The 55,903-nt window shown below is 73.4% G+C and carries 53 protein-coding genes (1 of these 53 cut by a window edge); 30 read left to right on the top strand and 23 right to left on the bottom strand.

Annotated features, from left to right (window positions below; all coding sequences use genetic code 11):
- The first annotated feature begins 264 nt into the window (after positions 1-264).
- Positions 265-1,350, top strand: coding sequence for a DUF6461 domain-containing protein (locus ACGFI1_RS39440; protein ID WP_392792808.1), 1,086 nt, complete (start codon positions 265-267; stop codon positions 1,348-1,350).
- 60 nt (positions 1,351-1,410) lie between these two features.
- Here ACGFI1_RS39440 and ACGFI1_RS39445 read toward each other — a convergent pair whose 3' ends face one another.
- Both ACGFI1_RS39445 and ACGFI1_RS39450 read right to left on the bottom strand, forming a co-directional pair.
- Positions 1,411-2,274 (bottom strand): alpha/beta hydrolase, encoded by an 864-nt coding sequence (locus ACGFI1_RS39445; protein ID WP_392792809.1) that lies wholly within the window; start codon positions 2,272-2,274, stop codon positions 1,411-1,413.
- A 41-nt stretch (positions 2,275-2,315) separates the two neighbouring features.
- Entirely contained in the window at positions 2,316-3,242 is a 927-nt protein-coding gene (locus ACGFI1_RS39450) for a hypothetical protein (RefSeq protein ID WP_392792810.1), read from the bottom strand.
- Positions 3,243-3,289: 47 nt separating this feature from the next.
- Here ACGFI1_RS39450 and ACGFI1_RS39455 point away from each other — a divergent pair, with 47 nt between their 5' ends.
- Positions 3,290-5,782 (top strand): hypothetical protein, encoded by a 2,493-nt coding sequence (locus tag ACGFI1_RS39455; RefSeq protein WP_392792811.1) that lies wholly within the window; start codon positions 3,290-3,292, stop codon positions 5,780-5,782.
- Here the strand turns inward: ACGFI1_RS39455 and ACGFI1_RS39460 are convergent.
- The 3 genes from ACGFI1_RS39460 to ACGFI1_RS39470 form a co-directional block, all read right to left on the bottom strand.
- Positions 5,779-6,279 carry a tetratricopeptide repeat protein gene (locus ACGFI1_RS39460; RefSeq protein WP_138639511.1) on the bottom strand — a complete coding sequence of 167 codons (501 nt, stop codon included), beginning with the start codon at positions 6,277-6,279 and terminating at the stop codon, positions 5,779-5,781. The genes ACGFI1_RS39455 and ACGFI1_RS39460 overlap by 4 nt on opposite strands.
- Before the next feature lie 224 nt (positions 6,280-6,503).
- Entirely contained in the window at positions 6,504-7,376 is an 873-nt protein-coding gene (locus tag ACGFI1_RS39465) for a phosphotransferase family protein (protein ID WP_392792812.1), read from the bottom strand.
- A complete protein-coding gene (locus tag ACGFI1_RS39470; RefSeq protein ID WP_392792813.1) occupies positions 7,373-8,140 on the bottom strand; it encodes a helix-turn-helix domain-containing protein in 768 nt (255 codons plus the stop codon). The genes ACGFI1_RS39465 and ACGFI1_RS39470 overlap by 4 nt, the downstream gene beginning before the upstream one ends.
- Before the next feature lie 87 nt (positions 8,141-8,227).
- On the opposite strand from ACGFI1_RS39470, the gene ACGFI1_RS39475 reads away from it, so the two are divergent.
- The 6 genes from ACGFI1_RS39475 (at position 8,228) to ACGFI1_RS39500 (ending at position 16,269) form a co-directional block, all read left to right on the top strand.
- Entirely contained in the window at positions 8,228-8,617 is a 390-nt protein-coding gene (locus ACGFI1_RS39475; RefSeq protein WP_301177474.1) for a nuclear transport factor 2 family protein, read from the top strand.
- Positions 8,618-8,699: 82 nt separating this feature from the next.
- Positions 8,700-10,001 carry a UDP-N-acetylglucosamine 1-carboxyvinyltransferase gene (gene murA, locus ACGFI1_RS39480; RefSeq protein WP_387077353.1) on the top strand — a complete coding sequence of 434 codons (1,302 nt, stop codon included), beginning with the start codon at positions 8,700-8,702 and terminating at the stop codon, positions 9,999-10,001.
- A 70-nt stretch (positions 10,002-10,071) separates the two neighbouring features.
- Positions 10,072-10,935, top strand: a complete 864-nt coding sequence (locus ACGFI1_RS39485) for a hypothetical protein (protein ID WP_392742804.1) — start codon at positions 10,072-10,074, stop codon at positions 10,933-10,935.
- A gap of 81 nt (positions 10,936-11,016) precedes the next feature.
- Positions 11,017-12,618, top strand: coding sequence for an acyl--CoA ligase family protein (locus ACGFI1_RS39490; RefSeq protein ID WP_392792814.1), 1,602 nt, complete (start codon positions 11,017-11,019; stop codon positions 12,616-12,618).
- Positions 12,619-12,738: 120 nt separating this feature from the next.
- Entirely contained in the window at positions 12,739-14,295 is a 1,557-nt protein-coding gene (locus ACGFI1_RS39495) for an FAD-dependent monooxygenase (RefSeq protein WP_392792816.1), read from the top strand.
- 6 nt (positions 14,296-14,301) lie between these two features.
- Complete coding sequence (locus ACGFI1_RS39500) at positions 14,302-16,269, top strand: aconitate hydratase (protein ID WP_392792817.1); 1,968 nt, start codon at positions 14,302-14,304, stop codon at positions 16,267-16,269.
- 183 nt (positions 16,270-16,452) lie between these two features.
- Here ACGFI1_RS39500 and ACGFI1_RS39505 read toward each other — a convergent pair whose 3' ends face one another.
- Together ACGFI1_RS39505 and ACGFI1_RS39510 are read right to left on the bottom strand one after the other, a co-directional pair.
- Positions 16,453-16,851 carry a DUF2795 domain-containing protein gene (locus ACGFI1_RS39505; protein WP_301177469.1) on the bottom strand — a complete coding sequence of 133 codons (399 nt, stop codon included), beginning with the start codon at positions 16,849-16,851 and terminating at the stop codon, positions 16,453-16,455.
- 79 nt (positions 16,852-16,930) lie between these two features.
- Positions 16,931-18,325: a cytochrome P450 gene (locus tag ACGFI1_RS39510; RefSeq protein ID WP_387077361.1), complete on the bottom strand. Its 1,395-nt coding sequence runs from the start codon at positions 18,323-18,325 to the stop codon at positions 16,931-16,933.
- A gap of 146 nt (positions 18,326-18,471) precedes the next feature.
- On the opposite strand from ACGFI1_RS39510, the gene ACGFI1_RS39515 reads away from it, so the two are divergent.
- A complete protein-coding gene (locus ACGFI1_RS39515) occupies positions 18,472-18,660 on the top strand; it encodes a DUF5302 domain-containing protein (RefSeq protein ID WP_138634617.1) in 189 nt (62 codons plus the stop codon).
- A 57-nt stretch (positions 18,661-18,717) separates the two neighbouring features.
- Here ACGFI1_RS39515 and ACGFI1_RS39520 read toward each other — a convergent pair whose 3' ends face one another.
- From ACGFI1_RS39520 to ACGFI1_RS39530, 3 genes are all read right to left on the bottom strand, one after another.
- Positions 18,718-19,356: a pyridoxamine 5'-phosphate oxidase family protein gene (locus ACGFI1_RS39520; RefSeq protein ID WP_364553206.1), complete on the bottom strand. Its 639-nt coding sequence runs from the start codon at positions 19,354-19,356 to the stop codon at positions 18,718-18,720.
- Positions 19,357-19,424: 68 nt separating this feature from the next.
- The gene (locus ACGFI1_RS39525) at positions 19,425-20,462 is read right to left on the bottom strand and encodes an MBL fold metallo-hydrolase (RefSeq protein WP_387077364.1); all 1,038 of its coding nucleotides are present in this window, start codon (positions 20,460-20,462) and stop codon (positions 19,425-19,427) included.
- Positions 20,463-20,543: 81 nt separating this feature from the next.
- Positions 20,544-21,461: a hypothetical protein gene (locus ACGFI1_RS39530; RefSeq protein WP_392792818.1), complete on the bottom strand. Its 918-nt coding sequence runs from the start codon at positions 21,459-21,461 to the stop codon at positions 20,544-20,546.
- An 84-nt stretch (positions 21,462-21,545) separates the two neighbouring features.
- On the opposite strand from ACGFI1_RS39530, the gene ACGFI1_RS39535 reads away from it, so the two are divergent.
- The 3 genes from ACGFI1_RS39535 (at position 21,546) to ACGFI1_RS39545 (ending at position 24,098) form a co-directional block, all read left to right on the top strand.
- Positions 21,546-22,205 carry a PadR family transcriptional regulator gene (locus tag ACGFI1_RS39535; protein WP_386875788.1) on the top strand — a complete coding sequence of 220 codons (660 nt, stop codon included), beginning with the start codon at positions 21,546-21,548 and terminating at the stop codon, positions 22,203-22,205.
- A gap of 142 nt (positions 22,206-22,347) precedes the next feature.
- Entirely contained in the window at positions 22,348-23,325 is a 978-nt protein-coding gene (locus ACGFI1_RS39540) for an ABC transporter ATP-binding protein (RefSeq protein ID WP_392792820.1), read from the top strand.
- On the top strand, positions 23,322-24,098 hold the full coding sequence (locus tag ACGFI1_RS39545) for an ABC transporter permease (RefSeq protein WP_392792822.1): 777 nt from the start codon (positions 23,322-23,324) through the stop codon (positions 24,096-24,098). Before ACGFI1_RS39540 ends, ACGFI1_RS39545 begins: the two co-directional genes overlap by 4 nt.
- A gap of 70 nt (positions 24,099-24,168) precedes the next feature.
- On the opposite strand, the gene ACGFI1_RS39550 is transcribed toward ACGFI1_RS39545, so the two are convergent.
- On the bottom strand, positions 24,169-25,470 hold the full coding sequence (locus tag ACGFI1_RS39550) for a M20/M25/M40 family metallo-hydrolase (RefSeq protein ID WP_392792823.1): 1,302 nt from the start codon (positions 25,468-25,470) through the stop codon (positions 24,169-24,171).
- Between the two features lie 225 nt (positions 25,471-25,695).
- On the opposite strand from ACGFI1_RS39550, the gene ACGFI1_RS39555 reads away from it, so the two are divergent.
- The 8 genes from ACGFI1_RS39555 to ACGFI1_RS39590 all read left to right on the top strand — a co-directional run bounded on the left by ACGFI1_RS39555 (position 25,696) and on the right by ACGFI1_RS39590 (position 35,024).
- Positions 25,696-27,303: a peptide ABC transporter substrate-binding protein gene (locus ACGFI1_RS39555; protein ID WP_392792824.1), complete on the top strand. Its 1,608-nt coding sequence runs from the start codon at positions 25,696-25,698 to the stop codon at positions 27,301-27,303.
- Between the two features lie 6 nt (positions 27,304-27,309).
- The gene (locus ACGFI1_RS39560; RefSeq protein WP_138634644.1) at positions 27,310-28,236 is read left to right on the top strand and encodes an ABC transporter permease; all 927 of its coding nucleotides are present in this window, start codon (positions 27,310-27,312) and stop codon (positions 28,234-28,236) included.
- A 7-nt stretch (positions 28,237-28,243) separates the two neighbouring features.
- Positions 28,244-29,224 carry an ABC transporter permease gene (locus ACGFI1_RS39565; protein WP_386875798.1) on the top strand — a complete coding sequence of 327 codons (981 nt, stop codon included), beginning with the start codon at positions 28,244-28,246 and terminating at the stop codon, positions 29,222-29,224.
- Between the two features lie 6 nt (positions 29,225-29,230).
- Positions 29,231-30,256 (top strand): ABC transporter ATP-binding protein, encoded by a 1,026-nt coding sequence (locus tag ACGFI1_RS39570; RefSeq protein WP_392792826.1) that lies wholly within the window; start codon positions 29,231-29,233, stop codon positions 30,254-30,256.
- On the top strand, positions 30,240-31,259 hold the full coding sequence (locus ACGFI1_RS39575; protein ID WP_138634654.1) for an ABC transporter ATP-binding protein: 1,020 nt from the start codon (positions 30,240-30,242) through the stop codon (positions 31,257-31,259). Before ACGFI1_RS39570 ends, ACGFI1_RS39575 begins: the two co-directional genes overlap by 17 nt.
- 43 nt (positions 31,260-31,302) lie before the next feature.
- Positions 31,303-32,163: a spermidine synthase gene (locus tag ACGFI1_RS39580; protein ID WP_392792827.1), complete on the top strand. Its 861-nt coding sequence runs from the start codon at positions 31,303-31,305 to the stop codon at positions 32,161-32,163.
- Between the two features lie 17 nt (positions 32,164-32,180).
- Complete coding sequence (locus tag ACGFI1_RS39585; protein WP_387077378.1) at positions 32,181-32,954, top strand: SDR family oxidoreductase; 774 nt, start codon at positions 32,181-32,183, stop codon at positions 32,952-32,954.
- A 93-nt stretch (positions 32,955-33,047) separates the two neighbouring features.
- Positions 33,048-35,024 (top strand): SpoIIE family protein phosphatase, encoded by a 1,977-nt coding sequence (locus tag ACGFI1_RS39590; RefSeq protein WP_392792828.1) that lies wholly within the window; start codon positions 33,048-33,050, stop codon positions 35,022-35,024.
- Between the two features lie 34 nt (positions 35,025-35,058).
- On the opposite strand, the gene ACGFI1_RS39595 is transcribed toward ACGFI1_RS39590, so the two are convergent.
- From ACGFI1_RS39595 to ACGFI1_RS39630, 8 genes are all read right to left on the bottom strand, one after another.
- Positions 35,059-36,222, bottom strand: a complete 1,164-nt coding sequence (locus tag ACGFI1_RS39595; protein WP_392792830.1) for a hypothetical protein — start codon at positions 36,220-36,222, stop codon at positions 35,059-35,061.
- Between the two features lie 61 nt (positions 36,223-36,283).
- Positions 36,284-37,879: a SpoIIE family protein phosphatase gene (locus ACGFI1_RS39600; protein ID WP_392792930.1), complete on the bottom strand. Its 1,596-nt coding sequence runs from the start codon at positions 37,877-37,879 to the stop codon at positions 36,284-36,286.
- Between the two features lie 5 nt (positions 37,880-37,884).
- On the bottom strand, positions 37,885-39,606 hold the full coding sequence (locus ACGFI1_RS39605; RefSeq protein WP_392792832.1) for an ATP-binding protein: 1,722 nt from the start codon (positions 39,604-39,606) through the stop codon (positions 37,885-37,887).
- Between the two features lie 3 nt (positions 39,607-39,609).
- Positions 39,610-40,683 (bottom strand): ATP-binding protein, encoded by a 1,074-nt coding sequence (locus ACGFI1_RS39610; RefSeq protein ID WP_392792833.1) that lies wholly within the window; start codon positions 40,681-40,683, stop codon positions 39,610-39,612.
- The gene (locus tag ACGFI1_RS39615; protein ID WP_089327277.1) at positions 40,671-41,081 is read right to left on the bottom strand and encodes an anti-sigma regulatory factor; all 411 of its coding nucleotides are present in this window, start codon (positions 41,079-41,081) and stop codon (positions 40,671-40,673) included. The genes ACGFI1_RS39610 and ACGFI1_RS39615 overlap by 13 nt, the downstream gene beginning before the upstream one ends.
- The gene (locus tag ACGFI1_RS39620) at positions 41,078-41,452 is read right to left on the bottom strand and encodes an STAS domain-containing protein (protein ID WP_171068859.1); all 375 of its coding nucleotides are present in this window, start codon (positions 41,450-41,452) and stop codon (positions 41,078-41,080) included. The genes ACGFI1_RS39615 and ACGFI1_RS39620 overlap by 4 nt, the downstream gene beginning before the upstream one ends.
- A complete protein-coding gene (locus ACGFI1_RS39625; RefSeq protein ID WP_386875813.1) occupies positions 41,452-42,285 on the bottom strand; it encodes an STAS domain-containing protein in 834 nt (277 codons plus the stop codon). The genes ACGFI1_RS39620 and ACGFI1_RS39625 overlap by 1 nt, the downstream gene beginning before the upstream one ends.
- Positions 42,286-42,535: 250 nt before the next feature.
- Entirely contained in the window at positions 42,536-43,375 is an 840-nt protein-coding gene (locus tag ACGFI1_RS39630) for a DUF4253 domain-containing protein (RefSeq protein ID WP_386875815.1), read from the bottom strand.
- Positions 43,376-43,559: 184 nt separating this feature from the next.
- On the opposite strand from ACGFI1_RS39630, the gene ACGFI1_RS39635 reads away from it, so the two are divergent.
- The 4 genes from ACGFI1_RS39635 to ACGFI1_RS39650 are packed head-to-tail and all read left to right on the top strand — an operon-like array spanning position 43,560 to position 48,291.
- Positions 43,560-44,777: a sensor histidine kinase gene (locus tag ACGFI1_RS39635; protein ID WP_392792835.1), complete on the top strand. Its 1,218-nt coding sequence runs from the start codon at positions 43,560-43,562 to the stop codon at positions 44,775-44,777.
- Positions 44,765-45,403, top strand: coding sequence for a LuxR C-terminal-related transcriptional regulator (locus ACGFI1_RS39640; protein WP_089327273.1), 639 nt, complete (start codon positions 44,765-44,767; stop codon positions 45,401-45,403). The genes ACGFI1_RS39635 and ACGFI1_RS39640 overlap by 13 nt, the downstream gene beginning before the upstream one ends.
- Positions 45,400-45,858: an NUDIX hydrolase gene (locus ACGFI1_RS39645; protein WP_392792836.1), complete on the top strand. Its 459-nt coding sequence runs from the start codon at positions 45,400-45,402 to the stop codon at positions 45,856-45,858. The genes ACGFI1_RS39640 and ACGFI1_RS39645 overlap by 4 nt, the downstream gene beginning before the upstream one ends.
- 60 nt (positions 45,859-45,918) lie before the next feature.
- The gene (locus ACGFI1_RS39650; protein ID WP_392792837.1) at positions 45,919-48,291 is read left to right on the top strand and encodes a penicillin acylase family protein; all 2,373 of its coding nucleotides are present in this window, start codon (positions 45,919-45,921) and stop codon (positions 48,289-48,291) included.
- On the opposite strand, the gene ACGFI1_RS39655 is transcribed toward ACGFI1_RS39650, so the two are convergent.
- Positions 48,278-48,937: a TetR/AcrR family transcriptional regulator gene (locus ACGFI1_RS39655; RefSeq protein WP_138634677.1), complete on the bottom strand. Its 660-nt coding sequence runs from the start codon at positions 48,935-48,937 to the stop codon at positions 48,278-48,280. The genes ACGFI1_RS39650 and ACGFI1_RS39655 overlap by 14 nt on opposite strands.
- 74 nt (positions 48,938-49,011) lie before the next feature.
- Here ACGFI1_RS39655 and ACGFI1_RS39660 point away from each other — a divergent pair, with 74 nt between their 5' ends.
- A complete protein-coding gene (locus ACGFI1_RS39660) occupies positions 49,012-50,583 on the top strand; it encodes an ABC-F family ATP-binding cassette domain-containing protein (RefSeq protein ID WP_387077406.1) in 1,572 nt (523 codons plus the stop codon).
- Here the strand turns inward: ACGFI1_RS39660 and ACGFI1_RS39665 are convergent.
- Positions 50,529-51,344, bottom strand: a complete 816-nt coding sequence (locus ACGFI1_RS39665; protein ID WP_392792838.1) for a TetR/AcrR family transcriptional regulator — start codon at positions 51,342-51,344, stop codon at positions 50,529-50,531. The two genes, ACGFI1_RS39660 and ACGFI1_RS39665, sit on opposite strands and share 55 nt — an antisense overlap.
- Positions 51,345-51,411: 67 nt before the next feature.
- On the opposite strand from ACGFI1_RS39665, the gene ACGFI1_RS39670 reads away from it, so the two are divergent.
- From ACGFI1_RS39670 to ACGFI1_RS39680, 3 genes are read left to right on the top strand one after another with little or no spacing between them, the layout of a single operon-like run.
- Positions 51,412-52,347: an ATP-binding cassette domain-containing protein gene (locus tag ACGFI1_RS39670; protein WP_392792840.1), complete on the top strand. Its 936-nt coding sequence runs from the start codon at positions 51,412-51,414 to the stop codon at positions 52,345-52,347.
- Entirely contained in the window at positions 52,344-53,120 is a 777-nt protein-coding gene (locus tag ACGFI1_RS39675) for an ABC transporter permease (RefSeq protein ID WP_386875830.1), read from the top strand. The genes ACGFI1_RS39670 and ACGFI1_RS39675 overlap by 4 nt, the downstream gene beginning before the upstream one ends.
- A 36-nt stretch (positions 53,121-53,156) precedes the next feature.
- Entirely contained in the window at positions 53,157-53,753 is a 597-nt protein-coding gene (locus ACGFI1_RS39680) for a dihydrofolate reductase family protein (RefSeq protein ID WP_392792841.1), read from the top strand.
- Here the strand turns inward: ACGFI1_RS39680 and ACGFI1_RS39685 are convergent.
- On the bottom strand, positions 53,750-54,277 hold the full coding sequence (locus tag ACGFI1_RS39685; protein WP_392792843.1) for a putative immunity protein: 528 nt from the start codon (positions 54,275-54,277) through the stop codon (positions 53,750-53,752). The genes ACGFI1_RS39680 and ACGFI1_RS39685 overlap by 4 nt on opposite strands.
- A gap of 85 nt (positions 54,278-54,362) precedes the next feature.
- Between ACGFI1_RS39685 and ACGFI1_RS39690 the strand changes: the two genes are divergently transcribed.
- Both ACGFI1_RS39690 and ACGFI1_RS39695 read left to right on the top strand, forming a co-directional pair.
- Positions 54,363-55,280, top strand: a complete 918-nt coding sequence (locus ACGFI1_RS39690) for a MerR family transcriptional regulator (RefSeq protein ID WP_392792844.1) — start codon at positions 54,363-54,365, stop codon at positions 55,278-55,280.
- 98 nt (positions 55,281-55,378) lie between these two features.
- A complete protein-coding gene (locus tag ACGFI1_RS39695; RefSeq protein WP_392792846.1) occupies positions 55,379-55,828 on the top strand; it encodes a hypothetical protein in 450 nt (149 codons plus the stop codon).
- A 74-nt stretch (positions 55,829-55,902) separates the two neighbouring features.
- Here ACGFI1_RS39695 and ACGFI1_RS39700 read toward each other — a convergent pair whose 3' ends face one another.
- Position 55,903, bottom strand: partial view of a winged helix-turn-helix transcriptional regulator gene (locus tag ACGFI1_RS39700; protein ID WP_392792848.1) — a 1-nt sliver only. Its footprint extends 416 nt past the window's final position; only 1 of the gene's 417 nt is visible here; the start codon falls outside the window, past its right edge; its stop codon straddles the right edge of the window (only 1 of its three bases is visible, at position 55,903).

Genomic DNA, 55,903 nt, shown 5'->3' on the forward strand with positions numbered 1-55,903 from the left:
ATGGTACTGCATGGGAGACCGTGTGGGAGAGTAGGACGCCGCCGGACACATATTGCAGGAAGGCCCCGCCGTTTTCGGCGGGGCCTTTCTCATTTTCCGGCCCAGTAGATCGAGGCCGGGTGGTTGAGCGCGGCCCCGCGACGAGGTGAATCGCGAGGGCCATTTTGTCAGTGGCTCGCAGGAGGATGGCGTCACACGGATCCCGCGCGGCACAAGCTGCCGAGGTGATCAACGGGCCGTGCCGCCGACCTTTTCGGAGGAGCCATGCTCAACGTCTCGTACGACGACATCAAGTGGGCTGAGTCGTTCAACGAGATTTACTGCTTCACCTTCATCAAAGGCGTCGAGGAAACCGACGCGTTGTTGCGTCTGGGCGGCCTCCAAGACACGTTTCATCACCGTACCTTGCAGGAGGCGAGCGAAATGTACGCGTCCTACGAGGCGGGTTACGCGAACGTCGCATTCGCTCTGGACCTCGGTGCCTGGACGATCCTGATCGAGCCTGACGGTTACCAGGGGTCGCTCATCGAGCTGCTCAAGGCGCTGTCCCGGGGCACCGAGGCCGTGTCGGTGCAGCGGCACGATTACGCCGACCACGGCTTCGGTTACGCCGTCGATGGGACGCTCGTCACCGGATTCGAGCCCACCTGGCCCGGTCACCGGTGGGGCAGCGAGCCCGACCGCCTGCTGGGGAAGATGCGCACGGCGGGCCTGAACCCGGACCTCGATGACGAGGACGACTCTGTATCGCGCGCCTACGTCCCCGCCCTCCTTCTCGCGGGTCTCATCACCGGCGTGCTTCCGCATCGGGACGCCTTCTCCGGGCGGCTCCTGTCCGCTGAGATCGAACCGTGGTTCAGTGCCGCCGAGCCCTGGCTCGGCCATGGGCCCACGGACCCCGAAATGATCGCGGCCCTCGACGCCGCCCCGCCGCACGTGCTCCGCTCCGTCGCCGCGCGCGAGGCGATGCGCCTGGCATCGGTCCTCGGCGTCGACGGAACCCCCGGCCTGGCCGAGGCGGTCACCGCGGCCGAGCGCGGCGAGCCGGTCGAGGTCTCGCCCACGTCCGAACTCGGTATGCGTGTTCGGTCCTGGCTGACGCGCTCACGTCAGGCGGCGCGGTCGCTCAACGCTCCGTTCGACCGCTCCAAGATGAGCGACGACGAACGGACCGAGGTGTCGCTGCTGGGCTGGTTCGCGGAGGCACTGAGGGCCGCGCTGTGGCCGGAGCCGCACGCGGCCGCCCGCGCCGTGCTCCGCCCGTTGACGCAGGGCCCGCCCGGCCTCCGCGACCCGGCTCAGGAGAGTGCCGTCCTGCACGCCCTCCGCGGCGACGCGAGCCTGACCTGAACCCGAGCTAGCGGTCCAGACGCCAGCCGTCTCCGTGGTCCTGGCGGCGACCCCGGGTGGTCAGGGGGCGGTGCGGTAGAGGTGGACGAGGCCGCGGGTCACGGCCGCCGGCCAGACGGTGGCGTGCTGTTCGTCCGGGATGACTTCGCTGTGGGTCTTGAGGGCCGGGTGCTCGCGCAGCCGGGCGGTGAATCGCGCCAGGTCGGTGACCATGTCGAGCCCGGATAAGGTCTCCTGCATCGCGGCGGGCAGGAGCGGCCAGCCGCGGACGGGGCTGTTCTCCCGTTCGCCCACGGCCAGGTAGACGTCGCCGGCCGCCCGGTCTGCGACGGGCGACCGGCGTCCGTCGAGCAGCAGATGGTCGTCCCACCAGAGCGACGGGCTGACCGCCAGGAACCGGCGGAATCCTTCAGGACGGCGTGTTAGGGCCCAGCAGGTGAACAGTCCGCCCAGGGAGAAGCCGCTGAGTCCCCGATCCCCGGGATCGAGCGGGTGAGCCGACTCCACGAACGGTGCGATCGCCTGGTGGATCAGGTCGAGCATCGCGTCGGCGCCGCCCGTCCCGTACGGGGTCTTGCCGCGCAGGTAGCGGGACGTGGCGCTGGTCGGCGTCAGGTCCCGGACGCGCTGGGCGGTCAGCCGCTCGGGGTCGCCGGTGGCGGGGGAGATGCCGTCGACGGCGACGGGGCGCAGCTGCCGCAGCGAGTAGGCCAGGGTCGTCTGTGCGATGTGCGCGGTGGTCAGGAAGGTGAGGAATCCGTCGAGGAGGTACAGGACCGCGACCGGCTCCGCGTCCGCGCGCAGTGCGGGAGGCGGCACTGACACGGAGATGTGCCAGCGGTCCGTGGGCTCGTCCTCGTTGGTCAGCAGGTATTGAACCGACCCCGGCACGTCTACCGGGCCGGGAGTCCAGCTCGGGGTCATGCGCGACTCCAACGATTCGGCGCTGGGCGTCCTGCCGCGGGTCAGGTGCGGGCGGCGAGGTCCTCGGCCGCACGGACGCGTGCCACCTCGGGCGTCCGGGCGTCCAGCCGGATCTTCGCGAGGGCCTGGCGGCCGAGATCCGCCGCCCCGGCGTGCTTGACCTCGCCGGGGGCGAGATACACGGTGAGGTCCGGGAAGATGACCAGCTTGCCGCCGTCGTCGGCGGGGGTTGTCCGGAAGTCGTCCGGGTCGCGGGGGGCCGCCAGCCGCTCCTCGGCGAAGGCGGCCGCCGGATCCGGCTCGCGGGTTCCGGCGGGGACGAAGGTGCCGTTGCGGAAGTACACCGTGGTCTGGGCCCGGTCGCCCGCGGCGAGGGCCGCCCGTGCCGCGCGTGCCGGCGGGTCGGGCGGGCGCCGGATGAGGGTGCGACCCGCGCTCTGCCGCCGGATCCGCCAGAGCTTGACCACCGTCCAGATGAGGAGCAGCGGCCACAGCACGAACAGGGCCACCAGCAGGCCCGCTCCGGGCGCGTCCACCTTGACGCGGAGTGCCTCGCTGGACCGCTCGCAGGTGACCGCGACGTAGTCGGTGGCGGGCGCGCGGAACGCCCCGACCCACCGGTATCCCTTGATCTCCGCCGCGTCGCCGTCGTGCCGTGCGCGGTCCAGGTTCACCGGGTAGGTGCCCTTCTGCCCGGCCAGCGTGCAGGTGCCGGGGTCCTCGGCGGCCGCCACGACGTGGACCCGGTAGCGCAGGCCCTCGTCCACCCAGAGGACCGGGCGGAGCTCCCCGGGCACGCTCCCGGGCCGGACGGCGTCGACCGTGCTGGCGGTGAGCAGCGCGTGGTGCGTTCCCCAGAACAGCGCGGTGAGCAGGACGAGCACGGCCAGCGGCCCGATCGGGACCAGATACGAGCGCCAGGACGTCGCGAACGGCACCCGATATCGATATGTCACCTTCTTCGGCACCCGCGAATTGTACGATCTTGCGGCCTGGAAAGGGAGATCATTTGGACGTGACGCGGACCGAGATCGACGGCGTTCCCGTGTTCTGGAACGAGGGCGTGCCGGGCGATGACTATCGGGCGGCGCTGATGTTCCGTGTGGGGCGGGCGGACGAGACCCTCGCGAGGGGCGGCCTCACCCACCTGGTGGAGCATCTGGTGCTGCATGCCGTCGGCGATGCCGACTATCACCACAATGGCGCCGTCGACGCCACCACGACGACGTTCGTCACGCATGGCGAGCCCGACCAAGTCGCCGCCTTCCTGACGGCGGTGTGCCATTCGCTGGGCGCGCCTCCTTTGGAACGCCTCGAAGCGGAGAAGAACATCCTGCGGACCGAGGCCGAGAGCCGCGACCCCGGCCTGGCGGGCAGATTGCTGCTGTGGCGTTACGGCGCGGCCACCTACGGCCTGCCCGCCTATCCCGAGTACGGTCTCGGCGCTGTCACGTCCGACGACGTCAAGGAATGGACGGCGCGCTGGTTCACCAGGAACAACGCGGCGCTCGCGCTCATCGGCGGGCCTCCGCCGGAAGGGCTCGCCCTGCCGCTTCCCGAGGGCGAGCGGCGACCGTGCCCGGAACCGACCAGCGCGTTGCCCCGGACGCCCGCGTACTTCAACACCGACGTCAACGGCGTCGCGCTGACCGGCATCGTGCCGCGCGGCCCCGCCGCCGGGATCTACGGCGAGATCCTCGGCCGCCGCCTCCACCGCGTGCTGCGGCGGGAGAACGCGCTGAGCTACACGACGAGCGTCGAGTTCTTGGCGCGCCCCGGGTACACCGCGGAGATACTCGCGTTCGCGGACGGGCTCGCCGAGGCGCGTCCGGAACTGGCGGAGCGGTTCCGGGCGGAGATCGAACGCCTCGCCGCCGAGCCGGTGGACGCGGCCGAACTGGCCGAACTGGTGGCGGTGCGACGCACCCGGAGCGCCTCCGACGAGGCCCGCGCCTCGCTGCCGATGGCCTCGTGCGTGGCCGAACTGATGGGGGCGCCGCAGCGCACGCTGGAGGAGACCCTCGCCGCCCAGGACGAGGTCGGGCCGGAGGACGTCCAAGAGGTCGGCCGGACCATGCTCGACACCGCGCTGCTGATGCTCCCGCTGGACGAGGAGCCGCAGGGCGCGCGCTTCGCCCCGGCGCCGGTGGGCTCGACGGTCGCGGTCGACGGCCGGATCCACACCCGTCCCGACGAGGTGCAGCGCGGGCTGATCGTCGGCCGGGACGGGGCCACCTCGCTGACCGGCCCGGCCATGGCCACCGTCCGGTTCGACCAGTGCGCCGCCGTGCTCGCCTGGCCGGACGGGGGGCGCGTGCTGGTGGGCCTGGACGGCCTGATGGTCAGCGTGGAGCCGAACATCTGGAACGCCGGCCCCGACGCGGTCGCCGACATCGACCGGTATGCGCCCGCCGAGGCTGTCGTGCGCATGCCGGAGCGTCCCGCCGACGGCGTCCCGGCCCGCATCGGGGCGCCGGTGGCCGAGCCGGACGCCCCGGAGAGCGGCGCGGCGCGGACCGGAGTGATGGCGACCGTCTTCGGGCTGCCCGGAAAGATCAGGGCGCGGCGGCGCGAGCCCGCCTGGCGGGACGCGGCGCTCGCGGCGGCGCTGCCGAAGGTGCGCGGCGGCGACCTGCGCGCGGGCCTGGAACTGCTGGCCGGCACCCGCGACGACGCCGAGACCCGCTGCCTCTACCTGGAGAACCTCACCGACGCCGCGCTCGGGCAGGGCGCGCGGCTGGCGGAGCTGTCCGCGGCCGAACCCACCGACCCGGACCTGTGCCTGTGGCTCGGCTCGACCCGCGTCGGTGAGGCGTGGAAGGCCCGCAGCGCCTACCGCGCCGAGTACGTCGAAGCGGAGCGGTTCGGCCGGTTCTGGCGGCTGCTGGCCCTCGCCGGTCCTCCGCTCCACCGTGCCGCCGAGCTGCTGCCCGCCGACCCCGTCCCCTGGGACAGGCTCCAGTGGCACGGCCTCGGCATGCAGCTCGAACGGGACGAGCTGGACCGCGTCTGGCGGGAGCTCACCGCGCGGGACCCGTCCCTCTACGCGGGTCACATCTCCCGCTCGCAGGTCCTCTGCAAGAAATGGTGGGGTTCGGACGCCGAGGTGCTCGACTTCGCCGAGACGGCCGTCGCCGCGGCCGAGCCCGGCGACCCGGTCACCGCGGTGCTCGCGGTGGCGCATCTGGAGATCGGCGTCGAGATCGGCACCTGGGACGACCTGAACGGCTACCTGGCCCGGCCCTCGGTGCACGCCGCCCTGGCAGAGGCCGCCGACCGGTGGCTGTCCGCCGAGCGGCCCCATCCGCGGAACCTGGAGGCCCACCACATCTTCGGCGCGGTGTTCTACCGGGCCGGTGACCACGACCGGGCCCGGCGCCACTTCGTCCAGGTCGGCCGCACCGGCGCCCCCGACCGCGCATGGGCGTACGCGGACGCCCCGGACCGGCTGCTGGCGCGGGCCCGCCGGGACGTCCGCGCGAAGGCGTCCGCCGGAAAGGGGAGCTAGCCCGCGGCCTCGTCCGGCATGAGGGCTTTCGCGTAGTTGGCGAGCGAGCGGTTGTACTGCGGGAGGTGGCGGGAGAGCGCGCCGAGGGCGAGCGACACCGCCTCCCTCTCGCGGCCGAGGTCGGTGAGCGCCAGCGCCAGGAACGCGGTCACGGCGTCGTCCAGAGAGTCGGAGCAGGCGTCGCGCTCGGCGGTCAGGAGGGCGACGCTCTCCTCGGCCCGGCCCAGGTTGCGAAGGGTGCTGGCGTACTGGACGGCCGCCTCGCGCCGGCGCGTCCCGTCCAGCCCGGCCGCGAACGCCCGCTCGTAGTGGACGGCGGCCCTCGCCTCGTCGCCGATCGAGTCGTGCGCCGACGCCAGCTCGTACTCGGCGACCGGGTCGCCGGGCGGGAGCTCGCCGGTCAGCGCCTCCATCTCGGCGAGGAAGCCGGCGGGCTCGTGGTCGTCGAACGCGGCCCAGAGATCGGCGATCCGCCGCTCCCAATCGGGGGTGATCATGCTTGTGAGGATAGGCGCCCGGTGCCGGTGCCGGGTGCGCCGCCGTGATCGCCGGGGCCGCAACGGTGCTGCAACCTGCCATGCGGCACAATTGGACCGCTCGACACAGGTCGGGATCATGGTCGCGTCGGTGCCAACCCACACATCTGCACCGGCGCGGCCACCGAGGCGGAGTCGTCACCGGAGCCCGGTCGGCCTGCGACAGGCCGTCGGGGTCACGGCTCTCAGAAAGCGGCCGCGAGGCGGGTCTCGGTCCAGGCGGTGTGGCGTTCGCGCAGGTCGTCCGAGGTGAGGTCCGTCCGGCCCAGGTAGTGGTAGTTGGGGAGCCACGTTTCGACGGACCGGTGGGAGTTGGTGAGGGCGAAGACGTCCCACAGGGCCAGGTCCGGGACGGGGCCGCCCGCCTCCTCGTAGGCGTCGGTGAAGGCTTCGGCAGTGGCCGCGCCGTGGAGGAGGACGAGGTCGAGGCGGCACCAGGCGACGTCGAAGCCGCGCGGTGCCAGGGACGCGCCCGACCAGTCGACCACGCCGGTGAGGGTGTCGCCCTGCCACAGGACGTTGCCCGCCCAGAAGTCGTAGTGGGTGAGGACGGGGTCGGCTTCGGTGAGGCGGTGGCCGTGGGCCGCCAGGAGCGGCGCACCGGGAGCGGAGGCCGCGCGGCGGGGTGAGGCGGCGGCTGCGGCCATGCCGTCGCGGAAGCCGGTGAGCCGCGCGGTGGGGATGGCGTGGAGGCGGGCCAGGACGCGGCCCTGCTGGACGGCGGCGGCGCCCGGGTCGACGGACGTGATGTCGGCGCGGCCGGGGAGGCGGGTGATCAGCACCGTGGGCTGCCCGCAGCCTGCTCCGTACGGGTCGGAGCCGAGGAGGCGCGGGGCCCAGCCGTGCAGGCCGTCCAGGACTTCGAGGACGTGGGCCTCGTTCGCGGCGGCGGTGTCGCCGGGCGGGAAGCGGCGCAGGACGGCCTGCCCGAGCGGCGTTTCGAGCAGGTGCGTGGCGGCGTGCGTGCCGCCGGCGAGGCGGCGGACGGCATGGACCGGTCCGCCGGTCGCCTCGGCGGCCCATGCCAGGGCCTCGGCGGGCGGCTGCGCATCGGTCATCGGGCGTCCGGAGGGGCGAAGTAGGCGGCGCTCTCGGCGTCCGCCGGGTAGTAGGACTCGATGGCGATCTCGTCCAGCGTGATGTCCATCGGCGTGCCGAACGTGGTGATCGTCGAGAAGAGCCGCACCTCCCGGCCGCCGATGCGGATGATCATCGGGATGACGACGTCGGCGTCGATCGAGGTGCCCGAGGGGTCGTCCGGGGCGAGCAGCTCCTCGTAGAGCGCGGTGAGCTCGGGATCGGGGGCCTTCGCCAGCTGCCGGAGGATCCTGGAGCGGAAGACCGCGCGCACATCGGCCAGGTTGACGACCAGGGGAGCGAACCCGCGCGGGTCGAGGCCGAGCCGGAGCAGGTTGACCGGGGGCCGCAGGAGGTCGGGGTGGACGGTCGCGAAGAACGGTTCGATGGCGCGGTTGGTCATCAGGATGTTCCAGCGGCGGTCGAAGACCAGTGCCGGATACGGTTCGTGCGCGCTGAGCACCCTGGCGACCGCGTCCCGTGCCGCGGGCAGGGCGTCGCCGCCGAGCGGCCGTTCGGGGTACCGGGGGGCGAAGCCGGCGGCGAGCAGCAGCCGGTTGCGCTCGCGCAGCGGCACGTCGAGATGCTCGGCGAGCCGCAGGACCATGGCGGGGCTCGGGTTCGACTTGCCCGTCTCGACCAGGCTGACGTGGCGGGCCGAGACGTCGGCGGCGATCGCGAGGTCGAGCTGGCTGAGCCGCCGGTGGTGCCGCCACCCGCGCAAGAGCTCCCCGAACGTTTCCACGATCATCGAGGGTACTCAGCACGCCGCAGGACGCCATGAAATGGGAGTTCATCGACAAGCGACGCGAACCCCGGAGAAACTTCGTCCATGACCACAGCGAACAAGAACCTCGTTCAGCAGGCACTCGGAGAACTCATCGGGACGGGCGACGTCGACGCCTTCGGAGCGTTCCTGCGCGACGACTTCGTCCACCACCGGCCCGACGCGACCACGTCCACCAAGGAGGAATGGCTCGCCAACGTGCGCGCGGCGCTCGTCCCGCTCGCCGGCATGCAGGTCGAGATCGAGCACGTGCTCGCCGACGGCGACCACGTCGTGATGTACTCCCGGCGCCGCCTTCCCGACGGCGGCCCGGAGGTCGCGATCGTCGACATCCTGCGCGTCGACGGCGACCTGATCGCCGAGGCGTGGGAGATCATCGAGCCGGTGGCCCGGGCCACCGCCAACCTGAGCTGGTGGGAGCCCGGCGAGAACTAGCGCGGTGCGGCCCCGGTCGGCGCGTTCGGCGGCTGACGCGATGCCCGGCGGGTCGGCGGCGGAGACGCCGTAGGCTGCACGGGTGACTGAGAAGCTTTGGCAGATCGAGCCGTCGGGGCCGCTGCGCGGGGACGTCACCGTGCGCGGGGCGAAGAACGCGGTCAGCAAGCACATGGTCGCGGCGATGCTGGGCGAGACGCCGAGCACCATCGGCAACGCGCCGGACGTCGGCGAGGTCGGCATCACCGCGGGCATGCTGGAGCACATCGGGATGACGGTGGAGCGCTCCGGCGGGGACGTCACGGTGGTGCCGGGCCCGGTGGCGGACCCGAGCGTCGGCAAGGCGTTCACCGGGCTGAACCGCATCCCGATCCTGATGCTGGGGCCGCTGCTGCACCTGGCGGGCGAGGCGTTCGTGCCGCTGGTCGGCGGCGACCCGATCGGGCGGCGCCCGGTCGACTTCCACGTGGACGCGCTGCGCGCGTTCGGGGCCGAGGTGACGCACGAGGCCGACGGGATCCACGCGCGGGCGTCGCGGCTGGTCGGGACCCGTGTCGAGCTCCCGTACCCGAGTGTCGGCGCCACCGAGACGGTGCTGCTGGCGGCGGTGCGGGCCCAGGGCAAGACCGTCATCCGCAACGCCGCGACCGAGCCGGAGATCATCGAGCTGGCGCTGTTCCTGCAGCGGATGGGCGCGCGCATCTCGTTCGCGCCCGACCGGCGGATCGTGGTGGAGGGCGTCGAGCGGCTGAGCGGGGCGCAGACGCGGCTGGACGGCGACCGCATCGAGGCGTTCTCCTACCTGGTGGCCGGGCTGGTGACCAGGGGAGAGGTCCGGGTGCACGGCTGCCCGCAGGACCGGCTCGTCACCGCGATCACGACGCTGGCCCGGATGGGCGCCGAGTTCGAGATCACCGATGACTGGATCATGGCGTCCGCGCCGGACGGGCTGAGCCCCGCGGCCGTGCAGACCGACACCCATCCGGGGTTCGCGACGGACTGGCAGACGCCGCTGATGGTGCTCTTCACGCAGGCCGAGGGCATGTCGGTGCTGCACGAGACGGTGTACGAGAACCGGCTAGCGTACGTGCCCGCGCTGCAGAGCATGGGCGCGGAGATAGAGGTCTACGACACCTGCCTGGGCGGGCCCGCCTGCCGGTACCACGACACGGCGGCGCTGCACTCGGCCGTGGTGCGGGGCGTCACCAAGCTCCGCGGCGGGGACGTGACCATGCCCGACATCCGGGCCGGGTTCTCGGCGGTGCTCGCGGCAGCCGTCGCGGAGGGGCCGTCCACGCTGCGGGGCGTCCACCACATCGAGCGCGGCTACCACCGCCCGGTCGAGCAGTTCCGGGCGCTGGGCCTCGCACTGCGGGAAGGGTAGCGGCCGCTTCTTACCCGGTGATGGCCGAAACCTACAAGACGGATGCCGGCGCGGCGGCCAGGCTGGAGCCATGGACATCGACAAGGCATCCGACTTCATGGCCACGCACGCGCGCCTGCTCGACCGGCGCCGCTTCGAGCAGCTGACGGGGGACGGTGACGGGGACGCGCTGCTGTCCGCGCTGAACGCCTACCGGAACCCCGACGGCGGCTACGGCCACGGGCTGGAACCCGACCTGCGGTCCCGGACGAGCCAGCTGGGCCCGGCCCTGCACGCCTTCGAGGTCTTCGAGGAACTGGCGCCCGCCACGGCACCGGAGGCCGCCGCGCTCTGCGACTGGCTGGAGTCGGTCGCGCTGCCGGACGGCGGCGTCCCGTTCGCGCTGCCCGTCCCCGACCCGGCCGGGTGCGCGCCGTTCTGGGCGGGCGCCGACACCGGGTCGTCCTCGCTGCAGATCACCGCAGTGGTCGCCGCGATGGCGCACCGTGTCGGCGTCCACGACAAGGCCGTCGCCGGGCATCCGTGGCTGGAGCGCGCGACCCGCTACTGCCTCGACACCGTCCGGGCGAAGGACGAGTTGCACGCGCTGGAGCTGGCGTTCACGCTCTGGCTGGCCGACGCCGTCGAGGACACCGAGACCATCGCGGCGCTCGGAAGGCACATCCCGGAGAGCGGCTGCGTGCACGTCCAAGGCGGCCTGGAGGACGAGATGATGCGGCCCCTCGACTTCGCGCCCTACCCCGGACGCCCCGCCAGGGCGCTGTTCAAGGACGAGGTGGTGCAAGCCGAGCTGCGGCGCCTCGACGAGGAGCAGCAGGACGACGGCGGCTGGCGCGTCGACTTCACCAGCTACTCGCCGGCCGCCGGGCTGGAATGGCGCGGCCATCAGACCGTCAAGGCCGTCTCCATCCTGACCCGCAACGCCGTGGGCTGAGCCCGCCGCCGTGGGAGCATGAAGGGTCCCATCCGCGCTGAGGCGCCGGACGCGCTCAGCAGACGGCACCGGAGGCTCCCGATGGACAACGGCCCGGGCTACACGGCGCTCACACCGCTCGCTTTCCTCAAGAGGTCGGCGGAGGTGTTCCCGGACAAGACCGCCTACGTCCACGGGGACCGCCGCGCCACCTACGCCGAGTTCGCCGCCGAGGCGACCCGGCTGGCGCACGCGCTGCGGGCGTCCGGCATCGAGCCCGGCGACCGGGTCGCCTACCTGGCGCCGAACGTCCCCGAGCTGCTCGTCGCCCACTTCGCCGTGCCGCTGGCCGGGGCCGTGCTCGTCGCGATCAACACGCGGCTCGCGCCCGGGGAGATCCGCTACATCCTCGACCATTCGGGGGCGAAGGCGCTGGTGGTGGATGCGGCCCTGCACCCGTCGATCGCGCCCGTCGCCGACGGCCTGCCGCAGGTCGTCACGATCCCGGCGCCGGGCGCGGACGCCGACCCGGCGGTCGGCGGCACCGGCTACGCCGACCTGCTGGCGCGCGGCTCCGACGACCCGCCGCCCTGGGACGTCCCCGACGAGAACGCCGCCATCTCGATCAACTACACGTCCGGCACCACGGGACGTCCCAAAGGCGTCGTCTACACCCATCGCGGCGCCTACCTGAACGCGCTCGGCGAAGTCCTGCACTCGCGGCACACGCCCGACAGCGTCTACCTGTGGACGCTGCCGATGTTCCACTGCAACGGCTGGTGCACGCCGTGGGCGCTCGCCGCGATCGGCGGGACGCAGGTGTGCCTGCGCGCCGTCGCCGCCGCCGAGGTGTGGCGGCTCATCGACGCCGAGGGCGTCACCCACCTCAACGGCGCCCCGACCGTGCTGGTCACGATCGCGAACGCGGCGGAGGCGCATCCGCTGGAGCGGCCGCTGACGGTCACGACGGCGGGCGCGCCGCCGAGCCCGACGATCATCGGGGAGATGGAGCGGCTCGGCGCGCGCATCGTCCACGTCTACGGGCTGACCGAGACCTACGGCCCGTACTCGGTGTGCGAGCCGCAGCCCGGCTGGCCGGGCCTGCCCACCGGCGACCGGGCCCGGCTGCTGGCCCGGCAGGGCGTCGGCATGGTCCAGACGGACGGGCTGCGCGTCGTCGACGACGCCATGGCCGACGTCCCCGCCGACGGGGAGACGCTCGGCGAGATCGTCATGCGCGGCAACAACGTCATGAAGGGCTACCACCGGGACGAGGAGGCCACCGCGCACGCGTTCCGCGGCGGCTGGTTCCACTCCGGCGACCTCGGCGTCCGCCACCCGGACGGCTACGTCGAACTGCGCGACCGGTCCAAGGACATCATCATCTCCGGCGGCGAGAACATCTCGACGGTCGAGGTCGAGCGGGCCATCGACTCGCACCCGGCCGTGCTGGAGGTCGCCGTCGTCGCCGTGCCCGACGACAAATGGGGCGAGCGCCCCAAGGCGTTCGTCGTGCTCCGCGACGGGCACGCCGCGACCGGGGACGAGCTGATCGGGCACGTCCGGGAGAGCCTCGCCCGGTACAAGGCGCCCGACACGGTGGAGTTCGTCGCCGAGCTGCCGAAGACGTCCACCGGCAAGATCCAGAAGTTCCAGCTCCGGGAGCGCGAGTGGGCCGGGCGGGACCGCCGTGTCCAGGGGTGATCCGGAAGCCGGGAACCCCTGCCGCATCGGGCCTCCCGTCAGGGTGAGGACGGGCCGTTCGTGGGAAGTGTTCCCTGCGCGAGGGCCGGGCCGCCGGCCGTTCGTCGAGAGGGGAGCGTGATGGCGCCCACCGGGAGGCCGACCGGGAACGTGCTGATCGTGGGGGCGGGCCCGACCGGGCTCCTGCTGGCGGGGGACCTGGCCGCGGCGGGCATCGGCTGCACGGTGCTGGAACGCCGCGCCGAGGAGACGAGCAACCTGACGCGGGCGTTCGCCGTGCACGCCCGCACCCTGGAGACCCTGGACGCGCGCGGCGCCGCCGCCGACCTGATCGCCGCCGGGACGCGGGTCGGCGCGCTGCGGCTGCTCGGCGCGACCGCCCTCGACCTCTCGCGGCTGCCCGGCCGATTCCCGTTCGTCCTCGTCGTCCCGCAGTACGAGACCGAACGCGTCCTGAAGGAGCGGGCGCTCGCGGCGGGCGCGGAGATCGTGCACGGCGCCGAGGTCACCGGCCTCCGCCAGGACGCCGCGGGCGTGGACGTCGACGTGCGGACCGCCGGCGGCGAGACCTCGACCCGCCGCGCCTCCTACGTGGTGGGCGCCGACGGGGTCCGCAGCACCGTCCGGCGGGAGCTCGGCCTGCCGTTCCCCGGCCGCGCGGCGGTGCGCTCGGTGATGCTCGCCGACGTCCGGCTGGACGAGGCGCCCGCCGCCACCCTGACCGTCGGCGCCGTCGGCGACGCGTTCGCGTTCATCGCCCCGTTCGGCGACGGCTGGTACCGGGTGATCGCCTGGAACCGGCGGCACCAGGCGCCCGACTCCGAGCCCGTCGACATGGCCGAGCTGCGCGAGGTCGTCCGCCGCGCGCTCGGCAGCGACCACGGCATGCGCGACCCGCGCTGGACGTCCCGGTTCCACAGCGACGAACGGCAGGTCCCGAGGTACCGGGTCGGGCGGGTGTTCCTCGCCGGGGACGCCGCGCACGTCCACTCCCCGGCGGGCGGGCAGGGCATGAACACCGGCGTCCAGGACGCGGCGAACCTCGGCTGGAAGCTCGCCGCCGAGCTGCGCGGATGGGCGCCGTCGTGGCTGCTCGACAGCTACCACGAGGAGCGGCATCCCGTCGGGCGGCAGGTCCTGCGGGGCAGCGGTGCGCTGCTGCGGTTCGCGCTCGCCGAGCCGCGCTGGCTGCGCGCGGCGCGCGGCGCCGCGGCGTGGGCGGCGACGCACGTCCGGCCGGTGGCGCGGCGGCTGGCGGGCGCCGTCTCCGGCATCGACATCGCCTACCCGGCGCCGCGCGGGGCGCACCGGCTCGCCGGCCGCCGCGCCCCCGACGTGCCGCTGGCGGGCAGCCCGCCCCGGCTGTACGAGCTGCTCGGCGACGGGATGTTCGTCCTCGTCGTCGCCGCGAACGACCCCGCCGTGACGTACCTGGCGACGAAGCGGTGGGCGGGCCGGGTGCGCTGCGCGCTCGCCGGCGGCGCCACCCGCACGACCGCGCTGGTGCGGCCGGACGGCTACATCGCCTGGGCCACCGACGAGACCGCCCCCGACCGGCGCGCCGCCGAGATCCGCGACGCGCTGGGCCACTGGTGCGGGCCGCCCGCCGACCGCGCCGTCCACGAACCCCGCCGGATCGGGAGCGTCCCGGGCGACGGCAAGGAGCAGAGGAGCTGAGAGAGCATGGCAGACGGCACGGGGGGCCGTAACGTCGCCCGCAAACTGATCGCCTCGCATCTGGTGAGCGGCGAGATGAGGCCCGGCGCCGAGATCGGGATCCGCGTCGACCAGACCCTCACCCAGGACGCGACCGGCACGCTGGTGATGCTGGAACTGGAGGCCCTCGACCTCGACCGGGTCCGCACGGACGTGTCCGTCCAGTACGTCGACCACAACCTGCTGCAGGCCGACGAGCGCAACATGGCCGACCACATCTTCCTGCGGTCCGCCGCCCGCCGGTACGGGCTCTGGTACTCCAAACCCGGCAACGGCGTGTCGCATCCGACGCACATGCAGCGGTTCGGCGTGCCCGGCGCCACGATGGTCGGCTCCGACTCCCACACCTGCGCGGCGGGGTCGCTCGGCATGCTCGCGATCGGCGTCGGCGGCCTGGAGGTCGCGATGGCGATGGCCGGGGAGCCGCTGCACGTGACGATGCCGGAGATCTGGGGCGTCCGGCTGACCGGGGAACTGCCGCCCTGGTGCAGCGCCAAGGACGTGATCCTGGAGATGCTGCGCCGGCACGGGGTGCGCGGCGGCGTCAACCGGATCATCGAGTACCACGGGCCCGGCCTCGCCGCGCTGACCGCGATGGACCGGCACGTCATCGCCAACATGGGCGCCGAACTGGGCGCGACGACGACGGTGTTCCCGGCCGACGAGCAGGTCCGCGCGTTCCTGCGCGCCGAGGACCGCGAGGGCGACTTCACCGAGATCACCGCCGACCCGGACGCGTCCTACGACGTCACCGAGGAGATCGACCTGTCCGCGCTGGAGCCGCTGATCGCCCGCCCCAGCTCGCCCGGCGACGTCGTCCCGGTGCGGGAGGTCGCGGGGGAGGAGGTCCACCAGGTCGTCGTCGGCTCGTCGGCGAACCCCGGGCTGCGCGACTTCGCGTCCGTCGCGGCCATCGTGAAGGGCCGCCAGGTGCACCCGCGGGTGTCGCTGGACGTGAACCCGACGTCCCGGCAGATCCTCGTCGACCTCACCCGGATGGGCGCGACCACCGACCTCGTGCAGGCCGGCGCCCGCATCCACCAGACCGGCTGCATGGGCTGCATCGGCATGGGGCAGGCGCCCGCGATCGGCCGCAACAGCCTGCGGACCATGCCGCGCAACTTCCCCGGCCGCTCCGGCACCAATGACGACCGGGTCTGGCTGTGCTCACCGGAGACCGCCGCGGCCGCCGCGCTCACCGGCCGGATCACCGACCCGCGCGACCTCGGCACGGACCCGCCGGCCGTCCGCCTCCCGGCCGCCTCCAGCGTCAACCGCGACATGCTCGAAGCGCCGCCGCCCGAGGACGAGGCCCGCCGCGTCGAACTGGAGAAGGCGCCGAGCATCGGCGTCCTGCCGGAACTGGACCCGCTCCCCGACGAACTGGAGATCCCCGTCGCCATCAAGGTCGGCGACGACGTGTCCACCGACGAGATCCTGCCCGCGGGCGCGCGGGCACTGCCGTTCCGCAGCGACATCGCCCGGCTCGCCGACTTCGCCTTCGTCCAGCTCGACGAGGACTACCCCGACCGGGCCCGCGAGACCGGCCCGCACGCCGTCGTCGGCGGCCGCAACTACGGCCAGGGCTCGTCCCGCGAGCACGCCGCCATCGCGCCCCGCCACCTCGGGCTGCGGCTCGTCCTCGCCCGCGGGTACGCGCGGATCCACTGGCAGAACCTCGTCAACTTCGGGATCCTGCCCCTCGAATTCACCGCCGAGGACGACTACGACCGCGTGGAGCAGGGCGACGTGCTGCGCGTGGAGAACATCCGGGACGCCCTGAAGGCCGGGACCGAGATCGACGTCCGCAACACCACCAAGAACGAGACGTACCGGGCACGGCACCGCCTGTCCCCGCGCCAGCGAGACCTGGTGGCCGCCGGCGGCCAGATCCCCCTCCTCCGCACCCGCACCACCAGCCCTCGCCAGTCCTAGCAGAGGTGCGTGTCATTGTGGGGGGCGACCCCCACACCCCCGAGAGCTACTGAACGGCGCCCTGTGCTCCGCTGGAGCTCCGCTCCGGGCGCCGGGCGTGTCATTGTGGGGGGCGACCCCCACGCCCCCGAGAGGTACTGAACGGCGCCCTGTGCTCCGCTGGAGCTCCGCTCCGGGCGCCGTTCAGTAGCGGCGTTCCTCGCGGCCGTAGCCGAGTTCCTCGGCGATGTCGGCGACGTTCTCGTACTCGCGTTTCGGGAGGGTGCGGAGCTGGTCGACGGCCTCGTCCGGGGCGCCGGCCTCGGCGGCGTGGCGGACGAGCTCGTTCGGGCGGGCCGGGTAGCGGACGCCGCTGAGCATCCGGGCGAGGGCGCTGCGGCCCTCCACGTCCTGCGCGCTCATGCCGGGCGGGGAGCCCTCGCGGTCCCCGGCGGCGGAGGCGTTCGGGTCCGCCGGGTAGTCGTCGGAGAACGGCTCGGGCTCCTTGAACTCCTCGGCGTGGGTGGAGTGCCCGCCGCTGACCATGCCGTGCGTCTCGCGGCCGATCTCGTCATCGGCCCTCGGTCCGTGCTTGTCGCTCATGTCTGGCATGGGAAGAGCGTTCCCGGGCGGCCGTGTCCAAACATGCGGCCGATCTTGGACGGCCCCGTGCCCGGCCGGGCTAGGACCGGCGGATGAGCCGCAGGACGCGCCGCGCCAGCGAGTTCTCGGCGGGCTCGTCCGGTGCCGTGTCCTCCGCGGCCTCCTCGGCGGCGGGCGTGGCCGGGCGCGGCTCGGGCGGTGGACCGGCCAGTTCATAGTTGACCGGCAGCGACCGCAGGCCCCGCATCAGCGGGGACGACCGCCAGGGGAGCTGGTCGGCGGGCAGCGCGAGCCGCAGCGCGGAGAACCGGTCGAACAGCCGCTCCACCGCGATCGTCGTGATGGTGGTGGCGAGGTCGCGGCCGAGGCAGGCGTGCGGGCCGGCGCTCCAGGCCAGGTGGGCGCGGGAGGAGTAGATCGAGTCCGGCGCCGTGGCGCCGGTGAACGCCGGGTCCAGGTGGGCGGCGGCGGGCGACACCATGACCGGGTCGCCGGCCGCGATCTTGAACTTGCCGAGGCGGACGTCCGCCTTGGCCCACCGGAACGACAGGTTCGCCATCGGCGGGTTCGCCGCCGCCGCCCGGTTGATCGCCTCCTGGATCATGCCGGCGGACATGCTGTCGCGGGCGCCGGTGTCGCCGATCAGCACCTCGGTGATGGTGTTGCAGATCAGCGTCCCGGTGACGTCGCCGACGAGCCCCGACAGCATCGCCATCTCGCGGGTGAGCTCCTCGGCGGTCAGGTCGGGGACGGCGGCGAGCATGTAGGACGGCAGGTCCGCGCCGGGGGACGCCACGCGCGCCGCGCACACGTCCGCGAACCGGGCGAGCAGCCGGTCGGACGCCTCCTGCGCGTCCGGGCCGGCGTCCATCACCCGCCACAGGTCGATGATCATCTCGTCGTCGCCGTCGGCGGCGGTGCCGAGCAGCCGGCCGATCACCATCAGCGGCAGCGGGCGCGCGTACTGGGCGGACAGGTCGGCCCACCCGGACGCGCCGCTCTCCGACAGCACGGTGATCAGCTCGTCGGCGTACCGGCGGACGGCCAGCTCGAGCGCCTTCGCCTCGGGCCGGGCGCGCTCCTGGAAGGGGCGCAGGCCCTCGCTCCAGGCGCTGCGGAGCCGGGTGGAGTCGGCGCCGTCGCGGAACGCCGAGTTGTCGGACAGCACCACCGGCAGCATCGGCCAGTCCGCCGGGACCGCGCCGTCGCGGTACTGGCGCCAGTTCTCGACGCGGCGGCTCCAGACCCCGCGGGCGTCGCGCATGATGTCGAGCGTCTGCGCGTAGCCGATCACGAGCCACGCCGGGACGCCGAGGACGTCCACCGGCGCCACCGGTCCGTACTCCGCGCGCAGCCGCTCGTAGAAGACCGCGGGGCGGGACTCGTAGTCGCGGTTCAGCAGGGGCTGGACGGCGAGCGCCTCCAGCGGGGGGTGCGCGGGTGCGGGGTCTGCCTGCGGCGTCTGGGGCTCCACGTGCACAAACCATAGGAGAGATCGTTCGCCGCCGACGCTGATTGCGGTGGAATCGCCCAAAATGATCTTTCGGACGGACCCGGATGGCCGAATCCCCGCGCGATGTGTGAGGCTGGGAGGTGCCCCTAAGAGAGCTGGAGGTCCGCATGGCCGAAACGTCAGGAGAACCCGCCGAAGGCGAGGACGACGTCAAGCGCAGGTTCCGGGAGGCCCTGGAGCGCAAGCGCGGAGCGGCGGCGAAGAACGCCGGCGCGACCGGCAGGAACGGCTCGAAGGTGCGCGGCGCGCATGACCGCGCCGACCATCAGCGGCAGTTCCGGCGCAAGAGCGGCTGACCGCGACCACCGTCCGACCCCCGCGCGCGAAGCGCGGGGGTCCTTTCGTACCGCCGGTCAGCTCCCGTAAAGCTTCTTGTCGTAGTTCGCCTCGGAGTAGTGGGTCTCCAGCTGCTCCAGGGTCTCCTCGGTGTACTGGACGTCCTTGACGATCCGGGCGTGCGCCGGAAGCGACTCCGGGTCCCACGTCTCGGGCTTCCACACCTTGGACCGCATCAGCGCCTTCGCGCAGTGGAAGAAGATCTGCTCGATGTCCACGATCAGCGCGAGCGCGGGCCGGTGGCCGCGGACGACCATCTCGTCGAAGAACGGCGCGTCCCGGACGAGGGTGGCCCGGCCGTTGATCCGCAGGGTCTCGCCGCGCCCCGGCACCAGGAAGATCAGCCCGACGTGCGGATTGCTCAGCACGTTCATGAACCCGTCGGCGCGGCGGTTGCCGGGCCGGTCCGGGATGGCGATCGTGGTGTCGTCGATGACGTGCACGAACCCGGGCGGGTCGCCCTTGGGGGAGACGTCGCAGTTGCCGGCCGCGTCGCTGGTGGAGATCAGGCAGAGCGGGGAGTGGGCGAGCCACTCCCGGTCCCAGGCGTGCAGGGTGACGCGCTCCTTGTCGATCGCCCGCCGCATCGGCGCGCCGAGCAGCTCGCGCAGCTCCGCCGCGGACGTGATCGCAGTGAACTCGGGGGCGACCGTCATCGCCGCTCCTTCCGCTGGGAGACCGGCGATCAGCGTAACCCGGCGGTGGTCGGGCGCCTCCGGGCGGGTCAGCGCTTCGCGGCGTAGCGGCGGACGCCGCCCTCCTCGTGGACGTCGAGGACGCCGCGGTCGGCGAGCACGTCCAGGTGCGCCTCGATCTCCAGGACGGCCAGCATCCGGCTGAAGGCGTCCAGGTCGGCGAGGCTGCGCCGGCGGCGGGTCCACGGCATCGCCTCGGCGGCCGCGAACGCCGTGTCGCGGCCCGCCCGGACCTGCGCGGCGGCGGCGTCGAGGCGCTCGGCGTGGTGCTCCAGCAGCTCGTCGATCCGGGTGTGCGCGCTCGGCTTCACCGGGCCGTGCGCCGGGAGCAGCAGCGTGTCGGGCATGTCGCGGACGAGGCGCAGCGACTCCAGGTAGCTGCGCAGCGGCTTGCGCTCCGGCTCGGTCTCCAGCCCGATGGACGGGGTGATGTGCGGCAGGATGTGGTCGCCCGCGAACAGCAGCCCGGCGGCGGCGTCGCGCAGCACGATGTGGCCGCGGGTGTGGCCCGGCGTGGCGAACACGTCCAGGTCCCGGGCGGTGAGGCCGACGCGCTCGCCGTCGTCCAGCCAGGCGTCCGGCAGCGTGTGCGGGATGTCCCGCTCGGAGCGGTCCACCGGCATCCCGGCGATCTCGGCGGCCAGGGCGTCCGCGCCGCAGCGGCGCAGCATCTCCACCTGCCGGGGGTGCAGGCCCCGCCGGACGTCGAACGCCTCGATCGACGGCTTCTCGCCGCGCCCGATCCGCACCCGCGTCCCGAACGACTCGCGCAGCGCGAGGGCCTGCGAGTAGTGGTCCCAGTGCGCGTGGGTGACGAGGAACTGCGCGACGTCGTCCAGCCCGTGGCCGAGCGAGCGGAGGGCCTTCTCCAGGGTCGTGCGCGTGTCGGGCATCGCCCAGCCGGAGTCCACGACGACGGGGCCGCCGTCGTCCTCGATCACGTAGACGTTGACCGCGTGCAGCGACGGGATGGGCAGCGCCAGGGGGATCCGGTGCACCCCCGGCACCACCGGATGAGCGCCCGGTTCGGTCCAGTCCGTCGGCTGCTCCACGACCGGTGCCGTCACCACGCGCCCCCTTGATCCTCGAATCGCGTTCTAGTCGAACCTACTTGATGCCGGACGCCCGCGGGGCCGCCGGGGGGCCGGTCAGCCGTGCCGCGCGTCACGTTCGGCGGCGCGGCGGGCCTCGGCGGCGGCCGTGCGGGCCTCGCGCGCGGCCTCCTCCGCCCGCGCCCGGTTCTGCTCGGCGCGCTCGGCCCGGCGGGCCGCGGCGTCCCGGTCGGCGGTCGCGCGCTCCAGCTCGCGGCGGAGCCGCCCGACCTCGGCGGACGCCTCGCCGGCCTCGCGTTTCGCGGCGTCCGCCCGCTCGGTGCGCTCGGCCAGCTTGCGTTCGGCCTCCTCGGCGCGCCTGCGCAGCGTCTCGGCCCGCCGCGCCCGCGCCGCGCTCGTCCGCGTCACGGTCGGCCTCGGCCGCTCGGGCTTCTCCTTCTCCCTCTTCCTCGGCTCCGGCTCGGGCGCCTCCTCCGGCTCCGGCTCCGGCTCGGGCTCGGGCTCGGGCTTCGCGCGCTTCTTCTCCGGCGGTGCCATCGGGAAGCCCGCGGGAACGAAACCGGTGTGGCTGCGGGGCTGCGCCAGGCGTCCCGCCCGGACGTCGTCGGCGATCTCCGCGTCCACGGTCGCGGCCTGCAGCGTGTCCTCGACCTCCCGGACGGCCTGCTCGCGCAGGTCGCCGCCCGCCTCGGCCGCGAGGTCGCCCGCCGTCCGCACGAGCGAGGCGACCAGTCCGGCACGGCGCTGCTCCAGGTCGCGCAGGCCGCCGCCGGCACCCCACGCCGAACGCAGCTCGGCGCCCACGTCCAGCAGCCGCCCCAGCTCCCCGGCGGCGGACCGGCTGAGCAGGTTCACCGCCCAGGCCGACAGCGTCGGACGGCGCAGGGCGCCGATGCGCTTGGCGAGGGCGGCGTCGCCGGCGTCCTTGGCCTCCCGCGCGAGCCGCTTGCGCGTCTCCACGAACCGCGCGGGCGGCACGCCGTAGAGCTCGTCGGCCGCGCTGCTGAAGTCCACGCCTGGTCTCTACCCCGCAGTGCGCCGCCCGGATCGGGTCTGGACGGGGCGGAGGCCGCGACCTATACTCGCAAACGAGTATTCGTGGACGAGGAGGCCGGGATGGCCAAGCGGCGCAAGGTGGGCAACCTCCTCGGCCTCGCCGTGCTGTCGACGGTCTCCGCCAAGCCGATGCACCCGTACGAGATGGCCGCCGTGATGCGCGCCCGCGGGAAGGACCGCGACATGGACATCAAGTGGGGGTCGCTCTACACGGTCGTCGGCAACCTGGAGAAGCACGGCTTCCTGGCCGTCGAGGGCAGCGTCCGTGAAGGGGCGCGGCCGGAGCGGACCGTCTACCGCATCACCGACGCGGGCACGGCGGAACTCGCCGACTGGGTCCGCGAGCTGATCGCCGTGCCCGAGCGCGAGGTGCCGCGGTTCGAGGCGGGGCTGTCGGTCCTCGGCGCGCTCGGCCCGGACGAGGTCGCCGTCCTGCTGCGCCGCCGCCTCGACGCGCTGGAGCGGCAGATCGCCGCCGACGAGGAGGGGCTCGCGACCGCCGAGGTGCCGCGCATCTTCCTGATCGAGGAGGAGTACGACCTGGCGATCAGGCGCGCCGAGGCCGCGTGGGTGCGCGGCTTCCTCGCCGAGATCGAGGACGGCACCCTGCCGCACCTCGACATGTGGCGCGCCTTCCACCGGACCGGAGAGCTGCCGCCCGAGATCGCCGAGATGGCGGAGAGGGGAGCCCCCCAGGAGTAGCGCGGAAGCGGCCCGGCGGCGGTGCGGCAACACCGCCGCCGGGCCGGAGAACCCACCACCGAAGATCCGCACGGAGCGGGCCCTGGCGGCGAGCACGCATCTCCAGCCTATCCGGGACCCCTCCGTCGAGCACGGAGGAACCATGGCGCACGCCATCGAGGCCGAGGGCCTCGTGAAGACCTATCCCGGCGACGTCCGGGCCCTGGACGGGCTGTCCCTCACCGTCGGCCAGGGCGAGATCGTCGGGCTGCTCGGCCCCAACGGGGCCGGCAAGTCCACCACCGTCAAGATCCTCACCACGCTGGTCAGGCCGGACGCGGGCACCGCCGCCGTGGCGGGCCACGACGTGCTGCGCCGGCCCGACCGGGTCCGCCGGCTGATCGGGGTCGTGGCGCAGAAGTCCGGCGCCGACCCCGAGGCGAGCGGCCGCGACAACCTCGTCCTGCAGGGCCGCCTGTACGGGCTGTCCGGCGCGCGGGCGCGGCGGCGGGCCGCCGAGTTGCTCGCCCGCTTCGGCTTGGACGACGCGGCGGCGCGCCGCGTGAAGACCTACTCGGGCGGCATGCGGCGGCGCCTGGACGTCGCGCTCGGCCTCGTCCACCGCCCGCGGGTGCTGTTCCTCGACGAGCCCACCACCGGCCTCGACCCCGAGGCGCGCGCCGCCCTGTGGGCCGAGATCGGCCGGCTCGCCGGCGACGACGCCCTCGCGATCCTGCTGACCACCCACTACCTGGAGGAGGCCGACCGGCTCGCCGGGCGGGTCGCGATCGTCGACGGGGGCCGCGTCGTCGTGACGGGCACCCCCGACGGGCTCAAGGGCGAGCTGCGCGGCGACGCCGTGCACGTCGCCTGGCCGGAGGCGCCTCCGGAGCCGGTGGTGCGGGAGGCGCTCGGCCGGCTCCCCGGCGTCCGCGAGATCGTCCTGGACGGCCCGCGCCTCAGCGCCCGCACCGGTGACGGCGCCGCCGCCGTCCCGGCCGTCCTCGCGGCCCTCGACCAGGCGGGCGTCCCCGCGGCGACCGCGACCGTCGCCCGGCCCTCGCTCGACGACGTCTACCTCCGCTACGCCGGGCGCCGACTGGCCGAGGCCGAGCCCGCGACCGCGGGAGGCGCCCGATGACCGCGCTGGTGACCGGCACCTGGTGGATGACCCACCGGCGCCTGACGGCGCTGCTGCGCAACCCCGCCGTCCTCGTCATGACGCTGGCGCAGCCGATGATCTGGCTGTTCCTGTTCGGCGAGCTGTTCAAGCGGGTCGCCGAGCTCCCCGGGTTCGGCGCCCAGTCCTACCTGGACTACATCGTCCCCGGCGTCGTGGTCATGAACGCGGTGTCGCTGAACTCCTTCGCCGGGATGGCGACGATGGACGAGATCGAGCGCGGCACCCTCGACCGCTTCCTCGTCACCCCGGTGCGCCGCGGCGCGATCGTGCACGCCGGCGTCGTCGAGCAGGCGCTCAGCACGGCGTTCCAGTCCCTGGTGATCATCCTGCTGGGCTGGGCCGCCGGCGCCGACTACCCGGGAGGCCCCGCGGGCCTGGCCGTCCTGGTCGCCGCCTCGGTGCTGATCGGCATCGTCCTCGCGGCCCTGTCGAACACGCTCGCGCTGCTCGTGCGGGACCGCAACACCATCATCGGCCTGAACGTGATGCTGCTGCTGCCGCTCACGTTCCTGTCCTCGGCGTTCATGCCCGCGAACCTGATGCCGTCCTGGATCGGGCACGTGGCCGCCGCCAACCCGGTGAGCTGGGCGCTCGACACCGCCCGCGCGGCCCTGTCCGCCGACCCGGACTGGCCGTCGGCCGCACTGCACTGCTCCTGGCTGCTGGCCCTGGCCGCGGCGACGGTGGCGCTGGCGACCTACTCGGTGAGGAGCTACCAGAAGTCCCGGTGACCCGTCGGTGCGCAGGCCCGGTCGTGCTCGCACGACCGGGCCGCCACCCTGCCCGCCTACGCGCCGGGGATCAGCGCGTGTCCAGGAAGTGGTCCAGGACGCGGGTACCGAAGGCCAGGCCGTCGAGGGGGACGCGTTCGTCCACCCCGTGGAACATGCCGAAGTAGTCGAGGCCCGGCGTGAGGCGCAGGGGCGCGAAGCCGTAGCTGGTGATGCCGATGCGGTGGAACGACTTCGCGTCGGTGCCGCCCGCCATCACGTAGGGGACGGGGTGGGCCTGCGGGTCCTCGGTGCGGAGCGCCTCGGCGAGGGCGGTGAACGTCGGGCCGGCCGGGTCGGCCGACGGGGCCTCCTCGTAGTTGATGAACTCGCGGGTGACGCGGGGGCCGAGCAGCCGGTCGATCGTGGCGAGGAACTCCTCGCCGGTGCCGGGCAGGTAGCGGCCGTCGACCTGCGCGGTCGCCGTGCCGGGCACGACGTTGACCTTGTAACCGGCGTCCAGCCGGGTCGGGTTGGCCGAGTTGCGGATCGTCCCGGCGAACAGGTGGCCGGCCCGGCCGAGCCGCGCGGCCTCCGCGTCGAGGCGGTCGTGGTCGATGGTCGTGCCGAGCGCCTTCGCGAGCCCGTCGAGCAGCGCGCGGACGCCCGGCGTCAGCCGGACGGGCCACTCGTGGGCGGCCAGCCGCGACACCGCGTGCGCGATCTCGGCGACCGCGTTGTCGGGCGCCGGCTTCGACCCGTGCCCGGCGGTGCCGCGCGCCGTCAGCCTGAGCCACGTGGTGCCGCGCTCGCCCGTCGCGACCGGGTAGATCCGCCGGCCGTCCGCCTCCACGCTGAACCCGCCGGACTCGCTGATCGCCTCCGTGCAGCCCTCGAAGACCTCGCGGTGCTCCCGCACCACGTACCGCGACCCGTAGTCGCCGGTGCACTCCTCGTCGGCGAGGAACGCCAGCACCAGGTCGCCGCGCGTGCGCCGCCCCTCGCGCAGCCGCCGCCGGACGACCGCGAGCGTCATCGCGAGGCTGCCCTTCATGTCGACCGCGCCGCGCCCCCACACGCACCCGTCCCGCACCTCGCCGGAGAACGGCGGCACGGTCCAGTCGGCGGCGTCGGCCGGGACCACGTCGAGGTGCCCGTGGACCAGGAACGCCGGATGCGACGGGTCGGTGCCGGGGACACGGGCGAGGACGCTCGCCCGGCCGGGCGCCGACTCCACGACGCGCGCCTCCACGCCGACCTCGTCCAGCAGCGCGGCGACGTGCTCGGCCGCCGGGCGCTCCGGATGGGCGACCCCTTCGCCCCGGTTGGTGGTGTCGAAGCGGATCAGATCAGCACAGATCCGGCCGGCCTCGGTGTCCGCCCCGTCCTCCATCGCACCTCCGATTCGCGACGAGGCTTCATTTTCCCCGGGGACCGCCCCGTGTCAACGGAGTGGCGGTGTGTCGCGCGGGGAATCGGAGAAGCATGATCAAGAACGTCTCGATCCGGTTTCGACTCCGTCAGCGCTGTGTGCAAAACGTCACCGCGAGTACGACCCTGCCAACAATCGAGGTGCGGCGGGCGGCCAAGAGCCCGTGGACCGGGGCCGAGGAGGAGCATGACCAGCCAATGGGGTGTGCGGTGGAAGATCGCGGGCGCCGTCGCGGTGGCGCTCACGGCGTCGCTGGGGCTGTCGGCCTGCGGCGGCGATGAGGCGGGGGCGAGCGACGGGACGTTCACCGTGGGGCACTCCGAGCCCGACCACCTGGTGCCCGCCAACACGACCGGCAGCTACGCCTTCGACGTGATCACCGAGCTGTTCGACAACCTGATGACGCTCGACCAGGACGGCAAGGCGGTGCCGCTGGCCGCGGAGTCCGTCACCTCCGGCGACCAGAAGGTCTGGACGGTCAAGCTGCGGGCGGGGCAGAAGTTCCACAACGGCGAGCCGGTGACCGCGCAGAGCTTCGCGGACGCGTGGAACAACGCGGCGTACGGCCCGAACGCCATGGGCGCCAACTCCTACTTCTCGTACATCAAGGGCTACGAGGAGATGAACCCCGAGGACGAGAACGCCAAGCCGAAGGCCGAGAAGCTGTCGGGGCTGGAGGTCACCGGCGCCGACACGCTCAAGGTCACGCTGAACGCGCCGTTCAGCCAGTTCCCGCTGCTGCTGACGTACCCGGCGTACGCGCCGATGCCGAGCGCGGGGCTGAAGGACCTGAAGGCGTTCGAGGAGCACCCGATCGGCAACGGCCCGTACCAGATGGACGGGAACTGGGAGCGCAACAAGCAGATCAAGCTGGTCGCCTACCCGGGCTACGCGGGGCCGCGCAAGGCGAAGAACAAGGGGGTGACCTGGAAGAGCTACTCCAACGCCGACACCGCCTACACCGATCTGCGGGCGGGCCGGATCGACGTCCTGCAGACGATCCCGTCGGCGAAGGTCCCCGAGGCCAAGCGGCTGCTGGGGGACCGGTTCCTCGCCCGGAAGATGAGCACCACGGACTACCTGGGCTTCCCGGTGTTCGACAAGCGGTTCGCCAACCCGGACCTGCGCAAGGCCATCTCGATGGTCATCGACCGCCAGGGCATCAACAAGGCGGTCTACAACGGCGACTACTTCCCCGCCGACTCGCTGATCCCGTCCATCATCCCCGGCCACCACCCCAACGCGTGCGGTGAGCTGTGCACCTACGACCCGGCGAAGGCCAAGCAGCTGTTCGACAAGGCCGGCGGGTTCAAGGGGACGATGGAGCTGTACTTCTCCAACGCGCAGCCGACCTACGCGCAGTGGATGCGGATCATCGCGAACTCGCTGCGCGACAACCTCGGCATCACCGACGTCCAGTTCCGGCAGGTGCCCGCGTCCGACTACTTCTCGATGCTGCGCGAGCGCAAGGAGAAGGGCCCCTACCGGCAGAACTGGGAGGCCGACTACCCGAGCCCGCAGAACTACCTGGAGAACATGTGGGGGTCGGCCGACAACCGCATGGGCTGGAAGAACCAGGAGTTCGACGACCTCATCGCCAAGGCCAACCGGGCCGCCGACCAGCAGCAGGCGCTCGCGCTCTACAACCAGGCCGAGGACATCGCGATCCGGGAGATGCCGATGATCCCGCTGTGGACGTGGGCGGGCGAGGGCGGCCGCTCGAAGAACGTCGAGAACGTCACGATCACTCCGTACTCGACGGGTCTGGTCGCCACCGACGTGACGGTGAAGTAACCGGCGATGTGGAGGTACGTCCTACGGCGGCTCTTGCAGGCGGTCCCCGTCTTCTTCGGCACGACGCTGCTCATCTACGTGATGGTGTTCGCGCTTCCGGGCGACCCGATCCAGGCGCTCGCCGGGGACAAGCCGGTCCCGGACAACGTCCTGCAGACGCTCCGGGACCGGTACAACCTCAACGACCCGCTGCTGGTGCAGTACGGGAAGTACATGTGGGGCCTCGCCCAGGGCGACCTGGGCGAGAACTACACCGGCCAGAGCGTGTCGGAGATGCTCAGCGGGCGGTGGACGGTGACCGCGCGGCTCGCCCTCACCGCCTGGATCTTCGAGCTGGCCATCGGGATCGCGCTCGGCGTGTGGGCGGGGCTGCGCCGCGGCCGGTTCGCCGACACCCTCGTCCTCGGCGGGACGACGCTGGTGATCGCCGTGCCGGTGTTCGTCCTCGGGTACGCCGCGCAGCTGCTGTTCGGGCTGCACTGGCAGATCTTCCCCACCGCCGGGACGGACGAGGGCTGGCCGGTGAGCTACCTGCTGCCGGGCATCGTGCTCGGCTCGCTCGGCCTGTCGTACGTGGCGCGGCTGACGCGCACGAGCCTGTCGGAGAACCTGCGGGCCGACTACGTGCGCACCGCGAACGCCAAGGGCCTGTCGCGGGCGCGGGTGGTCGGCCGGCACGCGCTCCGCAACTCGCTCATCCCCGTGGTGACCTATCTCGGCGTCGACTTCGGGAACCTGATGGGCGGCGCGGTGGTGACCGAGGGCATCTTCAACCTGCCGGGCATCGGGCAGCAGGTGTTCCAGTCGATCCAGCTGAAGGAGGGCCCGGTCGTGGTCGGCGCGGTCACCGTGCTGGTGCTGATCTTCCTGCTGGTCAACCTGGTCGTGGACCTGCTGTACGGGGTGCTCGACCCGCGGATCAGGTACGAGTGAGGCGCGCATGAAGATCGAGGACGCGGGCCCGCCGGGCGCCGAGCCCGAACCGGTGCCCGACGCGGCGGGGGCGCTCACCGCCGGGACGAGCGCCGCCGGGACGAGCGCGGCGGCGGTCGCCGCCGCCGGCGGCGGGATCGGCCGGGCGTCGCTGTGGGACGACGCGTGGCGCGACCTGCGCCGCCGCTGGGTGTTCTGGATCTCGGTGACGATCCTGGCGTTCGTCGCGGTGATGGCCCTGCTGCCGCGGCTGTTCACCGCCACGGCCGTCAACCAGGGCTGCGATCCGAACGCCGCCAAGGCCGGCCCGTCCGGCGACCACTGGTTCGGCACCGACCTCGCGGGCTGCGACTACTACGCGCACGTCGTGCACGGCGCCCGCCCGACGCTGCTCATCGGCGTCGCCGTCACCCTGTTCGCGCTGCTGATCGCGATGGTGTTCGGGCTGCTGTCGGGGTACTACGGCGGGATCATGGACGCGGTGATCGCGCGGCTCACCGACGTGTTCTTCGGGCTGCCGTTCGTGCTGGGCGCCACGGTGATCCTGGTGGCGTTCCCCTCGCACGGCGTGTGGGCGATGACGCTGGTGCTGGTGCTGCTCGGCTGGACGACGATGATCCGCATCATGCGGGGCCAGGTCATCTCCGTCCGGGACGCCGACTACGTGCAGGCGGCGCGGCTGCTCGGCGCGTCCGACGCCCGGATCATGGCCCGGCACATCCTGCCGAACGCGATCGCCCCGGTGATCGTGGTCGCCACCCTGAACGTCGGCAACGTGATCGTGGGGGAGGCCACGCTGGACTTCCTCGGCGTCGGCCTGCAGTACCCGGAGGTCTCCTGGGGGCTCCAGCTGAACCAGGCGAAGGACTCCTTCATCGACCACCCGCACCTGCTGGTCTTCCCCGCCGTGTTCCTGTCGGCGACGGTGCTGAGCTTCCTGATGCTCGGCGACGCCGTCCGCGACGCCCTCGACCCGAAGCTGCGGTGACCCTGAATGCTCACGGATGTGAAGGACGATGCGCCCCCCGCGCCGCCGCCGCTGCTGAGCGTCGACGACCTGCACGTGGTGTTCCGCGTGCGCGGCCGGGACGTCCGCGCGGTGAACGGCCTGTCGTACAGCCTCGACGAGGGCGAGACGCTCGCGATCCTCGGCGAGTCGGGGTCGGGCAAGAGCGTCGCCGCGCAGGCGGTGCTGGGCATCCTCGACTCCCCGCCCGCCCGCGTCGAGCGCGGGTCGGTGCGGCTGCGCGGCGAGGAGCTGCTCGGCCTGCCCGAGCGGCGCCGCCGCGGCTACCGCGGCGACCGCGTCTCGATGGTCTTCCAGGACGCGCTGAGCGCGCTGAACCCGGTGTTCACGGTCGGCGACCAGCTCCGCGAGATGTACCGGGTGCACCGCGGCCTCGGCCGGCGGGCGGCCCGGGACAAGGCCGTCGAGCTGATGGAGCGGGTGCGGATCCCGTCGGCGGCCAAGCGGCTCGGCGACTACCCGCACCAGTTCTCCGGCGGCATGCGCCAGCGCATCATGATCGCGATGGCGCTGGCGCTGGAGCCGGACGTGCTGATCGCCGACGAGCCGACGACCGCGCTGGACGTGACCGTCCAGGCGCAGATCATGCGGCTGCTCGCCGGGCTCCAGGAGGAGCTGCGGATGGGCATGGTGCTGATCACCCACGACCTCGGCGTCGTCGCCGGCGTCGCGGACCGCATCGTCGTCATGTACGCCGGGTCCGTCGCCGAGCAGGCGCCCGCCCGTGAGCTGTACGCGCGGCCCGCCCACCCCTACACCAAGGGCCTGCTGGCGTCGGTGCCGCGGCTGGACCGGCGCGGCGCGCCGCTCGTCCCGATCAAGGGGGCGCCGCCGGACCCGGCCGCGCTGCCGCCCGGCTGCCCGTTCCAGCCGCGCTGCCCGCGCGCCGAGGCGGTCTGCGCGGCGGAGCGGCCGCCGCTCACCGCGGTCGCGCCGGGCCACGCGGCCGCCTGCCATTTCGCCGCGGAGGTGCACGGTGCCGGACCCGAGTGAACCGCCGATCCTCCAGGTGGAGGGGCTCGTCAAGCACTACCCGGTGACCCGCGGCGTCGTGCTCAAGCGCGCCGTCGGGCACGTCAAGGCCGTGGACGGCGTCGACCTGGAGCTGCGCCGGGGCGAGACCCTCGGCATCGTCGGCGAGTCCGGGTGCGGTAAGTCGACGCTGGCGAAGCTGCTGCTCGCCGCCGAGCGGCCCACCGCCGGGACGGTCCGCTTCGACGGCCGGGACGTGTTCGCGCTGCGCCGGGCCGAGCTGCGGGCGCTGCGCCGCCGCATCCAGCTGGTGATGCAGGACCCGTACTCCTCGCTCGACCCGCGGATGACGGTCGGCGACATCGTCGGCGAGCCGTTCGCGATCCACCCGGACGCCGCGCCGAAGGGGGAGCGCCGCGCCCGCGTCCAGGAGCTGCTGGAGCTCGTCGGCCTCGACCCGGGGCACGTCAACCGGTACCCGCACCAGTTCTCCGGCGGGCAGCGCCAGCGGGTCGGGATCGCCCGCGCCCTCGCGCTGCGCCCCGACGTGATCGTGTGCGACGAGCCGGTGTCGGCGCTGGACGTCTCCGTCCAGGCGCAGGTGATGAACCTGCTCGCCGAGCTGCAGCGCGAGCTGGGCCTGGCGTACGTGTTCATCGCGCACGACCTGGCGGCCGTCCGGCACATCTCCGACCGCGTCGCCGTGATGTACCTCGGCAAGGTCGTGGAGACCGGCGACGAGACGCAGATCTACGAGCATCCGACGCACCCGTACACGCAGGCGCTGCTGTCGGCGGTGCCGGTGCCCGACCCGGACGCGCCCGGCTGGACGGGGCAGATCCGGCTGGAGGGCGAGCCGCCGTCGCCGCTGGACCCGCCGTCCGGCTGCCGGTTCCGCACCCGCTGCTGGAAGGCCCGCGACGTCTGCGCGGACGAGACGCCCGCGCTGGAGGAGCGCGACGGCTCCGCACATCCCAGCGCGTGCCATTTCGCGTCCGAGGCCGCGCTCACCGAGCGAACCTGACGGTCGTCCTGAGCCCCGGCCGAAGTGTCCGTAGGGTGGGGGCATGGCACGCAAGCGCAGGCACGACCCCCCGCCGCGGACGTACCGCATCGCGGGCGGTGAGGCCGAGCTGCTGCGCGACGCCGACCGCGACGGCGGCTGGATGCTGCTCGTCGGCGGGGTGCCGCAGTCCTATGTAGACCTGTCCGACCCCACCTACCTCGACTTCGAGTACATGCGGCTGATCGGCGACGTGGTCGACTGCGCCGCCCTGGACGGCGAGGCGCTCGACGCGGTCCACATCGGCGGCGCCGGCTGCACGCTGCCCCGCTACATCGCCGCGACCCGGCCGGGGTCGCGGCAGGTCGTGCTGGAGCCGGACGCCGAGCTGGTGCAGCTCGTCCGGGAGCGGCTGCCGGTGAAGGGCGTCCCCGGGCTGCGGATCCGCGTCACCGACGGGCGCGCCGGCATCGCGGCGCTCGCCGACGACGCCGACGACCTGGTGGTGATGGACGCGTTCGCCGAGGCGTCGTTGCCGCTGGAGCTCGCCACCCGCGAGTTCGTGCTGGACGCCGCGCGGGTGCTGCGGCCGGGAGGCGTCTACGTGGTCAACGTCGCCGACGGGTTCCGGCTGCCGTTCGCGCGCCGGGTGGCCGCCACGGTCGGGTCGGTGTTCCGGCACACGGTGCTGCTCGGCGACCCGGGGGTGCTGCGGGGGCGCCGGTTCGGCAACCTGATCGTGGCCGGGTCGCAGGCGCCGCTGCCGGTCGCCGAGCTGACCCGCCGCGCGGCGGGCGGCATCGTCCGGGCCCGGGTGATGGACGGCGGCGACCTCGCCGCGTTCTGCGCCGGCGCGGCGCCGCTGCACGACGGCGAGGAGATCGTCGCGCCCGTCCCGCCGCCGCAGGTCTTCGGGAGTTCCTGACCGATCAAGGAGGCACCATGATCCTCGTGACCGGGGCGAGCGGCACGCTCGGCCGGGTGGTCGTGCGACGGCTGGCGGAGGCCGGCGCGGACGTGCACGGGCTGAGCCGCCGTGAACGCGCCCCCGAACCGGGGCTGACCTGGCACAAGGGCGATCTGTGGAAGGGCGAGGGCGTCGCCGCGGCGGTCGCCGGCGCGGAGACGATCGTGCACTGCGCCAGCGACGCGTTCCACCCCAAGCGGGACCTGCCCGCCGCCCGGCGGCTGGTCGAGGCCGCGCGCGGGGAGGGCGCCCCGCACCTGGTCTACATCTCGATCGTCGGCGTCGACAAGATCCCGTACGGCTACTACCGGACGAAGCACGCCGTGGAGCGGCTCATCGAGGGCTCCGGCCTGCCGTACACGATCCTGCGGACCACCCAGTTCCACACGCTGCCCGACGCGGTCTTCAACGTCCTCACCAAGATCCCCGGCGTGGCGGTCGTGCCGAAGGGGCTGCGCGACCAGCCGATCGACGTCGCCGAGGTCGCGGGGCGGCTTGCCGACCTGGCGCTCGCGGCCGGGCCCGCGCGGCGGGTCGACGACATGGGCGGCCCCGAGGTGCTGACCGTGGAGGAGATGCTCGGGGACTACCTGGCGGCGCGCGGCCTGCGGCGGCCGGTCACGGTGCCGCTGCCGCTGCCCGGAAAGGTCGGGCGCGGGTTCCGGGAGGGCCACCACCTGGTCCCCGGACACGCGGCCGGGAAACGGACCTGGAAGCAGTTCCTGGACGAGGCCCACGCCCGGGGTTAAGGACGGATCTCCCCGCCCGTATCGGCCGCATCCGGCCGTCCGATGTCCCATAATCGAGCGATGGAGTCGTCCACCCGAATTCTCATTCTCGGCATGGAATCGTCGGGGAGAATTCTCCAGTTCGAGCGCAACGCCGCCGCCGTGCTCTCGCGGAAACCGGACGACCTGCGGGGCGCCTACCTGGACGAGGTGATCCCCGGCGCGCGGGAGCCGCTGCAGGAGGCGCTGAAGGCCGGCCGGGAGCGCACCGCCATGCTCGCCGTGGAGACTCCGGCGGGCGGCACGCTGGACGCGGTCGTGACCGTCCACCCGATGAGCGGCGGCGCGCCCGACGCCCCGGGCCTCGCCGCGCTCGCGGTGATCCGGGTGCCGGTGCCGCTCGCCGACCGGTTCGTCGACCCGGCCGTCATCCGCCGCGCGCTGCTGGACGACGCGCTGCCCCGCATCGGCTCCACCCTCGACCTGGAACTGCTGGCGCGCGGCCTGATGGACGTCCTCGTCCCGCATTTCTGCAACTCGGGCGCGCTGCTGCTGGCCGAGAGCCACATCGACGCCGACGAGCCGCCGGAGGGCCCGGACGGGCCGCAGCTGCGCCGGATGGCGATCGGCTTCGACGACGAGGACCCGGCCTGGGACGCGACGTTCCCCACCGGCGAGTCGCTGGTCTACCCGCCGGGCACGCCGCACGCGCTGTGCCTGGAGTCCGGCGAGCCGGTGCTGCGCGCCCTCGGCGGCGAGGGCGCGGCCCGGCTCGCGGGCGCGTGGCGCCGCCCGCCGGTGGCCGAGCTGCTCAAGGGCGCGTCGATGCTGTTACTCCCGATCACGTCCGCGGCGGGCGTGCTGGGGTTCTTCGTCTGCACCCGCAACGCGGCGCACCGGCCGTTCGACGCCTACGACGTCGAGATCGGGATGGAGTTCGCGAACCGGGCGTCGATCTTCGTGGAGAGCGCCCGCCAGTACTCGCGGGAGCGCGCGACCGCCCTCACCCTCCAGCGCAGCCTGCTGCCGACGGGCCTGTCGGCGCCGTCGACGGTCGAGGTGCACCACCGCTACCTGCCGGGCAGCCGCCGCATCGAGGTCGGCGGCGACTGGTACGAGTCGATCGCGCTGCCCGGCGGCCGGGTCGCGCTGGTGGTCGGCGACGTCGCCGGGCACGGCGTGAAGGCCGCCGTCACGATGGGCCGCCTCCGCACCGCCATCCACACCCTCGCCGGGCTGGAGCTGCCGCCCGCCGAGGCCCTGGAGCGCCTCGACTCCCTGATGCGCACGCTCGGCGAGCGCGAGCCGCACTTCGCCACCTGCGCCTACGTCGTCTACGACGCGGTCAGCGGCCGGTGCGAGGTCGCGAGCGCCGGGCACCTGCCGCCGCTGCTCGCCCCGCCCGGCGCCGAGCCGGAGTACCTGCCGGTGCCGCCCGCGCCGCCGCTCGGCGTCGGCGGCGACGGCCCGATCGTGACCCGCGAGTTCACCGTCGAGGACGGCACGCTGCTGTTCCTCTACACCGACGGGCTGGTGGAGAACCGGGCCCGCGACATCGACGACGGGCTCGCGCGGCTGCTCGCCACGTTCGGGCCCGGCGCCGCCGCCCGCCCGCTGGACGACCTGTGCCAGGCGGCCCTCGACGGCGTCTACGACGACGAGCACCGCGACGACATCGCGATGCTGGTGGCGCGCCTCGCCCGCATCCCCGCCGACCACCACGCCACCTGGGAGCTGCCCGCCGAGCCCGCCGCCGTCCGCCGCGCCCGCGGCCTCGTCCGCGACCGGCTCGCCCGCTGGGACCTCGACGACCTGACCCACAGCACCATGCTGCTGGTGTCGGAGCTCGTCACCAACGCGATCCAGCACGTCGGCGGGCGCGTCACGCTGCGGCTGGTGCGGGAGGGCGGCCTGGTCTGCGAGGTCGCCGACTCCTCCGACGGGCGCCCCCGCATCCGGCTGCACGACGACGAGGACGACGCGATGGAGTCGGGCCGCGGCCTGCACGTCGTGGGGCGGCTGGCGCAGCGCTGGGGCGTGCGCCGCACCGCGGGCGGCAAGGTCGTCTGGTGCGAGCAGGAGCTGTCCTGACGCGCTCCCCGCGCCGCGCGGCGGCCGGGCGCGGCTAGCGCAGCACCGAGATGTGCACGTGGTCGTAGTGGTTCTGGGTGATGCTGCCGCGGTCCTCCATCGGCCGCCAGCCGCCGCCGCGCACGTTCCAGATCTGCTGCTTCCAGATGACGTAGGAGATGCCGAGCCGGCGGGCGTTCGCGACCGCGTACCGGGCGACCTGGTCGCCGTGCCGCTGCGCGCCGGCGCTCGGCATCCGCCCGCCGGTGCTCTCCATGAAGTCGCAGGCGCGGCCGTCGCCGTGGTCCTGCGGGTCGCCGGTGGAGCGGTAGCAGCCGATCACCGGGAACGGGCCGAACATGCCGGCGATCTCCAGCAGGACGGTCCGCATCGTGGGCGTCATCCTGTTCCCGGTGATCGGGGTGCGCTCGCCGGCCGCCCCGTCCGGCCGGCCCGTGACCTGCGGGAGGCCCGGCTGGCCCGGCCGGCCCGGCTGCGCCGTGCGCTTCTTCGGCGGCGGGGTCAGCGTGGCGACCTTCGTCCCGCGCGGGAGGACCTTCTGGAGCCGCTTGGCGAGCTTCGCGTGGTCGGCCTTCGGGGCGCTGATGACCAGGCCGTTGCCGTCCGGCAGGCCCAGCGCGCGGGCCTGCTCGCGGGACACGACGGCGTCGATGTCGCCGATGCCCATCGTCGCGTAGGCGCCGACGCGGACCTGCCCGGGGGCGCTGCTGCGGCCCGCCTGGACGACCGAGCCGAGCGGCAGGGCCCCGTCGCGGCTCTGCTCGAACGACACGGCCAGACCGCCGGACGCGACCGTCTGCCACAGCTGGTCGGACTCGGCGGTCGCCTCCGGCACGAACGCCCGGAACGCCGACGGGTCGACGCCCAGCAGGCCCATGCGGCGCCCGGCGACGCCGACGCGGGCGGCGTCCACGACCGTGAGCCGCGCGACGCCCTTCAGCCGCCGGGCCCGCTCGACGGCCGCGGGCGGCAGCGGGGACGTGCCGGCGACCAGCAGGTGCGGCGTGTAGCGGCGGGTCAGCGGGGCCACGGCCGGGGCCTGCGGCGCCGCGCCCCGGTCGACCGACACCAGGTCGCCGGACGCGGCGGGCCGCTCGTCCTCCAGCCGCCCGGACGCGAGGACGGTGATGTCGGCCGCGAGCGTGCCGGCGACCGCCGCCGCGATGACCCCGGAGAGCACTCTTCCACGCCGCAGCATTCGACCCCGATCCCCTCGCCGTCCCTGGCCGCATCGTAGGGGAGCGGGCCGCCGCGCGGGGTCAGTGCGCGCCCTCCGCGGGCCCAGTGCCGGGGCCGCGGCGCAGGGCGACCAGCGCGACGTCGTCCTCGCGGTGCCCGAACTCGGCGATGACGCGGTCGCTGAAGCGCTCCAGGTCGTCCTCGACGTGGGCGGCGATGGCCCGCAGCCGCTCCATGTTGTCGGCGAGCGGGATGCCGCGGTCCTCGATCAGGCCGTCGGTGATCAGCACGACGGTGCCGCCCGGCGGGACCACGGTCTCCTCGACCGCGACGCCGTCGGCCGGGAAGCCGAGGATCACGCCGCCGCCCTTGCCGTAGCGGGCCACTCCGGCGGCGATGTGCAGCGGCGGGAGGTGCCCGGCGCTGGCGATGTGCAGCCGGCCGCTGCGGGGGTCCAGCGTCATCAGGGTCATGGTGACGGTCTGGTCGTCGTGGTAGCGCTCCATCACGCCGTTCAGCAGGCGGAGGATCTGGACGGAGCCGTGCCCCTCGGCGGCGAACGCGCGCAGCGCGTGCCGGACCTCCGCCATCACCGTCGCGGCCCGCAGCGAGTGGCCCTGCACGTCCCCGATGGCCACCAGCACCCGGTCGCCGAGGTCGAGGACCTCGTAGAAGTCGCCGCCGACCTCGGCCTGGTCGCCGGCCGGCTCGTAGCGGACCGCGAGCTCCCAGCCCGGCACCTGCGGCAGCGACGCCGGCAGCAGGCTGCGCTGCAGGGTCAGCGAGATCGTGTGCTCCTCGGTGAAGCTGCGCAGCGCGGCGAGCGCGAGCGCCACCGCCTGCCCGAGCTGGCGCAGCAGGTTCGTCTCGGCGTCCTCCTGCGCGCCCCGGGCGTCGATCGCGATGCAGATGGGCGGGTGGCCGTGCTTGAGCCGGGACACCACCAGCAGGGCGTCGTCGCGCAGCACGGGGTCGGGCACCAGGTCCCGCCACTCCCGCAGCGGCACCCGCGTGATCTCGGTGCCGGTGTCGTCGCCCAGCCCGGTGCGGCCGATCAGCCGCTCGATGAGGCCCGGCGGGTAGTCGCGGTGCTCGGGGCCGCCGTCCGCCTCGACGGCGCGCCGCGGCCGGCCGCCCGGCGGCACGATGAACACCGCGGCCGGCACCTCGAAGATCGCGTGGGCGCCGGTCGCGGCGACCTCCGCCAGCTGGTCGAAGGACGTGGCCGCGTTGATCGCCAGCGACGTGCGGGTGAACTCGGCCATCCGGCCGACCATCCGCTCGGCCCGCCGCCGCGCCTCGTAGTAGCGCAGCACCGCCTCGACCGTGGCGAGGAACTCGCCCGGGTCGATCGGGTCGGTCATGTAGGCGTCGGCGCCGCGCCGCAGCCCGTGGGTGCGGTCGGCGACGTCCACGGCCTGCGCGGAGATGTGGATGACGGGCAGCGAGTTCGTGTCCGGCGCGGACTTGATCCGCTCGCACACCTCGATGCCGCTCATGTCCGGCAGCTTCACGTCGAGCACCACCAGGTCGACGTCGTGCTCGGCGAGCCGCCGCCAGGTCTCCGCCGCGGACGCCGCCTCCACCACCGTGTGCCCGGCGCGGCGCAGCCAGCGGCCGACGATGTAGCGCTTGGTGTCGCTGTCGTCCACCACCAGCGTCGTCCAGGTACCCATACCGGTCACCTGCCCTCCCGTGCCCGGCGGGCCTGTGCGGAGCGTATCGCCGCGGCGAGCGGCTCGGGGCCGATCCGGTCCTTGCCGAGCACCGCGTCGGCGCGGCGGAGCCGGGGGTCGTCGGACGCGGCGGCGTTCGCCGAGGTGACCAGGACGACCGGCGTCCCGGCGGGCAGCCCGGCGAGGACGTCGTAGCCGTCCCGGCCGGGCATGCGCAGGTCCAGCAGGACGAGGTCGGGCGGGTCGGCCACGGCGGCGGCCAGCGCGGCGGTCCCGTCGGCGGCCTCGGAGACCCGGTCGGCGGACGCGTCCACCAGGTCGCGCAGGGTGCGGCGGGCCGTCGCGTCGTCGTCCACGATCAGGACGTGGCCGAGGTCGAGGTGGGCCATGTCCCGGTACGGCGGCAGCCGCACGGTGGCGGTCGTCCCCTCGCCCACGACGCTGTCCAGGGAGACGTCGCCGCCGAGGATGCGGGCGAGCCGGCGGGCGAAGGGCAGGCCGAGCCCGGTGCCGGTGCCGCCGCTGCCCGGCACCCGGTGGAACTCCTCGAAGACCCGCTCCCGCTCGTCGGGCGGGATCCCCACACCGGTGTCGGCCACGGTGAACTCCACGTCCTCGCCGGCCCGTCGCGCCGACACCCGCACCCCGCCCTCCTCGGTGAACTTCAGGCCGTTCCCCACGAGGTTCCGCAGGATCCGGGACAGCATCTCCGGGTCGGTCACGAAGTCGCGCGGCGCGTCCGCGTCGTCCACGACGAGCGACAGCCCGGCCTGCTCGGCCATCGGGTTCAGCAGCTCCGCCTGCTCCGCCAGCAGCGCCGGCACGTCCACCGGCGCCGGGTTCGGCTCCAGGCGGCCCTGCTCGGCGCGCGCCATGTCCAGCAGCTCGTTCACCATCGACAGCAGGGTGCCGCCGGTGTCGCGGATCAGGGTGATCTGCTGCCGCTGCTCCTCGGTGAGCGGGTCGGCGGACGGGTCGAGGAGCAGCCGGGTGAGCCCGATGACGCCGTTCACCGGCGTGCGCAGCTCGTGGCTGATGCCGGCCCAGAACCGGTTCTTGGCCTCGCCGGCCTCGCGCAGCTGGTCGGACTTCTCCTCCAGCTCGGCGTACAGCGCCACGACGCCCCGGTTCGTCTCCTCGAGCTCCTCGGAGAGCTCGCTGTAGAGGGCCATGACCCCGTGGTTGGTCTCCTCCAGCTCCGCGTTGAGGGTCCGCAGCTCCTCCTGCCGCCGCTGCAGATCCGTGAGCGCCGTGGTCAGCTCCGTGTTCTGCGTCTGCAGCTCCTCCAGGGCGGGCAGGGGGTGCAGCCGGGAGAGCCGCGCGCGGAGCCTGCTCAGCTCTCCCTCGCCGACCGGCGCGGCGCCGGAGGGCAGGTCCTTGCGCAGCCGGAGGCGGACGCCGCCCTCCGCGGTCTCCTCCTCTTCCAGCAGGCTCACCAGCCGCGCCGCCGCGACCTGGCACGCGGTCGTCCGCACCGCGTCCGGGCGCGGGCGCAGGTCCAGCTCGACCACCAGCGCCGGGTGCCGCCCCGGGTCGAGCCGGAACGCCACCGACACGAGCCCCGAGCACGCGTACAGCTCCCGGCCGACCTCGCTGAGCGCGGTCGCGACGCGGACCTGGTCCTGGTGTTCGAGGCCGACCGCGGCGGCGACCTGCCGGCCCGCCCGCCGGACGGTGAACACGCCCTCCTCGTCCGAGATCTCCATGCGGACCAGGTCCTCTGTCACGCCTCACCACCGCCCGTCCGTCGCGATCGCGAGCACGGACCGGTCGTCGTGGTGCGCGCCGGCGTCGCGCAGCAGCGTCGCCGCGATCAGCAGCGGGTCGCGCAGGTGCAGGCCGGGCCGGTCGGCGAGGCTCCAGCGGCCGGTGAGCCCGTCGGAGTGCAGCACCACGGCCGCGCCCGGGGGCAGCGTGTAGGAGTGCTCCCGGATCCGCCCGGCGGTCGTCCCGGCGATCCCCGGCACGGAGATCATGCCCTGCCGGCGGTCCGGCGCGATGATCCACCCGGCGATGTTCCCGATCCCGGCGTAGCGCACCCGCCCGGCGGCCGGCTCGACGACGGCGACGGCGACGGCGCCGCCGCGGGTCGGGGTGAGCCGCTGCCGGACGCTCATCAGGACGTCGGCGGGGGAGGCGGGCAGCGCCGTCTCGTGCGCGGCCCGGACGGCCTCCCAGGCCGCGCGCGCGGCGAGCGGGCCGTGCCCGAGGCCGTCGCAGAGCAGCGCGTAGACCGTGCCGTCCAGGAGGCGGGCGGTGTAGGCGTCGCCGCACTGCTCCTCGCCGTCGATCGGCACCGTCAGGCCGGCGAACGGCGGGTCGGCGAACGGCGGGGCGGCCGCGGCGTCGCCGGTGGGCGCGCCGGGCGGCCGGAACCGCGCGTACAGCACGGTGCCGGCCCCGGGCAGCGAGTACAGGGCGCACTGGTCGGCGAGCCGCTCGATCGAGCCCAGCCCGAGCCCGAGCGTCCCGCGGGTCGAGTAGCCGTTCCGCAGGGACACCGGCACGTCGGTGATGCCGGGCCCCCGGTCGAAGGCGACGAACTCCACCACCGCGGTCCGGTCGTGCCGCACGATGCGCAGGATCATCTCGCCCCGCCGGGCGTGCCGGGCGAGGTTCGTCGCGGCCTCGGTCGCGGCCAGCCGCACCTGTTCGAGGCGCTCCCCGGCGAACCCGAGCCGCTCGGCGAGCGCGGTGACGCGCCGCCGCACGCCCGCCGCGGCGCTCTCCTCCTCCACCCGCACCCGCAGCGTGTCGTCGGCGGACGGGCTGGTCGTCCAGCCGGCGCCGGTCAGCGCGGCCATTTGGCCACCGTCACCGTGGTGCCCTTCCCTGCCTCGCTGGTCAGGTCGAACTCGTCGCTCAGCCGGCGGGCGCCGGACAGGCCGAGGCCGAGCCCGGTGCCGCTCGACCAGCCCGCCGACAGGGCCCGCTCGACGTCCGGGATGCCCGGGCCGTCGTCGTGGAAGACGATGCGGACGCCCGTCCGGCCCCGGTCGTCCACCGCCTGCTCGATCCGCATCGTGCCGCCGCCGCCGTACGCGTAGGTGTTGCGCGCCAGCTCGCTCGCCGCCGTGACGATCTTGGTCTGGTCGACCAGCGACAGCCCGGCCGCCGCCGCGGCGGCGCGCACCAGCTGCCGGACGCGCACCACGTCATCGCCCGACACGATCGGCACCTCCTCGCCGGGCGGGGACGTCACGGGCCGCCCGCCCCGCCGCGCGCACCCGTGCCGAGCAGCCGCATGCCCTCCTCCAGGTCCAGCGCGGTGCGGACCCCGCCGAGCGAGAGCCCGAGCTCCACCAGCGTGATCGCCACCGCCGGGCGCATCCCGACCACCACCGTCTCGGCGTCCATGAGCCGCGACATGGCGGCGATGGTGGCGAACATGCGGCCGATGAACGAGTCGACGATCTCCACCGCGGTGATGTCGATGATGACGCCGTGCGCGCCGGTGGCGGTGATCCGGTCGGCGAGGTCCTCCTGGAGCGCCAGGACGGTCTGGTCCTGCAGGTCGAGCTGGATCGACACCAGCAGGACGTTCCCGATCTTGAGGATGGGCACGCGGTCCATCAGGCGCCCTCCTCGCGGGTCAGGCGCACGCCGCTGCGGTCGAGCGTGTACGCCAGCGCGTCTGCGAGGTCGGCCTTCGTCACGATGTCGCCGAACTCGATGCCGAGCGTCACGATCGTCTGCGCGATCTGCGGCCGGACGCCGGAGATCACGCACTCGGTGCCCATCAGCCGGGCCGCCATGACGGTCTTCAGCAGGTGCTGGGCCACCTCGGTGTCCACGGCGGACACCCCGGTGATGTCGATCACCGCGAACCGGGAGCCGGTGTCCACCAGCGTCTCCAGCAGCGTCTCCATCACCACCTGGGTGCGGGCCGAGTCCAGCGTGCCGACGAGGGGGACGGCGAGGATCCCGTCCCACAGCTTCACGACGGGCGTCGACAGCTCCAGCAACTGCTCGGCCTGGTCGGCGATGACCTGCTCGCGGGCGGCGGCGTAGGTCTCGAACGTGGCCAGCCCCAGCTCGTCGACGTAGGCTGAGAAGTCGATCAGCTCGCCGTAGGCCCTGCGGTCCTGGGTGGCGCGCACCTGCTCGTACAGCGCCTGCTTCAGCGCGAACACGCCGATCGCGACCTCGGTCGGGCTGAAGCCCTGCCGGGCCCGCCCGCGGGAGATCTCCGCGAGCGTCGCCCGCAGCTCCCCGGCGGCCGTCTCGTCGCCGTCGAGGGCCCGCTCGACCAGCCCGTACATCTCGTCCAGCTCCGAGCGGAGCTCGGCCTCGGTGATGCGCCCGCGGACGCTCGTCCCGACCAGTTCGGTCCAGCGGCTGAGCACCGGCTCCCGCCAGGCGCGCAGCAGTTCGGTGATGTGCCCGTCGCCCGCTCCATCGGTCATGGCAGCGCCCCCTCAGTGCCCCCGGACCGGACGGCGGACGCGCGAGAGTGCCGCCCGCGCGGGTCGCCCGGGGCCCCGGCCGGGCCGCGCCACCCGGTGCTCACCCGCCCCACCGTAACCGTCCCTCAGGGAGTTACCGGCGCAAATGACCTGGAGGTTCACACGCCATGACCGACCTTTTGGCCGGTCGGCCGGTCAGGGCCGGCCGGTCAGGGGCGGCCGTTCGAAGGGCGGCCGGCCCGAAGGCCGGTCAGTCCCACCAGAACGACCAGTAGGTCTTGCCGCGGATCTCCTCCGCGTACCCGGCGAGGGTGCCCGGGCCCTGGAACAGGATGTCGGGGCAGAACGCCCAGTGCTCGGCCGCGACCTGCACGGCGTGCCGGGTGGTGACGGGAGGCGCGGCGACGCTCAGCTCCAGCGTGTTGAAGCCGAGCCCGACGACGCGCGCGCCGAACCGGTCCTCCCAGCTGCGCAGGACGGCCGACAGCGGCGCCGTCCACTCGTTGTGGTTGAGGGCGCCCTGCCAGCCGACGGCGGCCAGCGCGTCGGCGCCCCGCTCCACCGCGACGAGCCCCAGCGAGAGCCCGCGGGCGGCGAGCAGGCGGGCGTGGCGGTCGGCCACGCTGCCCGGGTCGTCCAGCGGCACCCCGGCCGGGGCGGGGCCGGGGCAGTGCCGGCCGTAGGGGGCGAGGTCCTCCAGGTCGCCGTCGGCGGCCTGCTCGGCGAAGTCGGCCCACACCTCGTACATGAATGCGTGCGGATGGTAGTTCGCGACCTCGCTCACCGGCTCCGGCGCGATCTGCCCGGCCGCCCACGGCTGGTCGCTCTCGTCCATCAGCAGCGGCCAGAGCCCCGACCGGTGGTGCTCGGCGCGCAGCGCGGCCCACAGGTCGCCGCGGACCGGGTCGTCGCTCAGCCAGAGCGCGGGCCGCATGAGCGGCCGCCGCTGCGGGTAGCCGGGGTCGGGCCAGACCAGGTCCCCGTCGGGCAGAGGCACCGACAGCGTCCGCGCGGCGGTGTCGTCCCCGACACCGTCGTCGAACAGCTGCGGCAGATCGCCCGGCAGGTGCCGGACCTCCACATCATCCATTTCACGCCGTTCCGGTACAGAGCATGCCAGTGGCGATCGTAACGGCGGAGAGGCCGCCTGGGGGACGACCTGTGCGGTTCGGTCGTCCCGGACGAGTCCATGGTGGAGCGGGCTACACCCTCGTCAGGGGTGCGGGCCCGGCTGCGCGGGGCCTCACCGTCGCCTACCGTGATGGCGAGGTGACATGAGAACCGCACTGAAACGCAGCGTGGACGCGACCCGCGAGCTGGTCGGCGCCCTGCGCACCGCTGCGCCCGCGCTGTTCGGGCTGGCCCCGCTGATCGCCTTCCTGGTGCTGCTGCCCGTCGTGCTGCCGTGGCTGCCGTCGGCCGTCCGGCCGCTGCGCCGGCTCGCGAACGCCGAGCGGCGCCGGGCCGGCCGGCTGCTCGGCCGCGAGATCCCCGAGCCGTACCGCCCCGTGGGCGACGGCCTGGCCGAGGGGCGGCGGCTGCTGAGGTCGCGGGCGACCTGGCGGGACGCGGCCTGGATGGCGGTGCACGGCCTCACCGGCCTGCAGGCCGCGCTGATCGCGGTGGCGATCTGGCCGGCGATCCCGTTCACGCTGTCGCTGCCGCTGTGGTGGTGGGCGGCGCCCGAGGGCTCCCAGTCGGCGTTCATCACGCTGGACAGCTGGCCGAAGGCGCTGACGATGCCGTTCGTCCAGGGGGCGTTCGACCTGCTCGTCCTGCTGTGGCTGGTGCCGCGGCTCGTCCGCTGGCAGGCCCGGCTCGCCGCCGCGCTGCTCGGCCCGACCCGCCGCACCAGCCTCAGCGAGCGGGTCGAGGAGCTGACCGAGACCCGCGCCGAGGCGCTGGAGGCGCACGGCGCCGAGCTGCGCCGCATCGAACGCGACCTGCACGACGGGACGCAGGCCCAGCTCGTCGCCGCCGCGCTGCGCCTCGGCCTCGCCGACCGCCGCTTCGGCACCGACCCGGACGCCGCGCGCACCCTGTTCCTGGAGGCCAGGGAGGGCATCGAGGAGGCGCTCACCCAGCTCCGCACCGTGATCCGCGGCATCTACCCGCCCATCCTGTCCGACCGGGGCCTCGCCGGGGCGCTGCGCGCGCTCGCCGCGGGCCAGCCGATCCCGGTGGAGCTGGACGTCGCGGACGGCCGGGCGCCCGCCGCCGTCGAGGCCGCCGCCTACTTCGTCGTCGCCGAGGCCCTCACCAACATCGCCAAGCACAGCGGCGCACGCCACGGCTGGGTCGTGCTGCGCCGCGACCCGGCCCGCCTGGTGATCAGCGTGCGGGATGATGGCAAGGGCGGGGCCGATCCGGACCGGGGCAGCGGCCTCGCCGGCATCCGCCGCCGGGTGGCGGCGCTCGACGGGACGACCCGCATCGACAGCCCCGACGGAGAAGGGACGACGCTCGAGGTGGAGCTGCCGTGCGGATCGTGATCGCCGAGGACAACGTGCTCCTCCGCGAGGGCCTCGTCATGCTGCTGAACGCGGGCGGCCACGAGGTCGTCGCCGTCGCCGGCGAGGGGCCGGAGGTGCTGCCCGCGATCCTGGAGCATCGGCCCGACGCCGCCGTCCTCGACGTGCGGCTGCCGCCGGGCTTCCGCGACGAGGGGCTGCGCGCGGCGATCGAGGCGCGCAAGCGGATCCCCGGCCTGCCGCTGCTCGTGCTGTCGCAGTACGTCGAGGAGACCTACGCCGCCGAGCTGCTCGCCGGCGGCGCCGAGGGCATCGGCTACCTGCTGAAGGACCGCGTCAGCCGGGTCGACGAGTTCCTGGACGCCCTCGACCGCGTCGCGGCGGGCGGCACCGCCCTCGACCCCGAGGTCGTGTCCCAGCTGATGACCACCCGGCAGGACCCGCTGCAGGCGCTCACGCCGCGCGAGCGCGAGGTCCTCGGGCTGATGGCGCAGGGCCTCGACAACGCCACCATCGCCGCCACCCTCGTCATCACCGAGCGCTCGGTCAGCAAGCACATCGGCGCGGTGTTCGCCAAGCTCGGCCTGCCGCCGTCCGACAGCGGGCACCGCCGCGTCCTGGCCGTCCTGGCCTACCTGAACTCGTGAGGCCCGAACCCGTGCGGGTCCGCCGGGCCGTGCGCGCCCTCCTCCTCGACGGCGACGCGCTCGTCCTGCTGCGCCGCACCCGCCCGGACCGGCCCGTCTACTGGACGACCCCGGGCGGGAAGATCGAGCCGGACGACGCGTCCCCGGAGGCCGCGCTGCGCCGCGAGCTGGACGAGGAGCTCGGCGCCACCGCCGGGCCCGTCCGGCAGGTGTTCGCGTGCGGGGAGGAGTCGCCCGGGCTGTACCGCCTCAACACCTTCTACGTCTGCCGGCTGGCCTCGATGGACCTGTCCCGCCGCCACGGCCCCGAGTTCGAGGACCCGGCGCGGGGCCGCTACGACGTCGACCTCGTCCCGTGCACCCTCGCGGACCTGGCCGCCATCGACCTGATCCCCGAGACGCTCGCCGCCTACCTCCAGGACCACGCGGCCGATCTTCCCGGCCTCCTTCCGTAGGTCTTGCCAGGAACGATCACTTGTGCGAACTTTGCGGGACTTCTGTGATCAAGGAGTCCCATGTCGCGTACCGTCCTGCGCGCGGCCGGAGCCGCGGTGGTCGCCGCCGCCGTCCTGACGCCCGTGACCTCGTCCGCCGCCGCGACCTCGTCCGCCGCCGCGACCTCGTCCGCCGCCGCGACCAGCGAGCGCGCCATGTCGGCGACGATCCGCTACACCGAGTACGGCATCCCGCACATCACCGCGCCCGACTACGCCGGCCTCGGGTACGGCACCGGCTACGCGGCGGCCAAGGACGACCTCTGCCTGCTCGCGCAGGGCGTAGTCACGCTGAGCGGGGAGCGCTCCAAGTACTTCGGCCCGGACGGCGCACCGGACAGGGCGCTGTCGTCGGCGTCCACCAACCTCGCCAGCGACGTGTTCTTCACCGGCATCAACGACAGCAAGGTCGTCGAGCGGCTGGCGGCGGCGCCCGCCCCCTACGGCCCGAGCACCGAGGTGCGCGAACTCAGCCGCGGCTGGGCCGCCGGCTACAACCGCTACCTGCGCGAGGGCAAGATCACCGACCCGGCGTGCAAGGGCGCCGCGTGGCTGCGGCCCATCACCGAGCTGGACGTCTACCGGCGCGGCTACGCCCTCGCCATGCTCGGCGGCTCCGGCATGGTCACCGACCAGATCACCGAGGCGGCGCCTCCGGGCGCCGCGCAAACCAAGGCGCCGCCCCTCGCGAAGGCCGCCGAGGGCGCCCGCAAGCTGCTGGTGGACGCCGACATGGGCAGCAACGCCATCGCCGTCGGCGGCGGCGCCACCGCGAACGGGCGCGGCCTGCTCCTCGGCAACCCGCACTACCCGTGGCACAACGGGCGGCGGTTCTGGCAGATGCAGCAGACGATCCCCGGCAAGTTGAACGTGAGCGGCGCCGCGCTGCTCGGGTCGCCGTCCGTCAACATCGGCCACACCTCGACGTTCGCGTGGAGCCACACCGTCGCGACCGGCGTCCCGTTCAGCCTCACCGAACTGCGGCTGGTGCCGGGCGACCCGACGTCCTACTTCGTGGACGGCAAGGTCGAGAAGATGACCCAGCGGCGGGTCACCGTCCAGGCGAAGCAGGCGGACGGCTCGGTCAAGCCGGTCACCAGGACGCAGTGGCGGAGCCGCTACGGGCCGATCGTCACATCCGTCTCGTCCATCGGGCTGCCGTGGACGACCTGGAACGCCTACGCGCTCACCGACCCGAACGCCACGAACCTGCGCCTGGCGAACACCTCGCTCGCCCTGGGCAAGGCCCGCACGACCGATGACGCCGTCCGCGCGCTGAAGCAGACCCAGGGCCTGCCCTGGGTGAACACCATCGCGGCCGACGCGCGCGGCGAGGCGCTGTTCGCCCAGATCCAGGTGCTGCCGAACGTCACGAACGCGTTCGCGGACCGCTGCAACTCCCTCCTCGGCCACCTGACGCTGCGGCAGGCGGGCCTCGCGATCCTGGACGGCACCCGGTCGTCCTGCGCACCGGGCAAGGCGCCGGGGACCGTCCAGCCGGGGATCCTCGACCCCGACCGGTACCCGGTGCTGACGCGCGGCGACTACGTCACCAACTCCAACGACAGCTACTGGCTGTCCAACCCGGAGAAGCCGCTGACCGGCTACGACCGCATCATCGGCGACGAGAAGGCCGCCCGCAGCCTCCGCACGAGGAGCGGCATCGTATCCGTCCAGGACCAGCTCGCCGCGAGCAAGTTCACCCGCGCCGACATGCAGGACCTCGTCTTCGCCAACCGCAACCACGCGGGGGAACTCGCCGCGGCCGGCACCGTGACGATGTGCCGCGACATGGGCCTCGGCGAACCCTGCGACGTCCTGGCCAAGTGGGACAAGACGGCCGACACCGGCAGCCGCGGCGCGCTCCTCTTCGACCGGTACTGGCGCAAGGCGCTCTCCGCGTGGGACCTGTGGAAGACGCCGTTCAACGCGTCCGACCCGGTCAACACGCCACGCGACTTCAACACCGGCTCCTTGGCCGCCCGCAAGGCGTTGCTGGACGCGGTAGACGAGCTGAAGAAGTCGAACATCCCCCTGGATGCGCCGCTCGGCGACCACCAGTACGTCACCCGCAACGGCGAGCGGATCCCGATCGGCGGCGGCACCGAGAACCTCGGCATCCTGAACAAGGTCGAGGGCACGTGGACGCCGGGCAAGGGCTACACGGAGATCACGACCGGCTCCAGCTACGTCCAGGTCGTCTCGTTCGACGGCGACCAGTGCCCCGACACCCGGACCCTTCTCACCTACTCGCAGTCGACCGACCCGACGTCCCCGCACTACGCGGACCAGACCCGCCTCTTCTCCAAGAAGCAGTGGGTCACCGAGCGGTTCTGCGCCGGCGAGATCAACAAGGCACCAGGCCTCAAGGTCGTCACCCTCACGGGGAAGTGACGCCGCCGATCCCGTCGAGGAGGTAGTCGAGCCCCTGGACGAACGCGGCGTCCCAGTCGCCGTCGTCCAGGTGGCCGTGCTCGGCGAGAGCCGGGTACAGGTCGCGGCTGCGGGCGAGATGCTCGGCGGCGGCGCTGGGGGTGGAATCCTGCGCGCCGACTTCCATGAGCGCCGACCCGATGACGTAGTTCGCCACCGCGTACGCGGCGGTGGCGAGGCGCGCACCGGTCAGTCCGGTCGCGGCGAGCGTCGCGTAGAGGAAGTCCGTGCGGGCGAGCACGTTGGGGCCCAGCAGGGGGCGTCCGCCCAGGACCGCCGCCGACCACGGGTGGTCGAGCATTGCGCGCCGCCACCCCGACATCAGCGCGACCACGGCGGCGCGCCAGTCTTGATCGCCGTGCGGCAGGGCCACGTCGCCGAAGATGCTGTCCAGGGCCAGTTCGAGCACGTCGTCCTTGGTCTTGACGTGCCAGTACAGCGTCGTGGACCCGGTGTCGAGGCGCTCGGCGAGGCGCCGCATGGTGAGCCGCCCGGCGCCCTCCTCGTCCAGCAGCGCCACGGCCTCGGCCACGATCCGCTCCCGGGACAGCGGCGGCCCCTCCCGCCGTGACCGGCGCCCCTCGCGCAACCACACGCTCTCCGTCATGCCACCGAGACTAGTACATTGAACGAGTACCGGATCATTGGTCTAGTAACTCGACCGCTGTACTAGGAGAGTGTGTGGGGCACATCGAGGTGAGCCGGCTGAGCTACGCCCTGCCCGACGGGCGCCTCCTGCTGGACGACGTCTCCTTCCGCGTGGGGGAGGGGGCCAAGGCCGCGCTCATCGGCCCGAACGGCGCGGGCAAGACGACGCTCTTGCGGCTGATCGCCGGTGACGTGCAGCCGTCGGACGGTGTCGTCACGAGCACCGGCGGCCTCGGCGTGATGCGGCAGTTCATCGGCGGCATCCGCGACGGCCGGACCGTCCACGACCTGCTGCTGTCGGTGGCGCCCGAACGAGTGCGCGGCGCGGCGGAGCGCCTGGCCCGCGCTGAACGCGACCTGGACGACAGTGAGCGCACGCAGCTCGCCTACGCCGAGGCGATCACCGACTACACGGACGCGGGCGGCTACGACATCGAGGTCGTCTGGGACGCCTGCACGACCGCCGCGCTCGGCCTGCCGTTCGACGAGGCGAAGACGCGCGGCGTGACGACCCTCTCGGGCGGGGAGCAGAAGCGCCTCGTCCTGGAAGCCCTCCTCCGTGGCCCCGACGAGGTACTCCTCCTAGACGAGCCCGACAACTACCTTGACGTGCCCGCGAAGGAATGGCTGGCGGAGAAGCTGCGCGCCACGGCCAAGACCGTCCTCCTCGTCTCTCACGACCGGCAGCTCATCGCCGATACGGCCGACCGCATCATCACCGTGGAGTCACGTGACATCTGGGTCCACGGCGGCGGTTTCGCGGGCTATGCGCAGGCCCGCCGCGAACGCACCGAACGCCTCCACGAGCGGCGCCGCCGCTGGGACGAGGAGCACACCCGCCTGAAGCAGCTCGTCCACCTGCTCCGCCAGCGCGCGGCCAACAACGATGCGGTGGCCTCGTCCTACCAGGCCGCCCGCACCCGCCTGGCGCGCTTCGAGGAGGCGGGCCCGCCCCGCAGCGCGCCCAAGGACCAGAACGTCCGGATGCGGCTGCGCGGCGGCCGCACCGGCAAACGAGCCCTGATCTGCGAATCCTTGGAGCTGACCGGTCTGACCCGCCCTTTCGCCACCGAGATCTGGTACGGCGAACGCGTCGCGGTGCTGGGCTCGAACGGCTCGGGCAAATCGACGTTCCTGCGCCTGCTGGCCGGGCACGACGTCCCGCACGCCGGTGAGTTCCGCCTCGGCGCCCGCGTGGTGCCCGGCCTCTTCGTCCAGACGCACACCCGCCCCGACCTGCACGGCCGCACCCCGGCGGACATCGTCATGGCGCGGCACGCGCTCACCCGCAACGACGCCATGGCCGCGCTCGCCCGCTACGAGCTGGCCCCCGCGGGCTCCCGCCCGTTCGAGACGCTCTCCGGCGGCCAGCAGGCCCGCCTGCAGATCCTGCTCCTCGAACTGTCGGGCGCGACGCTGCTCCTCCTGGACGAACCGACCGACAACCTCGACCTGGCCAGCGCCGAAGCCCTCCAGGAGGGCCTGGCGTCCTACGCGGGAACCGTCCTGGCCGTCACCCACGACCGCTGGTTCGCCGCCGACTTCGACCGCTACCTGGTCTTCGGCTCCTCCGGCCGCGTGCACGAGTCGTCCACTCCGGCCTGAGACGCAGCCGGGCGAGCCGCACGGCGCCGCTCGATCAGCGCCTCGATGCCGTCGAGCAGCAGGTCGAGGCCGAAGACGAAGTCGCCGTCGTCCGACCAGCCCTCCGCGCCGTGCATGACTCCCGAGCGCATCGCCGCCGACAGGGCCGGATAGGTCGCCGGGTCGAGCAGTTCGGCCAGCATGTCGCCGTAGTCGGCGGCGCCGCCGATCGCGGCGGCCTCCATCTGCGGGTCGCCGCCCCCCACCCCGTGGACGAACGCGGCGTCGGTGATCGCGTACCCGGCGAGAGCGGTCGCCACGTTGACCTTCTCGCCGTCGTGCAGCCCGGTGCCGCCGAGGGAGGCCAGCGCGCGGTCGAGCCACAGCAGCCGGCGCGGGCCGAGCGGCGGGGCGAGCCGGTCGACGGACAGCAGCCACGTGTGCCGCAGGACGGCGTCGCGCTGCGCCCGGCACCACAGGGCGAGGTAGTCGCGCCAGGGGAGGCCGTCCGGCTCGGGCGGCTCCGGCACGACGGCGTCGGTCATGGCGATGAGCAGCTCCTCCTTGCTGCCGACGTACCGGTAGAGCGCCGTCGCCGCCACGCCCACCTGGGCGGCGACACTCGCCATCGAGACCCCGGCGAGCCCCTCGTCGTCGGCGATCTCGATGGCGGCGGCGGTGATCGCGGCGAGGTCCAGCCGCGGCCGCGGCCCGCGGCGCGGCGCCGGTTCGCGTCCCCACATGCGCCGCAGCACCGGCGGCAGCGTCCGGTCGTCCGCCATGGAACCCCTCCTTCTTGACCCGCTGCTGAAATTGTGCATACTCAAAACAGTGAACGCGATACACAGTATGACATTCACAGAAGCGATTCAGGCCTGTGGCCTGACGAAGTCGTTCGGGGGGACCCCGGTCCTGAAGGGGATCGACCTGACCGTGCCCACCGGGTCGCTCCTGGCCCTACTCGGCCCGAACGGGTCGGGCAAGACCACGACCGTCCGCATCCTGACCACGCTGCTCGCCCCCGACGGCGGCACGGCGACCGTCGGCGGGCACGACGTCGTCCGCGAGGGCGCTGCGGTGCGCCGGGCGATCGGCCTGACCGCCCAGCAGGCCACGGTGGACGAGCTGCTGACCGGGCGGGAGAACCTCGAACTGTTCGCCGGCCTCAGCCACCTCGGCGGGCGCCGGGCCCGGCGGCGGGCGGGCGAACTCCTGGAGCGCTTCGGCCTCGCCGCCGCCGCGAACCGCCGCGTCGCGACCTACTCGGGCGGCATGCGGCGCCGGCTCGACCTCGCGGCGAGCATGGTGTCGGAGCCGCGCATCCTGTTCCTGGACGAGCCCACGACCGGGCTCGACCCGCGCAGCCGCGCCGAGCTGTGGTCGGTGATCCGGGAACTGCTGGCCGGCGGAACCACCATCCTGCTCACCACCCAGTACCTGGAGGAGGCCGACCGGCTCGCCGACCGCGTCGTGGTGATCAACGACGGCCGCGTCGCGGCCGACGACTCTCCCGCCGCGCTGAAGCGCCAGGTGGGCGCCGAGCGCCTGCTGCTGCGCCTGGCCGCGACCGGTGACGTACCGCGCGCCGCGACGGCGCTCGGCGGCGACACCTCGGCGCGTCTCGACGCGGAGGCACGCGAGGTCACCATGGCCGTCCAGGGCCCCGACCACCTGCGCCACGCGCTGGACCTGATGCACCGCGCGGGCGTCACCGTCGAGCGCGTGGAGCTGCGCGCCCCCACCCTCGACGACGTCTTCTTCGAACTCACGGAGGGAGCGGCATGAGCGCCGTCCTGACCGCGGCGGGTGATCTGCGCCGCCTCGTCGTCCGCGACCTGCGCCGCGAACTGCGCCTCCTCGACGGCCTCATCGTGAACACCGCGCTGCCGGTGATCATGATGGTGCTGTTCGTGCACGTCTTCGGCGGGGCGATCGACACCGGCTCCAGCGGCCTCGCCTACATCGACTTCGTGGTGCCCGCCATCCTGCTCATGTCCGGCGGCTACGGCGCCGCGCTGACCGCCTCGGCCATCGCCGAGGACATGACCGGGGGCATGATCGACCGCTTCCGCACCCTGCCGATCAGCGGCTGGACGGTCCCGGCCGGGCACGTGGTCGCCTCGCTGGTCCGCAACGTCGCGGCGTGCGGCATCGCCCTGGTCGCGGCGGTCGCCCTGGGCTTCCGCCCGGACGCCGGACTCGTCGACTGGGCGTTCACGCTGGCCCTACTGGCGGGTTACGTGGTGGCGGTGTCGTCGCTGGCGGTGCTCTGGGGGCTCCTGGTCAAGTCGGTCCAGGCGGCGGGTGCGTTCAGCTTCCTCGTCCTGTTCCTGCCGTACATGTCGGACGGGTTCGTCCCGGCCGAGACCATGCCGGCCGCCCTGCGCGGTTTCGCCGACAACCAGCCGATCACACCGATCGTGGAAGCGCTCCGCTCACTGCTCCTGGACCAGCCGATGGGCTCCTCCGGCGCGGTGGCGGCGGCCTGGCTCACGGGCATGGTGGTGATCAGCGTGCCGCTCGCGGCCGTTCTTTTCCGGCGCAGGACGTCGGCATAGCGATGAGTCTCAGGGGCCCGGCGAGTCAGCCTGGACATGACGCAAATCATCGCGGACATCTCGGTCTCCCTGGACGGCTTCGTCACCGGCCCCGACCCGAGCCTGGAGAACGGTCTCGGCACCGGTGGCGAGGCCCTGCACACCTGGGCCTTCTCCGACGACCCCGACGACCGCCGGATCCTCCGTGAGGGGACGTCCCGCTCGGGCGCCGTCATCCTCGGCCGCAACCTCTTCGACATCGTCGACGGACCCGGCGGCTGGGACGACACGACGGGCTACGGCGCCGGCGAGGTGGGCAAGCCCGCTTTCTTCGTCGTGACGAGTTCGCAGCCGGAGTCAGTACGGCTGACCGGCCTCGACTGGACGTTCGTCACGACGGGCCTGCCGGACGCCGTAGCCGCCGCCCGGCGGCAAGCCGAGGCGGTGGACAAGGACGTCATCCTCATGGGCGGCGGCGCCACCATCGCCTCGGCGTTCAAAGCGGGACTGGTCGACGTCCTTGCCCTTCACTTGGCCCCGGTCATCCTAGGCGCCGGAACACCCCTCTTCAGGGGCGGGGCACCACACACACTGGTGCAGCGCGCGGTGATCCCGACATCGACCGCGACACACCTGACCTACGACGTCCTTTAGCGGGCTCGCAAGGAAGCGTCCAGAGCACTCATGAGCTGGGCAGCGCGACTCTTACCGGCGGGCGCAAGCGGATAGCGCGACAGAACATCGACCAGCACGGGCGTGGCCCGTCCCCGAGCCTGCTCGATCAGCATGTCTCCGACCGCGGGATCGTCTCCGGCCTGCAACTCGCCGATCCGCGCTGCGTTTGCCGGACCCCGCAAGATGTGCCCGACCTGGGTGGCCCGCGCGATCGGATGCAGATAAGCGGCGGACGCGGCGTCCCCGGCAGCCTGCGCGGCGAGACGCGCGACCTCGGTACCCGCCTCTTTCGCCGCCCGGTGGGCGTCCAACGACGTCACACGCTGCAACTTCGTCCGCCTGGCGCCATTGACGAATTCCCACGCGGCATCGAGGGCCGCACGTGGCCGGGAATCCCCGGGAACGGCCTCCTCGAACACCGGCAGGACGTCCTGCGCGCTCTCCGCCACGAAACGCGCCACGACCCGAAGCTCGTCCATGGTCAACTCGAAATCACCGGACACCAGTCAGCCCCCTCCACACGCCGCCGATCCGCAGAAGATCATTACAGGTTGAAGCTCCCCTTGGGGGAGGTGCCAGGCTTCAGGCATGGACGGTGGCTACTCGATCGGCGAGTTGGCGCGGCTCGGCGGAGTCACGGTGAAGGCCGTGCGCTTCTACTCGGAGCGCGGACTGGTACCGGAGGCCGGCAGAAGCGCGGCAGGGCATCGACGGTACGCACCGGAAGCCGTAGTGCGCCTCGGCCTGGTACGGACGCTACGCGAACTCGGAATCGACCTGGCCACCATCGAGAAGATCCTGGACCGCCGACTACCGGCCGCAGAGGCCGCCGCTACCCACGCCGAGGCGCTAGCCGTGCAGATGCGAGTGCTGCGGCTGCGCTACGCGGTGCTCTCAGCAGCGGCCAGACGCGGCTCCACACCCGAGGAGATGGACTTCATGCACCGACTCGCCCGCCTTTCCGCCGCTGAGCGTGACGCCCTCGTCGACGACTTCCTGCACAGCGCATTCGGGGATCCCGACGCGGGCCCGCTCTCGCGCGTCCTGCACCGATCCATGGCACCCGAACTGCCCGACGACCCCACGTCCGAGCAGTTGGAGGCATGGGTGGAGTTGGCCGAACTCGCCGAAGACCCGGAGTTCCGGTCACTGATGCGCGGCCTGTTCACCGAGCACCCCGCCTTGGAAACGGCTCCACCGCGCAAGCACATCGTCGCGCGCGCCGCGGAGACCGTGGCCCCGCTGCTGGCAGCCGGCGTCACCACCAACTCCCCGGAAGCGGCTCAGGCCGTCACACAAATCACCACCGCCTACGCCGCCGTCCAAGAGCAGGCAGACGACGCAGCCCTGCGCGAAAGCCTCGCCGCCCACCTGACCGCCGCCGCCGATCCGCGCCGCGAACGCTACGCGGAGCTACTGTCGATCATCAACGGCTGGGACCCGCCCAACTACCCCAGCAAGGAACTGCACTGGTTCCTGACAGCAATGGCTCAGACTGAGCACTAGCCGTAAGACCAACGGCGAAAGACGTCATCACGCCGCATAGGCTGCTCCAGCCGAAAATGTGATCACAAATGTGGCCAACTTGTCGGTAGCGTACGAGTGTGGCTGAGATCTGGGACGAAGCGCAGGTGATCGCGGACGGATTCGAGCGCGCCCACGTCGAGTTGGACTGGTACGACGGCCCGCGCGTCGGCGTCGCCGATATCGACGGCCGGCCCCACTACTTCAAGGGCCACCACTACGAGCGTTACCACGAAGACGACGAGTACGAGGTCTGGCCCGCGAGCACTGAAGCGCTGGAGTGGGAGCGCGAGCAGTCCGCGATTTTCGTCAAGTGGAGCGAGCGCTACCGGGCAGGGGAGGTAGGGCCCGAGACCCATCCCGGCCATGGAGGCAACGCCCGCCACGACGAGTTGGACGCCCTACTCGCACCGCACCGCCAAGCACCTGACAATGCGCGACGAATGAAGCGCGAAATGCGTTTCGTCGCCAGAGACCCTGACGAGGTCGAGTCCGTGAACTACTGGTTCCGATGGCGCACAACCGCCTGAAGTAGCCACCGTCTCGCCGCGACGACACGACCGAGCTACGCCTGTCAGCGGTAAGCAGCTCCGATATCGGGGCGT

Source organism: Actinomadura geliboluensis, from assembly GCF_043197915.1.
GTDB lineage: Bacteria > Actinomycetota > Actinomycetes > Streptosporangiales > Streptosporangiaceae > Spirillospora > Spirillospora geliboluensis.

Excerpts from the sequence above, each read along its gene's own strand:
- ACGFI1_RS39630 (WP_386875815.1), bottom strand. The coding sequence starts at position 43,375 with ATGGATGATGTGGAGGTCCGGCACCTGCCGGGCGATCTGCCGCAGCTG.
- ACGFI1_RS39460 (WP_138639511.1), bottom strand. The coding sequence starts at position 6,279 with ATGATCACCCCCGATTGGGAGCGGCGGATCGCCGATCTCTGGGCCGCG.
- ACGFI1_RS39465 (WP_392792812.1), bottom strand. The coding sequence starts at position 7,376 with ATGACCGATGCGCAGCCGCCCGCCGAGGCCCTGGCATGGGCCGCCGAG.
- ACGFI1_RS39675 (WP_386875830.1), top strand. The coding sequence starts at position 52,344 with ATGAGCGCCGTCCTGACCGCGGCGGGTGATCTGCGCCGCCTCGTCGTC.
- ACGFI1_RS39665 (WP_392792838.1), bottom strand. The coding sequence starts at position 51,344 with ATGGCGGACGACCGGACGCTGCCGCCGGTGCTGCGGCGCATGTGGGGA.
- ACGFI1_RS39445 (WP_392792809.1), bottom strand. The coding sequence starts at position 2,274 with ATGACCCCGAGCTGGACTCCCGGCCCGGTAGACGTGCCGGGGTCGGTT.
- ACGFI1_RS39505 (WP_301177469.1), bottom strand. The coding sequence starts at position 16,851 with ATGAGCGACAAGCACGGACCGAGGGCCGATGACGAGATCGGCCGCGAG.
- ACGFI1_RS39495 (WP_392792816.1), top strand. The coding sequence starts at position 12,739 with ATGGCGCCCACCGGGAGGCCGACCGGGAACGTGCTGATCGTGGGGGCG.
- ACGFI1_RS39500 (WP_392792817.1), top strand. The coding sequence starts at position 14,302 with ATGGCAGACGGCACGGGGGGCCGTAACGTCGCCCGCAAACTGATCGCC.
- ACGFI1_RS39680 (WP_392792841.1), top strand. The coding sequence starts at position 53,157 with ATGACGCAAATCATCGCGGACATCTCGGTCTCCCTGGACGGCTTCGTC.
- ACGFI1_RS39625 (WP_386875813.1), bottom strand. The coding sequence starts at position 42,285 with ATGACCGATGGAGCGGGCGACGGGCACATCACCGAACTGCTGCGCGCC.
- ACGFI1_RS39515 (WP_138634617.1), top strand. The coding sequence starts at position 18,472 with ATGGCCGAAACGTCAGGAGAACCCGCCGAAGGCGAGGACGACGTCAAG.
- ACGFI1_RS39550 (WP_392792823.1), bottom strand. The coding sequence starts at position 25,470 with ATGGAGGACGGGGCGGACACCGAGGCCGGCCGGATCTGTGCTGATCTG.
- ACGFI1_RS39620 (WP_171068859.1), bottom strand. The coding sequence starts at position 41,452 with ATGGACCGCGTGCCCATCCTCAAGATCGGGAACGTCCTGCTGGTGTCG.
- ACGFI1_RS39440 (WP_392792808.1), top strand. The coding sequence starts at position 265 with ATGCTCAACGTCTCGTACGACGACATCAAGTGGGCTGAGTCGTTCAAC.
- ACGFI1_RS39610 (WP_392792833.1), bottom strand. The coding sequence starts at position 40,683 with ATGGCCGCGCTGACCGGCGCCGGCTGGACGACCAGCCCGTCCGCCGAC.
- ACGFI1_RS39650 (WP_392792837.1), top strand. The coding sequence starts at position 45,919 with ATGTCGCGTACCGTCCTGCGCGCGGCCGGAGCCGCGGTGGTCGCCGCC.
- ACGFI1_RS39490 (WP_392792814.1), top strand. The coding sequence starts at position 11,017 with ATGGACAACGGCCCGGGCTACACGGCGCTCACACCGCTCGCTTTCCTC.
- ACGFI1_RS39655 (WP_138634677.1), bottom strand. The coding sequence starts at position 48,937 with ATGACGGAGAGCGTGTGGTTGCGCGAGGGGCGCCGGTCACGGCGGGAG.
- ACGFI1_RS39585 (WP_387077378.1), top strand. The coding sequence starts at position 32,181 with ATGATCCTCGTGACCGGGGCGAGCGGCACGCTCGGCCGGGTGGTCGTG.
- ACGFI1_RS39545 (WP_392792822.1), top strand. The coding sequence starts at position 23,322 with ATGACCGCGCTGGTGACCGGCACCTGGTGGATGACCCACCGGCGCCTG.
- ACGFI1_RS39570 (WP_392792826.1), top strand. The coding sequence starts at position 29,231 with ATGCTCACGGATGTGAAGGACGATGCGCCCCCCGCGCCGCCGCCGCTG.
- ACGFI1_RS39635 (WP_392792835.1), top strand. The coding sequence starts at position 43,560 with ATGAGAACCGCACTGAAACGCAGCGTGGACGCGACCCGCGAGCTGGTC.
- ACGFI1_RS39590 (WP_392792828.1), top strand. The coding sequence starts at position 33,048 with ATGGAATCGTCGGGGAGAATTCTCCAGTTCGAGCGCAACGCCGCCGCC.
- ACGFI1_RS39540 (WP_392792820.1), top strand. The coding sequence starts at position 22,348 with ATGGCGCACGCCATCGAGGCCGAGGGCCTCGTGAAGACCTATCCCGGC.
- ACGFI1_RS39690 (WP_392792844.1), top strand. The coding sequence starts at position 54,363 with ATGGACGGTGGCTACTCGATCGGCGAGTTGGCGCGGCTCGGCGGAGTC.
- ACGFI1_RS39560 (WP_138634644.1), top strand. The coding sequence starts at position 27,310 with ATGTGGAGGTACGTCCTACGGCGGCTCTTGCAGGCGGTCCCCGTCTTC.
- ACGFI1_RS39565 (WP_386875798.1), top strand. The coding sequence starts at position 28,244 with ATGAAGATCGAGGACGCGGGCCCGCCGGGCGCCGAGCCCGAACCGGTG.
- ACGFI1_RS39600 (WP_392792930.1), bottom strand. The coding sequence starts at position 37,879 with ATGGGTACCTGGACGACGCTGGTGGTGGACGACAGCGACACCAAGCGC.
- ACGFI1_RS39595 (WP_392792830.1), bottom strand. The coding sequence starts at position 36,222 with ATGCTGCGGCGTGGAAGAGTGCTCTCCGGGGTCATCGCGGCGGCGGTC.
- ACGFI1_RS39580 (WP_392792827.1), top strand. The coding sequence starts at position 31,303 with ATGGCACGCAAGCGCAGGCACGACCCCCCGCCGCGGACGTACCGCATC.
- ACGFI1_RS39670 (WP_392792840.1), top strand. The coding sequence starts at position 51,412 with ATGACATTCACAGAAGCGATTCAGGCCTGTGGCCTGACGAAGTCGTTC.
- ACGFI1_RS39520 (WP_364553206.1), bottom strand. The coding sequence starts at position 19,356 with ATGACGGTCGCCCCCGAGTTCACTGCGATCACGTCCGCGGCGGAGCTG.
- ACGFI1_RS39555 (WP_392792824.1), top strand. The coding sequence starts at position 25,696 with ATGACCAGCCAATGGGGTGTGCGGTGGAAGATCGCGGGCGCCGTCGCG.
- ACGFI1_RS39485 (WP_392742804.1), top strand. The coding sequence starts at position 10,072 with ATGGACATCGACAAGGCATCCGACTTCATGGCCACGCACGCGCGCCTG.
- ACGFI1_RS39475 (WP_301177474.1), top strand. The coding sequence starts at position 8,228 with ATGACCACAGCGAACAAGAACCTCGTTCAGCAGGCACTCGGAGAACTC.